This is a genomic window from Piscicoccus intestinalis NBRC 104926, from assembly GCF_001515525.1.
Lineage (GTDB): Bacteria > Actinomycetota > Actinomycetes > Actinomycetales > Dermatophilaceae > Kineosphaera > Kineosphaera intestinalis.
Genome location: NZ_BCNQ01000012.1, coordinates 1 through 56,232, shown reverse-complemented (window position 1 = coordinate 56,232; position 56,232 = coordinate 1). Strand labels below are relative to the sequence as shown.

The window sequence follows — 56,232 nt, the reverse complement described above, 5'->3', positions numbered from 1 at the left end:
ACCCGGCCACGATCCCGCCTGGGGCGAGTCCGTGCTCGTCAGCGAGGGTGTCGACGGCAACGTCTGGGACCCGGCCGTCGCCTCCACCCCCAACGGATCCGCCTACTCCTGGGCCGAATACATCGACGGCCGTTACGCCGTCGCCGTCCGACACCGCATCGGCGCCCGCCGCGGTACAGAACGCCTCGGCCCCGTGCACGTCATCACCGGCGGCACCGACTACGCCCTGCACCCCAGCCTCGCCAGCACCACCGACGGACGCCTGTGGTGCGCCTTCGACGTCATCACCGTCACCGGTCACGGCGCCAGCGGCCCCACCCGCCTCAAGCGCCGGCCCGGCACCGCCGCCGACACCACCGCCTCCCAGGACGGCATGCGCGCCCCCGGCGCCTCCGTGCCGCCCGAACTGCTGCCCGAGGTCACCGCCTCCTTCCGCGTCGTCGCCATCGACGACACCGCCGACCAGGGCCGCCGCGTGCGGCTGCGCGAGGCCCCCGGCGACCTCGCGCCCGCCCTCAACGTCGTCCCCTCCGCCATGCCGCGCCTCGCCGCCACCCCCGACGGCGGACTCGTCGTCGCCTACCGCGTGCACCGCCAGCTGCCCCTCATGACCTACTACTGGGAGGCCGCCGCCCAGGTGCTCGGGCCGAACGGCTGGGAACCGCCGATCACCTTCACCGGCACCGACGCCACCCTCGAGGAGCCGTCGGTCGCCGTCAGCGGCGAGGGGGTCGTCATCGCCACCCAGGGCGACGGCCGTCTCGAACGCGCCCTGCACTGGACCGAGGGCTTCGGCGGCCGCGAATGCCCCTACCTCGCCGACCACCACGGCTCGGTCATCTGGCACGGCGTGCACGGAGCCGGTCAGGTCGTCACCGCGCGCGTCGCCTCCGTCGGCCCCGCCTGCCCGCCTCGCGCCACCGTCGTCGTCGGCTCCGAGGTCGTCTCCGCCGGCCGCGTCGAATCCCGCCGCTGGGCCGGTGCCCCTGGGGGTGCCTCCGGCGGCGTGGCCCGCGAGCGCTACACCGCGCAGACCGCCGACGGCGATTACACACTGTTCTGGGGGGATCTGCACCGGCACTCCCTCGTCAGCCGGTGCACCGCCGGCGACGAGCCCTCCCTCGAGGACTTCTACCGGTACGCCTGGGACGTCTGCGAATACGACTTCTGGGCCGTCACCGACCATGCCGAGAACTCCACCGCCTACCAGTGGTGGAGCATCCAGAAGATCGCCGACCTGCTGCACGTGCCGGGCCGGTTCGTGCCGCTCTACGGCTTCGAGTGGACCTCCGCCGCCCGCGGGCACCAGAACGTCATCTACGGCGACGTCGAGCGCGGCGCCCCGATCTTCTCCGCCTTCGCCGACGGCACCGACGACCCGGCCGGGCTCTGGGAGGGCCTCGCGGCGCACCCGCGCTTTCCGGCGATCACGATCCCGCACCACCCCGGCTCCGCGATGGTCTACAACGACTGGGACTTTCACGACCCGCGCTACAGCCGCCTCGTCGAGGTCTTCCAGGCCTGCCGCGGCAACTATGAGTCGATCAACTGCTTCCGGCAGTACAGCGACGGCACCGCCGCGGGCACCTTCACTCTCGACGGGCTCATGCGCGGGCACCGGTTCGGGCTCATCGCCTCCTCCGATCACGGGCACGGCGCCAGCTACGTCGGGGTGTTCGCGCGGAGCCTGAGTCGGGCCGACGTCTTCGACGGCCTCTGGAACCGGCGCACGTTCGCGGCCACCACCCGCGACGTCGTGCTCGACCTGCGCCTCGACGACCATCTGATGGGCTCCGAACTCACGCTGCCGTCCGGGGCGCGCCGCACCTATCGGGTGCACGCGCAGGCCTATGCGCCCATCGCGCGGCTCGATCTCGTTCGCGACGGGCAGGTCGTGAACAGCGTGCGCGGGGGAGCCGCGGACCTGCCCGAGGGGTGGGTGCGCGCCGACTTCCGCGTCGAGTGGGGTGAGGCCGACATGACCACCACCTGGGACGGCCGGCTGACCGTGAGCGGTGGCGCCCGCCTCGTCGTGCCCGAATTCGTGGGCCCCGAGGTCGATTCCATCTCACACAAGAGTGTGCGGTGGAGCCACCGGACGTTCAGCTTCGGGGAGCCCTACGGCGCCCAGCGCGGCTGCGTGGAGGTCAGCGTCGTCGGGCCCCGCGACGCGAGCGTGCGCGTGCGGACCAACGGCCGCGACGTCAGCGGTCCGCTCGGCCGGCTGGTCGACCGGCTCGCGCGCGGCGACGTCGAACTCGACCTCCCCGACGACGACGTGACCCACGCGCCCGGCCGCCAGGTCAGCGAGGGAACAGGCGGCCGCCTGCGGCTCCAACCCAGCGTCGGCGCCCTCGAATCCCTCGGCGTCACAAGCCTCGACGCCGCCTGGACCGACGACGCGCCGCCGAGCGCCTCGTCGTTCCTCTACGCCCGGCTCATCCTCGTCGACGGTGAGATGGCCTGGACCTCCCCGATCTGGGTCGACACCGAGGGCGTCGACCGCTCCCTGCCGCAGGGTCCGCCCGCCGACGCCGACTCCCTCGTCTACGACATCTGAGCGACAGTTGCCCCGCGGTGCCTTCGCGACGCGGGCGAACCCAGCACCCTGCGAGGGCATCGCGCTAGGTTCGAGCCTCGACGGTGTTCGGATGATTCGGGCGGAGTGGTTCGATGCGTGCGATGGTGGTCGATCGGCTGGAGGGCCTGGCGGCGCTCGCCGCCGGTGAGCTACCGGCTCCGGTGCCCGGGGGCGACGAGGTGCTCATCGACGTGCACCGGGCCGGGGTCGCCTTTCCCGACCTGCTCATGACGCGGGGCCTGTACCAGCGGCGGCCGGAGCTGCCGTTCGCGCCGGGCATGGAGGCGGCGGGCGTCGTGGTGTCGGCGCCGGACGGGTCGGGGGTGGCCGCCGGTGATCGGGTCGCGGCGCTGTGCTGGCACGGCGGGTACGCCGAGCAGGTGGCCTGCCCGGCCGTCAACGTGTTCCCGATGCCGCCGGGGATGTCGTTCGACGTCGCCGCCGCGGTCACCCTCAACTACTTGACCGCGGTCTTCGCGCTCGAGCACCGCGGGGCGCTGCGGGCGGGGGAGACGGTGCTCGCGCACGGGGCCTCCGGCGGCCTCGGCACCGCGTGCGTTCAGGTGGCGGCGGCCGACGGCGCACGGGTCATCGCGGTCGTGGCCGAGGCCGACCGCCGCGGCGGCCCGGCCCGCGAGGCCGGTGCCCACGATGTCGCCGACGCCGAGGGATTCAAGGACGCGGCAAGGGAACTCACCGGCGGGCGGGGCGTCGACGTGGTCGTCGATCCGGTCGGCGGCGATCGCTTCACCGATTCGCTGCGGTCGCTGGCGCCAGAAGGGCGGGTGCTCGTGCTCGGCTTCACCGCGGGGGACATCCCGCAGGTCAAGGTCAACCGGCTGCTGCTGGGCAACCTCGGGGTGCTCGGCGTCGCCACCGGCGAGTACGCGGCGCACCACCCCGAGGCGCCGGCCAACTGGTGGCGTCGGGTCGCCGAGCTGTTCACGGCAGGGCTCGTGAATCCGCCGCTCGCGCAGGTGCTTCCGCTGGAGCGGGCCGCCGATGCGCTGCGCCTCGTCGAACAGCGCCGCGTCGCCGGCAAGGTCGTGCTCGCCGTGCGGGACTGACGCGCGCCTGCCGTTTTGGCGGGCAAGACGAAGTTGGCTTACACACTCGCGTCTGCGCCGGCCGTGCCGTCACAAAGCCGCAGGTCAGCGGGTTGTCGTTGTCCGGCGGGAGCGAGTATGTATGCCAACTTCGTCTCGGTGTCTCGACCGGGGCCCGTCGGGGTGGAGTTGGGGTGGCTCGGCCGGCCCACCCGGCCCACGGCGCGCGCCCCCGGCAGGGCGTGCTCGCAGTGCGGGACTGACGCGCGCCTGCCGTCTTGGCGGGCAAGACGAAGTTGGCTTACACACTCGCGTCTGCGCTGGCCGTGCTGTCACAAAGCCGCAGGTCAGAGGGTTGCCTTGGTCTGGCGGGAGCGAGTATGTATGCCAACTTCGTCTCGGCGTCTCGACCGGGGCCCGTCGGGGTGGAGTTGGTGGCTCGGCCGGCCTACCCGGCGCCCGGCGGATGGCTTCGCGGTCCCGATGGGGTGCTCGCCGTGGTGGGCTGCGCAGCGGCTCAGTCGAGGTGATCGGCGACGAATTGGGCCACGACAGCGTCGATGTCGGCGTCGGGGGCGATGCCCAGGGCCGCGGCGCGGGCGTTGTCGAAGCGGCTGGGCCAGGAGCGCACGATGGCGTCGATCGCCGGGTCCGGCTCGATCGTCACCCGCGCGCGGGCCGCGGCGCCGCCGTGGCGCTCCAGGGCGTCGAGCATCTCGCCGACGGTGACGGTCAGCGCCGGCAGGTTGACCGGCAGCCGCCCGATGAGTTGGCCGAGGCCTTGCCCGCGGCTGGCCTGCGCCAGCGCGAGCAGCCCGGCGACCGTCGTGCGCGGCGAGGCGATCGCCAGCGGCAGGTCGGGGCGCACCGGGCACACCGTGTCGACGCCGGCCAGGGGCTCGCGGATGATCCCGGAGACGAACCCCGAGGCCGCCCTGTTCGGCGCGCCCGGCCGCACGGCCACCGTCATGAGCCGCGCCACGCGCCCGTCGAGCAGGCCGCGACGGGTGTAGTCGGCGATCAGCGCCTCGCACGCGAGTTTCTGTGCGCCGTAGCTGGACTGGGGAAGCGGCAGGGTGGCCTCGGTGACCGGATCCGGCATCGGCAGGGCCGCGTCGGCCCCGTAGACCGCCACGCTGCTCGAGAACACCAGCCGCACGAGCGGTCCGCCACTCTCGCGCTGCGCGCGACAGGCCTCCAGCGCCGCGCGGGTGCCCTCGAGGTTGACCGCCAGTCCGAGATCGAGGTCGGCCTCGCACTCGGCCGACACCGCCGACGCCAGGTGGAACAGCACGTCGACGGGCCGCTCGAACGCCGGGACGAGGGTGTCGGTCAGGTCGCCCTCGAGTGTCGTCACCGGAACGGTGGCTGGCGCAGTCGGCCGCGACGCCCGGTCGAGCAGCACGATCTCGTCGATCGCGCCGGACTCGCCGGGCTCGCCGGGCTCACCAGGCCGGCCGGGCCCCGGCCAGCCGAACGTGCCCAACGCGGCCAACTCCCGCCACAGCGCGGTGCCGACGAACCCGTGTCCCCCGGTGATGACGATGCGCATGCCGATCGACCTCCTTGCCTGGCGAGGCCATGGCCCGGTCCGCCCGATCGATCGGGCCTCGGCGACCGATCGGGTGCCGAACAGCGTGGTAAATCTGCCGCGTCTGCCCGGCGGAAGTTCCCATCATCTCTCGGGGCTCGGGGCTCGGGGCTCGGGGCTCGGGGCTCGGGGGCTCGGGGCTCGGGGCCAGGGGCCAGGGGTCGGGGTTGGAGGTCGGGCTTGGGGGTCGGGCTCGGCTCCGGGGCTCCGGGGCTCCGGGGCTCCGGGGCTCGGGCTCGGCTCGGGGTCGGGGGCTGGGGGTTGGGGGCCGAGGGTCGGGGGTGAAGGCAGTCAGGCCCGCTCAGGCCTCGCCGCGCAGGGTGAAGGAGCGGAGCCGGTCGCCGGCGAGCCAGGCGCCGCCGAGGGTGACGACGGCGGCGGCGGCGAGGGCGTAGGCCAGGGGCAGGTCGGGGCCGGAGACCCAGCTGTCGACGGTCTCGGCGACGCGGGCTCCCCACTGCCGCACCGAGACCCACGCGATTCCGCTGAGCAGCTGGCCGAGGGCACCCTCCCACATGAGCACGAAGAGCAACCCGAAGACGACCGCGTAGCGGGTGATCGCCGCCAGCGCGAGGAACAGCGCGCAGTACGCCGTGCCCGCGACGAGACCACCGAGCGTCCACGCCTGCGTCGCCCGCGTCAGCATGCCGTCGAGCACGAACCCGATGAGCGGCAGCGGCAGCACGCCCGCGAGCATCGTCGCCACCCACGCCACGGCGTACTTGCTCAGCGCCACCACGTAGCGGTTCACCGGCTTGGCGAGCAGGTAGACGATCGACCCGTCGTCGACCTCCGGCCCGAGCACCGAGGAGGTCGCGAGCAGCGCGACCAGCGGCAGCACGATCGGGTACGCGAGGTTGGTGACCAGCTGCTCGCTCGTGCTGCCCTCGGCGAACAGCCGCATGAGCACGGCCAGCACGATGAGCGCGCCGGGGAACGCCAGCAGCGCCCACACCCGACGAGCCCCGAGCAGGGCCGAGGCGGCCAGGCGAGCGATGGTGAGGTTCATGGCGACTCCTCGCGTCGGACGCGGGCGGACGGGGCGGGTCGACCCACGCGCGACGCGAGCCGGGTAGAGCTGGCGACGGGCGGCGGGAGCCGGGTGGGTCGGCCGACGCCCGGAGCCCGAGAGGGCCGGCCGAGGCGCCGGGCGGGCGCGGCATCGAGCGGCGGGGCGCTCACGACGCCACCAGGTAGGCGAACACGCTCTCCAGCGACTCGTCGGTGGGGACGAGTTCGTAGATCGTGATACCCGCGTCCCGGGCCCAGCCCGGCAGGCCGGCCGCGAAGGCGCCCAGGTCATCGACCTGCAGTTCGAGGCCGCCGCGCGGGGCCATCGCGACCCCGCGCACGCACTGCGCGCGCATGAGCACCGCCGCGAGCCCCCGGTCGTCGGAGCTGGAGACCGTGTAGTGCACCGGCCGGTCGGTCATCAGCCGACGGATCGCGCCGAAGTCGCCGGAGGCGGCGTGCCGCCCGGCGACCATGACCTCGATGTGCCGCGCGAGCTGCTCGACCTCCTCGAGGATGTGCGAGCTGAACAGCACCGTGCGCCCCTCCTCGCCCATCGTGCGCAGCAGCCGCATGAGGTGGCCGCGCTGGCGGGGGTCGACGCCGTTGAACGGCTCGTCGAGCAGCAGCACCGCGGGGTCGTGCACGAGCGCCGCGGCGAGCTTGATGCGCTGGCGCATGCCCTTGGAGTACGTGCCGATCTTGCGGTCGGCGGGCTCGGCCATGTCGACGGTCGCCAGGGCCCGCTCGGTCGCCGCGCCCGGGTCGGGCAGCTTCTGCAGCTCGGCGTTGGCCCGCACGAACCGGCGCCCGGACAGGTAGCCGAAGCTGATCTCCCGCTCCGGCACGAGCCCGATGTGCCGGTAGATCCCGGTGCGGCGCCACACCGGCTCCCCGTCGAGCGCGACCGACCCCGAGCTCGGCGGCAGGAAGCCCGACATCATGCCCAGCAGCGTCGTCTTGCCGGCGCCGTTGGGTCCGAGCAGGCCCGTGACGCCCGGCCCGATCGTCATCGACACGTCGTTGACCGCCACGACGTTGCCGAACCAGCGCGAGGTGCGGTCCAGCACCAGGGCGCTCATCGGGAGGCCACCGATCGCAGGCGCAGCACGAGCAGCGCGATCCCCAGCACGGGGATGGCGACCGCGGCCCCGACGTACAAGGCGTTGAACAGCGGGGAGTCCGGCGGCGCGAACGACGCCACGTCGGGATCGATCAGGTGCAGCACCCCGGTGTAGATCGAGTACGGCGAGCCCAGACCCGCGAGCTGCGCGATGGCGTCCGCGCCGCGGTCCAGCGCGAGTTGCTGCACGAGCACCACCGCGCCCGGCCCGAAGACGAGCAGCGCGATCGAGGCGACCACCGCCAGTCCGCGTCGCGTGGACAGGGTGCTGATGACCCCGGTGATCGCCGCCAGCATCGCCGCGAGCAGCACCATGCCCGCCGCGGCCTTGGCGAAGGCCGCCGAGTGGGGCGCTGGATCGAGCCCGGTGAGCAGGCTGCCTACGTACAGCACGAGCACCGGCCCGAGGATGAACGCGGCGATCGCGGCCGTCAGCGACAGCCATCGCACCACCGCGTACCAGGCGATGCTCAGCGGCCGCGCCGAGTACAGCACGATCGAGCGGTGCTGCAGGTCGCGGGAGAACAGCACCGGAGCCTGAGCGGCCGCGAACACGCTGATGATCGTCTGCACCTGGTCGGGGTAGGCGGCGTAGCCGGTGCCGATGTCGAAGCCGGTGAACGCGACGACGCCGATCATCACCGCCGCGGGCAGCGTCGCGAAGGCGAGCAGCAGGAACGGCAGCACCCGCGACCGCCCCGAGCGCCCGAGCCCGTACGCGTGCCGCAGCCCGAGCGTGAACAGGCTCCGGGCGATGGAGCCGGTGCCGAGCCGGGGCCCGTCGTAGCCGCGGTAGCCCAGGTCGTGGATGACGCCCCCGCCGGGCGCACTGGTGCTCATCGGGACTCCTCGGCGTGGTCGAGTGCGGCGGGTTTCGCGGGAGCCGGGTCGCTGAAGACGTCTTCGAGCCGGCGGTGGTCGGCCTGCAGGCGCACGAGCCCGAGGCCGAGTCGCTCGGCGGTGTCGCGCACGACATCGTGCACGGGCACCCCGTCGGCGGGCGGGTCGAGGCTGATCATCGCGCCGCGCGCCCGGCACGCCAGACCGGCTCCGGCGAGGGCCTGGCCCATCGCGTCGCGTTCGGCGTGGCCGCCGAGCACCTCGACGAGCAGGGCGCCGGTGCCCTCGAGGAAGTCGCTCGTGGCGCTCGACCGCAGCAGGTGGCCCCCGTCGAGCACGACGACATGGTCGCTGACGCGTTCGAGCTCGCCGAGCAGATGGCTGGTGACGACGACCGCGATGCCGAAGTCGTGCCCGATGCGCCGCACGAGCTGCAGCATGTCGTCGCGGGCCGCGGGGTCGAGGCCGTTCGTCGGCTCGTCGAGGAAGACGAGCCGGGGGTCGTGCACGAGCGCCTGCGCGAGCTTGGCGCGCTGCTTCATGCCGGTGGAGTAGCCGCCCATCGGCCGGTAGCGCTCCTCGGCGAGGCCGACGTGGCGCAGCACGTCGGCGGCGCGTTCGCGGGCGGCCGACGCGGGCAGACCGGACATCCGGCCCATGTGCACGACGAACTCGCTGGCGCTGACATCCGGTGGGAGACAGTCGTGTTCGGGCATGTAGCCGACGACACGACGGATCGCGGGGGCCTCGGCCGCGATGTCGTGGCCGAGCACCTGCGCGGTGCCGGACGTGGGGCGCAGCAGGCCGAGCAGGATCTTTATGAGCGTCGACTTGCCGGCGCCGTTGGCGCCCACGAGACCGGTGACCCCGTCTCCGATCGTCACGTCGAGATCGCGCAGCGCGACGACGCGCCCGAAATCCATGGTCAACGACGCGGTGCGGACGATCGGGCCGGCCCCGGCTCGTGATGAGCGCGCGCGATCGTCTCCGTGCTGTCCCCGTGGCACGGGGTCAGCGTAACCGGCGACACCCTTCGGGCCGCCCGCACCTCACCGTGCGGCAGGCTGTGCGAATGGACGGCGGCACCGCGGGAACGGCTCTGGCGGCCGGCGTCGGCGCGGGCTTCGTCGTCAGCGCCGTGGGCGCCGGCTCCCTCGTGAGCTTTCCGATGCTCCTCTCGATCGGCATGAGCCCGGTCGCGGCCAACGTGACGAACACCGTCGGCCTGGTGCCCGGTGGCATCACCGGCAGCCTCGGCTTTCGCCGCGAGCTCGCGGGGCACGGCGCCGCGGTGCGGGCGGTGGCTGCGACGAGCGCGGCGGGCGCACTTGTCGGCGCGATGTTCCTGCTCGTGGCCCCGGAGTCGGTCTTCGACGCCGCCGTTCCCTGGCTCATCCTGTTTGCCGCGACGCTGGTCGGCGGGCAGCCGCTGATCTCCCGCGGCCTCGCGGCCCGCGGCCGGCCCACCGACCCCACCGAGCGCATGTCGTGGCCGCTGCGGGCCGTCTCCACCGTCATCGGCGGCTACGGGGGCTACTTCGGCGCCGGCCAGGGCGTCATGCTCGTCGGCTTTCTCGCGATCGGGCTGCGCCAGCCGCTGACCGTCGTCAACGGCCTCAAGAACGTCGCCGTGCTCGCCGCCAACGTGGCCGGCGCGCTCGTGTTCATCGCGTTCGGCCCGGTCGACTGGCCGATCGCCGGGCTCGTCGCGGTCGGCTCGTTCGTCGGCGGCTGGCTCGGCGCCCACGTCGGGAGACGGTTGCCAGGCCCCGTCTTCCGGGCCCTCGTCGTGCTCACCGGCTACGTCGTCGGCCTGCGGCTGCTGCTGACATGACCTGCGCCGGCGCTGTCGGCGGCGAGCCGATGACGCGCTCCCACACGCCGATGGCGCGCCGCCGACAGCGAACTCAGCGCGCGACCTCGACGACGATGTCGCGCACGGAGTAGCCGCTGATGAGCTCGTCCCACTCGATGCGCGGGCTGGAGGCGAGCCGCACCGGCAGCGCGAGCAGCCGGGTGAGGAAGACGTCGCTCTCCTGGATGGCGATGGCGTTGCCGGGGCAGCGGTGGCTTCCGTCTCCGAACGACAGGGCCTCCTCGCGCACGCCGTCGGCGAGTTCGCGGTGCGGGCACAGCGACAGCGGGTCGGTGCCCACCGCCTGCTCGTCGGCGTTGCCCCCACGGATGTAGAGGTCGACGAGCGAGCCGGCGGGGATGCGGGTGCCGTCGTCGAGTTCGACCGTGGTGCGGGTGCGCCGGTAGAGGTGCCCGACCACCGGCTCCAGGCGCAGCACCTCGTGCAGGATGCGGTAGCGCTCGGCCTGGTCGCCGGCGAGGTACTGCGCGCGCACGGAGTCGTTCTGCAGCAGGTGCCAGGTGGCCATCGAGATGAACTCGCGCGTGGTGACCATGCCCGCGGCGCCGTAGGTGACGCACTCGATGAGGATCTCCTCGTCGGAGTACCCCGACTCGATGAGGTGCGAGATGACGTCCTGCTGCGGATGCGTGCGCCGCGCGGCGATCGCGGGTTTGACGTCCCGCCGGTTGAACCGCATGAGCGGCGCCATCGTGCGCACGTTGCGCAGCGCGGACACGATGATCCCGAAGCGTCCGGCGGGTCCGCCGCTCTCGATCGGAGGCAGCCCGGTCGAGTCGAAGAACGCCTCGAGGCGCTTGGCCATCGCGTCGCGATCGGAGTTCGTCAGGCCGACGACCTGGGAGGCGACGTCGACGGAGTACCGCATGGTGACCGGGCGCAGGTCGACGCGGCCGCGCGCGGCGATGTCGGCGACGAGGGCATCGGCGCGCTCCTCCATGAGCTCGCGATACTTCTTGCCGACGGTTGCCGGCGCGAAGTAGCGGGCGATCTTGCGGCGCTGGTCGCGGTGTTCGGGCCCGTCGTTGTACAGCACCGGGCGCCGGGCCCGCGGTTGGCTGCGGCGAACGGTCTCCGCGGCGAACCCGGCCTGGGTCACCTCGGCCGAGCGCAGCACCTGACGGACCGCGTCGTGGCCCCGCACGTGCCACGTGTCGCCGATGAGTTCTACTGCGGGAGAAGAAGCATCGTCTCCACGAGAAGTTTTCCGGGCGCCGTGCGGCACCGGACATCGTGTCTGTTGGGTCATCGTTGCCCTCCCCTAGTCCTCTCTGGAGCGTATACGCGCTGGTCAGCGCCCGCCTGTCCACTCGGCGCAGATCACACCGGCCTGAGCGCGAGCCAGTGTGACGAGCGTCCTGGAATCGGTTCTTGATGCGTCACTAATTCACCTACGATGGGGGAATGACCGATGTGCCGTGGCTCGATGACCACCAGCAGCGGGTCTGGCGGGCCTGGTTGCAGGTCAACGCCCGGCTCACCGCCCAGCTGCACCGCCAGATGCAGGCCGACGCGGGTCTGTCCCTGCCCGACTTCGAGGTGCTCGTGCTCCTCACTGACGACCCCACCGAACGCATCCGCGTGAGCGACATGGCCAAGGGCCTGCAGTGGGAGCGCAGCCGGCTGTCGCATCACCTCACGCGCATGGAGAAGCGGGGGCTCGTCGAGCGCGGTGAATGCGCCGAAGACGGACGCGGCGCCGTCGTGCTGCTCACCCCGGCCGGCCGATCCGCCATCGAGGCGGCCGCCCCGGCGCACGTGCGGGCGGTGCGCGGGCTCTTCGTCGACCGGCTCGACGAGGCCGACGTCGCCGACCTCGACCGCATCCTCGGCAAGCTCCTCGCCGGGCTCGCGCCCGCCCACGAGACGGCCTGAGCTCGCCGGGCTCGCGCCCACCCACGAGACGGCCTGAGCCTCGCCGGGCTCGCGCCCGCCCACGAGACGGCCTGAGCCCGTCGCCGCGCCACGCTCGCACCCTTGACTTTGCCTCGCAAAGTGCCGCATGGTTTGTCGTACAAAGTTGGGCGTGTCGACAGGGGCGGACATGAGCGAGAACGCTGTGGGATCGGCCGCGAAGGACCGGGCGATCTGCGCCGTCATCTTCTGCGTGGCCGCGGTGGCCTGGTTCGGCTGGGGGCAGCAGGGCGAGCGCATCGGCGCGGTGCTGGGCCTCGGGTCGCTGGTCGCGGTGTTCGCCACGCTGGTCGCGATCGGCCGGCTGCGGTGCGCGCCGGGCGCTCCGACGATGTCCGTCGACCCGGGGGTGCGGCGCACGTACTGGACGTGGGTGCTCGTCGAGATCGTGCTCATCGTCGGCGGCGCGATGCTGCTGGGCCGGGCGCAGCGGCCTGAGTTCATCCCGGTGTGGACCCTGGCTGTCGTCGGGGGCCACTTCCTGCCGCTGGCCCGCGCGTTTCGCATGCCGCTGCTCGTCGGCGCCGCCGTCGCGAGCCTGGCGGCGGCCGCGCTCGCGTTCGTCGCGCAGGTGCTCGGGTGGGCTCCGGCGCCGACCCTGGCCGGCCTGCTCGGCGGCGCGGTGCTGCTGGCAGCGGGGGTGCTCGGCATGCGCCCGCTCGGCGAGTCTCGGGCGGCGACGTGTCCGGCTGACGAGCCCGAGGCCGACCTGCTTCCGGCCGACCCACCCCCCGTCGACACGACTCGGGGGCTCTCGTGAGCGACGACCGCTTCGACCCGGCCGAGGCGCGATGGCTCCTGGGGGCGCAGGAGCGCACGGTGCGGCAGGCCCTCGACGTGCGCCTGCCGGAGCAGCTGGCGTCGTGGGGGCTGGCGCGGTTCGTCGGTCTCGGGGCGATCTGGCTCCAGGTGCGTGGCCAGCAGCCCTACGTCGGCCCCGGCCCGGCCGCCGCCATCGTGTTCGCCGCGCTGCTCGCGCTCGTCGGGGTCGTGACCGGCCGCCTCACGTGGAGCGCGACGAGCGGCATCGGGGGCGATGCGGGGCGTCAGGGCAGCCTGTACGGCGCGGGCTGGGGGCTCGGGTTCGCCGCGTTGTGGGGCCTGCTCGGCGCCCTCGGCAACGCCGGTGCCACGCCGGGAGTGCTCGGCATCCTCGGCGTGACCGGTGCCCTGCTCGTCGTCGGGCTCATGTACCTGTTCGGCGCGGCGCTGTGGGGGGTGCGCCCGATGGGTGTGCTCGGGTGCTGGCTCCTCGTGCTCGCCGCGGGCGTCGGGTTCGCCGGCCCGGTCACCGCCACCCTTGCGGGCTCGGTGCTCGGAGGCGGTGCCTTCCTGGCCACCGCCGCGTGGCTGCGGGCCGTGCGGTCGCGATGCCCTCGCTGAGCCCGGGCGAGGAGGCGGCGGTGGCCGCCGACCTCGACCCCGTCATCCACGCGCCCGCGCGCCTGCGCCTCATGGTCGTGCTCACCGAGCTGCCGCCGGGGTCGACGATGTCGTTCGCCCGGCTCCAGGAGCTGCTCGGCCTCACCGCCGGCAACCTCATCACGCACCTGCGCCGGCTCGACGACGCCGGCTATGTGCGCACCCGCAAGGAGGGACGGCTCACGACGGCGCAGGCCACCGACCAGGGCCGGGCGGCCTTCGCGACCTACCGCGCGGCGCTGGCCGCGCTGCTCGGCGACTGATCGCGCACCTCGAAGACGGGGTAGCGGTCGGCGACGGCCGCGAACTCCCCCACCGGGGAGCCGGGGTCGACCGGGATGTGCGGACGCCCGCCCGGCACCGTCTGCACGTACCGGGCGAGGATCGGCGCGCGCCGACCCGGGTCGACCTCGACGAGCCGCACCGCGCGCCGCTGCCCGCCGCGCAGCAGCGCCGCCCGGCCGCCGGCCGCTCGCACGTTGTGCACCCACGCGCACTCGCCGAGCATCGAGACGAGATACCACCGCCCGTCGAGGTCGGCCATTCCGAGCGGGAAACGTCGCGGCGCCCCGGAGCGTCGGCCGGCGACCTCGAGCGTCACCCACCGGCGCCCGAGCGGGGTGTGCGCGAACACCCAGGCCCACAGCCGCGCCAGCTCGCGCGCGACCCGGTTGCCGCGCCCCGTGCGGTACATCGCGCGTAGTTGCGCCGCCCGGCGGCCGGAGTAGGCGTTGAGCATCGGAGTCTCCTCCCGACGAGAGGGATTGAGACATCATGTCTCACATGAGACACTACGTCTCATGTCGCCGTCTCGTCAACGCCCGTCCGCGCGGGACCGGCTCATCGCGGTGGCCGTGGAGCGCATCCGCCGCGACGGCATGACGGTCGGCCTCGATCACCTGAGCCTGGAGGGCGTCATCGCCGACTCCGGGGTCAGCCGCGCGACGGCCTACCGGCATTGGCCGAACAAGGCCGACTTCCTGCGCGAGGTGCTCGTGGAGACGGTCCGCGCGACCCGTCTCGTCGGCGAGACCCCCACCGACCTGGCCGACCTCACCCGGCTGCTGCAGGAGGCGGGAGACGGGCTGCGCACGGCGCAGGGCCGCCGCGACCTCGTCGTCGAGGCGCTGCGGCGCACCGCCCAGGCCGACGTCGACCGGATGCGGGCCTCGCCGCAGTGGCAGACGTACCTGGCCATCACCGCCACGTGCCGGGGCCTGCCGCCCGGGCCGCTGCGCGACGACGTTCGGGCGGCCCTCGCCCAGGCCGAGGCGGGCTTCGTCGAGCACCGCGCGCAGGTCTACGCGCGCCTGCCCGGGCTGCTCGGTTACCGGCTCGTCGCGCCGCTGACCGCGCCGGAGGGGTTCACGATCATGGCCTCGGCCTCCGGGGCGATGATGACCGGGCTGCTCGTCACCGCCGCGGCCGGCCCCGATCCCGCCCCGATCCGGCTCGCGCCGTTCGGGTCGTCGCGGCCGGCCGACTGGACGCTGCCCGCCCTGCACCTGGTCGGGGTGCTGCTCGCGCACCTCGAGCTCGACCCCGACGTCGTCTGGGACGCCGCCCGCTGGCGCGAGACGAAGGAGCGGCTCGACGAGGTGATCGCGGCGCTCGAGGCGGGCCGCGCCGACGAGACCGGTGGGGGGCCGCGGCGGGCGCACCCGCTCAGGCCGTGACGTCCTTCTCGCCGGGGCCGGTGAGGGTGAGGATGCAGCGCTCGATGAGATCGTGCCCGTTGAGCTGATCCTCGAGCTCCTCCAGGCGCACGGCCAGCACCGACTCCCGGTCGTCGGAGGAGAGGTCGACGGCCGCGACCATGAACAGCTTCGAGGGCCCCACCCACTCCAGGTGCAGGAACGTCACGCGGTCGACGTCGGGGTGCGAGCGCAGCGACTGCAGCACCTGCCGGCGCAGCGCGGGCCGGGCGGCCTGGCCGACGAGGAACTGCGCGTTGCGCATGATGAGGATGAGGGCGACGACCCCGAGCAGCACGCCGACGAGGATCGAGCCGATCGCGTCGTACATCGCGTTGCCGGTGAGCTCGTGCGCGAGGATGCCGCCGCCGGCGAGCAGGATGCCGATGAGCGCGGAGAAGTCCTCGAAGAACACGGCTCGCAGCGTGGTCTCGGAGGTGTTCATGACGAACCGCAGCGGACGCATTCCGTAGTGCCGGGCCTGGTGGCGGGTCTGCCGCACGGCCTGCAGAAACGAGGTGCCCTCCAACACGAACGCGATGGCGAGCACGAGGTAGGCGACGAGGTAGTTGGTCTCCGCCTCCGGGGCGTTCAACTGGCCGATGCCGTGGCTGATCGACAGCACCGACCCCGCCGTGAACAGCCCGAACGCGGCGACCATCGCCCAGACGTAGGCGGCCCGGCCGTAGCCGAACGGGTGCGCGTCGTCGGCGGGCATCTCGCTGCGGCGTTCGGCGACGAGCAAGAAGACCTCGTTGCCGGTGTCCGCCCAGGAGTGCGCCGCCTCCGCGACCATCGACGCCGACCCGGTGATCGCCGCGGCCACCGTCTTGGCCACCGCGATGAGCGCGTTGGCGGCCAGGGCGATGAGCACCGTCAGCAGCCCCGCGGAGCCGGTGTCCGGCGGAGTCGGCAGCGACGTGTCGGCCGAGGCATCGGAGGTGGACGAGCGCCGCGAGTCGCTCGTGGGGGAGTCGGTCACGGGCCGTAATGCTAGTCCGCCGACCGCGCGCCCGCAGCGCCGCCGCACCCGCCGTGTGCGCGACTCACCCGCTGCGGTCGCACAGGTCGACGGCGGCGAGGAGACCGAGGGCGCGGCGGGTCAGCTGCTCGGCGGCGGCCTCGTCGTAGTCGGGCAGCCCGGGGTCGGCGAACAGGTGACCGGCGCCGGGGTAGAGGAAGAGCGCGGCGCGGGGGCTGACGGCCAGCAGGTTGCGGGCGGCGTCGATGTCGCCGTCGCCGACGAACCACGGGTCGTCCTCCATCGCGTGCACCTGCGTCGGCACCCCGGCCGGCCAGGCTCCGAACGTCGCCGCCGGCACGCACGAGTGGAACAGCAGAGCGCCGCGGGCGCCGGGACGGGTCTGCGCCAGCTGCTGCGCCGGCAACACCCCGAGGGAGAAACCCGCGTAGACGACGGCCGGCGACACCTCGCGCGCGGCGACCGCGCCGCGCTGCAGCACCGCCCGCAGCCCGATGTTGTCGACATAGGCCATGCCCTCGGACAGGTCGTCGAACACCCGACCCTCGAACAGGTCGGGGGTGTGCACGGTGTGCCCCGCCTCCCGCGCGGTGTGCGCGAATTGCCGCACACCCTCGGTCAATCCGTGTCCGTGATGGAAAAGCAGCAGCTCGGCCATGGTGGCGTCCTTCGAATACCGCTCGCGGACGAGGCTGACATCGCCGTGCCGGCACGCCCTCGTGTGTAAGCCGTATCACTCACTGTCTCGCGTTATCGACGATTTCGGAGGACGATGGAACATTCCGGGGGGCGAGTCAAGGGCCAGTCAAGGACGAGTCAACCGTGCAGGGCACAGGCTCAGCACAGGTTAGACAGATTTCCGACACACCCGCCTCCGGTGAACTGCGGTTCACAGGCCGACCGTGCCCGTCGTGCAGCAGCCTCAGGAGGAGAAGTGTCGCGTCGCATCCAGCACAGGCGCCCGCGGGCGCGGTATTGGGGTGCCGTCGCCGTGGTCGTCGCGCTCGCGGCCCCCGCCGCAGCCCTCGCCCCCTCCTCCCTCGCCGCCCCGGGCGAGGGCGCCACCATCGGTCAGCAGGCCGACTCGCAGGATTCTCCCTTCGACCTCGGGCGCTGGCTGCCGTTCCTCGACCGTTCCGACGAGGGCGGCTCGGGTTCCGAGGGTTCCAACGGCTCCAGTGGTCGCGTGCCCGGTCTGCCCCCGGGGCACCCCGACATCTCCGGTGGATCGGGCGGCTCCGACCCTGCGTCGCCTCCCGCCTGGGGTGACCCGGGTTCCGGCGGGCCCGCCGAGCAGGCCAACGCGCGGCTCGGCGCGCGGGTCGACTCGGCGCCCGGCGTCGTGCTCATCACCTCCACGCTCGCGCAGGGGGAGTCGGCCGGCACCGGCACGATCCTCACCGCCGACGGCCAGGTGTTGACCAACTACCACGTGGTCGAGGAGTCGACGAACGTGCAGGTCACCGTCGCCGACACCGGAGACAGTTACGAGGCCACGGTGCTCGGCGCCGACAAGACCCACGACGTCGCGCTGCTGCAGCTGCAGGGCGCCTCCGGGCTGACGACGATGCGAATGGACACCGACGGCGTCTCGGTGGGCGAAGCCGTCACCGCCTACGGCAACCCCTCCGGCTCCGACCGGCTCTACCAGGTCTCCGGCACCGTCACCGCCACCGACGACTCGATCGAGGTCGGCGACAGCCTCATGTCGATGACCTCCTCCAAGCTGAGCAACCTCATTCGCACCGACGCCGACGTGATCCGCGGCTACTCCGGCGGGCCGCTGCTGGACGACGCCGGCGAGATGGTCGGCATGACGACCGCCGCGTCGACGGGCAGCAACCCCGACGGATACGCGATCCCCATCGAGCGTGCCGAGTCGATCGTCGGCGTGATCCGCGGCGGGCACGACAGCGGCACCGTGCGGGTCGGGCCCACTGGGGCGCTCGGCGTCACCGTCTCCTCACAGCGCGGCAGCGGCGGAGTGGTCGTCGCCGACTTCGCCGACGACAGCCCGGCGCGCGCCGCGGGCATCACCGCGGGCGCCCGCATCACCGCCATCGGCGACACCGAGGTGGCCGACGCCTCCGCCCTCAAGGAGGCCGTGTCCGCCCACGAGCCCGGCGAGCAGGTGACGGTCGCGTGGACCGACGCAGCGGGCCGGTCGCACACCACGACCGTCACCCTGGGCGCGAGCCCGGTCAATTAGGGCACGTCGCCCGGCCCCTCGCCCGAGCTTCCGGGTGTCACCCGAGGCCTGGAGACGAGAATCGCTGACATACTCCGATCGCGGCGCCCGGAGCCTGCGCGTGACCTGCGGTGATGCCGCCGTTCCGCGGCCCAGGTGAGGAGTGTGTCAGCCGACTTCGTCTTCAGCCGCCGCTGGGGCGGCGCTCCAGCGCGGACGAGGCTCGGGCGCGGGGTCGGTCACTGACGGACGTGACGTGCCGGGCGGCGACGGGTACACAGGAACCGCATAGCTTCGCGGTAGGGCCGGCATAGCGGCCGGTCGGAGCCTGTAGGCATGTCAGATACGCAGACCCGGACGCGGCCGACCGACCGCCCGGTCCTCACCCCGGCCCCGCCGTCTCACCTCGACGGCCCGCGCTCGCACGACGTGCCGGCCTGGTGGCCGGTGGCCTGTCAGGCCCTGGTGTGGGCCAGCCTGCTCGTCGTCGTCACCCTGTGGCTGGCCGGTGGCGGCCTGGTCGGGCTGACAACCGTGTGGGACGTGCTGAGCACCTCCGGCCGGCTCACCGCCCTGTTGGCCTCCGACCTGCTGCTCATCCAGACGCTGCTCATGGCGCGGATCCCGTTCGTGGAGCGCGTCTTCGGCCAGGACGACCTGGCCCGAGCGCACGCCGAACTCGGCATCAGCTCGGTCACGCTCATGGGCGCCCACATCGCGCTCTCCGTCGCCGGCGAGGCCGGCTCGACGAGCACCGTCCTCTCCACGCTGTGGACGATGATCTGGACCTGGCCCGGCATGCTCATGGCCGCGCTCGGCACCGCCTGCCTGCTGCTCGTGCTGGTCACCTCGGTGCGCGCCGTGCGCTCGCGGCTGCGCTACGAGACGTGGCACCTGCTGCACCTGTACGCCTACCTCGGCGTGTTCTTCGCCGTGCCGCACCAGCTGTGGAGCGGCACCGACTTCGAGAACTCGCCGGTCGCCTCCGCCTACTGGTGGGCGCTGTGGATCGCCGCGGCCGGCTCGATGCTGCTCTTCCGGGTGCTCGTGCCGCTGTACCGCACCCGCCGCCACCGCCTCGTCGTGACCGGCGTGCGCACCCGAGGCGCCGTCACGACCGTGACGATGACCGGCCGCCGCCTCGACCGGCTGCACGCGCAGGCCGGGCAGTTCTTCCAGTGGCGCTTCCTCGGTCGGCCGGGGTGGACTCGCGCCCACCCCTACTCGCTGTCGGCCGCGCCCGACGGCCGCACGCTGCAGATCAGCGTCGCCGCCGTCGGCGACGGCAGCCGCGAACTGGCCGACCTGGAGCCGGGCACCCGGGTCGCCATCGAGGGCCCCTACGGCCGCATGCACCCCGGCGTGCGCACCCGCCGCCGCGTCGTGCTCTTCGCCGGAGGCATCGGGGTCGCGCCGATGAAGTCGCTGCTCGAGGGCCTGGAACAGGCTCCGGGTGACGTGACCCTCGTCTACCGCGCCGGCGCCGGCGACGACGTGCCGCTGCTGCCCGAGGTGAGCCGGGCCGCCGCCGACCGCGGCGCGCAGCTGCGGCTGGTCGCCGGCCACCGCGCCACCGGGCGGGACTCCTGGCTCCCGCAGGAGTGGGCCGCGCAGCTCGGCGACGCCGAGGCGATCCTCACCCTCGCGCCCGACATCCGCGACGCCGACGTCTACGTGTGCGGCGCCCCCGAGTGGATGGACCGCGTCACCGCAGCCCTCGCCGACCTCGGCGTCGACGCCGACCACGTGCACCTCGAACGCTTCGCCTACTGACGGCGACCCGACCTTTCGACCGACTCTTCAGGAGAACAGCAATGTCCGACAAACGCCTCAAGCGCAACGTGTTCGTGGGAATGAGCACGCCGTCGATCGCGATGCTCGCCTTCGGCTTCGACGCCGGCAACAACGCCGCCGCCGGCACCGCCGCCACCGGCACCGCCTCCGCGAGCTCCCCGAGCGCCGCCTCCGGGTCGGGCTCGGCCTCCGCGGCCGGCGGCACCGGTTCGAGCGGCTCGACGGGGTCGACCGGCTCGACGGGCTCGACGGGCTCGAGTTCGTCGAGCAGCTCGGAGCAGACCTACACCGGCGAGGCCGTCGACACGCGGTACGGGCCGGTGCAGGTGCAGATCACCGTCTCCGGGGGCAAGATCACGGCGGCCACCGCGGTCGAGTACCCGAACACCGACGGGCACGACGCGATGATCAACAGCCGCGCGGTGCCGGTGCTGGAGGACGAGACCGTGCAGGCTCAGGGCGCGACCATCGACAGCGTCTCCGGCGCCACCTTCACCAGCCAGGGCTACATCACCTCGCTGCAGTCCGCGCTCGACCAGGCGAACCTGTGATGAGCGCGACGATGGAGATCCCCGTGCGCCCGGTGGCTGCTGCCGGCCCGACCGACCCGACGACGGTGCCCGCCGCGGCCTGGTCGGCCCCGGTCTCGACACCGGCTCCCGTCCCGGCCGGAGCCCCCGACAAGCGCGCGTTCGTGCGCCAGATCATGGGCATGCCGATCAGCATCCACGTGCGCGGCCCGCAGGCCCGCGACCCCCGCTGGCAGCATCGCGTCGAGGCGATCGTCGAGACCGCGTTCGCCGAGTTGGTCTGGGTCGACGAGACGTTCAGCCTGTGGGAGCCCGACAGCCCGCTGTCGCGGATTCGCCGCGGCGAGCTGACCGTCACCGACCTGCGCATCGACGACCCGGCGGCGGCCGACGCGATGGAGGAGGTCTTCGCGCTGTGCGAGGAGGCGTCCCGGTGCACCGAGGGCGCGTTCCGCTGGCTGTGGCCGGCGCCCGGCTCCGACCCGGAGTCAGCCGGGCAGCTGCTCATCGAGCCGACCGGGCTCGTCAAGGGCTGGGCCATCGAGCGGGCCGCCACCGTGCTCGCCGAACTCGCCGGCGTCGGCGAGGGACTCACGTTCTGCCTCAACGCCGGCGGCGACATCGCGGTCGGCGGCCGCGAGGGCGGCGCGGCCGACCGGCCGTGGCGGCTGGCCGTCGAGGACCCGCACGTGCCCGGGCGCGTCGCCCGAGTCGTCGAGCTGACTTACGGCGGGTTGGCCATTCCGGCACCGCCGCCCGCGGGGCGCACCTGCTCGACCCAGCCACCGGTGAGCCCGTGCCGTGGACGGGCAGCGTCAGCGTGTGGGGCCCGTCGGTGTTGTGGTCCGACGTGTGGGCCGCCGCCCTGTTCGTCGGACCCCTGTCGCTGGAGGCGCAACTGCGCGCCGAGCCCGGGTGGCGCGTTGCGCGCTACTAAGGGCTCCGACGGCCGGGCCGGCCGCTGCTCCGGCTACTCGAGCGCGAGCGCGGCGAGCGTGCCGCCGAGTTCATAGGCGGCCTCCCGGTGGGAGTCGGTGACGTCGCCGAGCACCTCGAGCACGTCGAACCCCTGCCGCCACGGCAACGCCCCCGCGATCGTCTGCACCGAGCGGACCGCGCCCGTCGTGTCGTACCGGCCGTGCACGTACAGGCCGTACGGGGTCGCCCTGGCAGAGCCGCCCGAGCCGGAATCGGCGGCGCCGCCGTCGTCGCCGAGAGCGCCGCCGATGCGCAGGAACGTGGAGTCGAAGAAGTGCTTGAGCGCCCCGGACATGTACCCGAAGTTCGCGGGGGTGCCCAGCAGCACGGCGTCGGCGGCGAGCACGTCGTCGGCGTCGGCCTCCAGCGCCGGCCGCACGACGACCTCGACGCCCTCGATGAGGTCGTCACCGGCTCCGGTGGTCACCGCCTCCGTGAGCTCGCGCATCGACGCCGACGGGGAGTGATGGACGATGAGCAGGCGAGCGGTCTTCGCCTCAGCGTAGGTAGAAGCGCGGCGACTCTGCCCGGGCAGATGCCGGGCCGGCGCGAGGGATGAGGAAGATACATCTTGGGCTATTACCCCACTGAATGAGTGCTCAGGAGCGCTACATTTCGCAGACATGCCTCGATGGAGCGGGTGGCCCGCTCACGCGTGTGAGGGGAGTCTGCTCGTGGTCGCACTACACACCGCTATCGCCATCGTCCTGGTTGTTCTGCTCATCATCCGCTTCAAGGTCGATCCCGTGATCTCGCTGGTCACGGCCTGTTTGTACCTGGGGCTCGCCTCCGGGGTGGGTTTCGTGGAGACGGTCGAAGCGATCACCGCGGGCTTCGGGGAGATCATGGCGAAAGTCGGTCTTCTCATCGGGTTCGGAGTGCTCATCGGCTCACTCCTCTACGCCACCGGCGCGTTCCGCGCGATGGTGCGGGCGCTGCTGAAAGCGGTGGCCGCGGGCAAGCTGCCGTACGCGATGGCCGTGGCGATGTCGACGATCTTCCCCTCGATCTACGTCGACGTGCAGGTGGTGCTCGCCTCCCCGGTGGCCCGCTCGACCGCCCCGCACATCGGCGACCGCGGGCTGCCGCTCATGGCGGGCGCGCTGGGCACCGGCATCTTCTGCGGCTACGTGTTCGTCATCCCCGGCCTGGCCGCGATCTCGATCGCCGGACTGCTCGGCATCCCGCTCGGCACGTGGCTGCTGTTCGGCATCGTCATCGGCCCGGTGGCGGCCCTGCTCACGGTGTTCATCTTCCGGATGATGCTGCGCACGCGGTACTGGAAGCCCGAGGTCGACGAGGAGCCCGACGAGGCGATGCTCGAGCAGGAGGCCAAGGCCGCCGAGGCCGCGGCGGCGGGCGACGAGGGGCACACTCCGTCGCTGCTGATCTCGATGCTGCCGATCGTCGTGCCGCTGCTCATGATCGGGTTCGGCGCCTTCGCCGAACTGTTCGAGTTCACCAACCCGTTCATCGACTTCCTCGGCAACGCCAACGTCGCGCTGTTCGTCGGTCTGCTCGGCGCCTACGTCATGGCGCGCCGCGCGATCGGAGCCGAGGGCACCGGCGAGGCGATGTCCGAGGGCTTCCACACGACCGGTGAGATCCTCCTCATCACCGGAGTCGGTGGCTCGCTGGGCGCGGTCATCGAGGCCACCGGCCTCGACAAGACCCTCGCCGACCTGTTCTCCGCCGACGCCGGCGCGCCGCTGATCATCAGCATCCTGCTCGCGTGGTTCATCGCCGCCGTGCTGCACCTGGCCATCGGGTCGGTGTCGGTGGCGGCGATCACCGCGGGCGGCATCATCGCGCCCGTGCTGCACTCGATCGACGTCGCGCCGGTCGCGATCGGCCTGGCGATCGCCTCGGGTTCGCTGTTCGCGCTGCAGGTCAACAGCAACTTCTTCTGGATGTTCAAGGCGCTGCTCGGCCTGTCGACCCAGGGGGCGCTGAAGACCCTGACGATGGTGACGATCATCGCCTCCATGGTGTCGCTGCCGATGGTGCTCGCCGTCGCGCTCGTCGCGTAGCGGGTCGCTCGCGGCGGGGTCGGCTCCCCGCCCCGGCCACGGCGCCGAATGCGCCGCCGGCCCGCTGGTCAGGGCCGCCGGAGTCGGCGTGCCGACGAGTGGGCGGCGGCCATCCGTCAAGATTGACCCCGTGAACAAGGTCTGGGCGGGCATCCTCGGCATCGCGCTGGCGGTGGCCATCGCCGCGGGCGGCTGGTGGGTGTCGGGCCGGTTCGCCGAGCGGGTGTCCCAGGCCCGGGCCGACGCGCAGGCGGTGGCCGCGGCGCTGACCGCGGGACGGGTCCCCGACGGTGCCGGAGCCGGTGTCGTCGAGCCGCCCGACGACCTGTCGCGCGTGCTGGCGGGCATGGGGTCGATCCCGCACGAGGTGGCCGCCGACGGCGTCGACCTCACGAACGGCGGCGACGTCGCCCAGATCGGGCTGCGGCACACGTGGCGGGTGCAGGCCGACAAGCCGCCGTGGACCTACCGCACCACCGCCCACCTCGACTGGACCGACGACGGCTGGCGGCTCGCGTGGGACCCGGCCGTGCTGGCTCCGGGATTGGGCGCGACCGAGCGGTTGAGCGCCGAGCGCCTGCAGGGCCAGCGCGGTCGCGTGCTCGGCGTCGGGGACGAGGTCTTCGACCCGCAGGAGCCGCTGGCCCGGCCGCTGCTCGGCAGGGTCGGCCCCGCGACCAAGAAGGTGGCCGACGCCTCCGGCGGCCGGGTGCACGAGGGCGACACGACCGGCCTGTCCGGGTTGCAGGCCGCGCAGGACGCGACGCTGTCGGGCGCGGTCGGCTACGCCGTGCGTGCCGTCGACGACGGCGACGGAGCCACCGGCGGGGCCGGTGACGGCGGCGCCGGCAGCCACACCTCGGCGCGCGAGTTGCACCGCGTCGACCCCGTCGACGGCACCGATGTGCGGGTCAGTCTCGACCGGCGCGTGCAGGAGGTTGCCGAGCGGGTGCTCGCCGCGGTGGGGCCGGCGTCGGCGATCGTCGCGATCCGCCCCAGCGACGGGCACGTGCTCGCGGCGGCGAGCGGCCCCGGCAGCCAGGGCTATTCGACGGCGACGCTGGGGCAGTACTCGCCCGGCTCGACGTTCAAGATGGTCACCGCCGAGGCGCTGCTCGCCAGCGGCATGACGCCCGACTCCCCGGTGCACTGCACCCCGACGGCGACCGCCGGCGGGTGGCCGTTTCGCAACTACAGCGACTACCCGCCGTACCGGCTCGGCACGATCCCGCTGCGCACCGCCATCGCCGAGTCGTGCAACACCGCGCTCATCAACGCCGCCGACGTCGCGACCCCGCAGGCGATGACCGCCGCCGCCACCGCGCTCGGCCTGCTCGCCGAGCCGTCGCTGGGGACGCTCGCCTACCTCGGTCAGTTCCCGACCGACGTCAACTCCACCCAGCACGGAGCCGGTCTCATCGGCCAGGGCCACGTGCTCGCCTCCCCGCTGGGCATGGCCACCGTCGCAGCCTCGGTCGGCGCGATGCACACGGTGACGCCGGTGCTCATGCTGCCTGCCGAGGAGGCGGAGGAGGCCGAGGGGCCGGCGCCGACGGTCAGCCCCGGAGCGACCGCGACCGGGTCGCCCTCGCCGTCTCCGTCACCGACCCCGTCGGGACCGCCGGTGCCGAGCGGGCCGGAACTGGCCTCGATCATGCGCGGCGTCGTCGCGGGCGGCACCGCGTCGTTCCTGCGCGACGTGCCCGGGGAGCCGGTGCTCGCCAAGACCGGCACCGCCGAGTACGGCACCGAGGACCCGCCGCGCACCCGCGCGTGGATGATCGGCGTGCAGGGCGACCTCGCCGTCTCCGTCTTCGTCGAGGACGGGAAGAGCGGTTCCGGCACCGCCGGACCGCTGCTCGAGCGGTTCCTGCGCGGCGTCGCGCGGTAGCGGCTCGCTGGGGTCGGCCGCGGTTGGCCGGGTTCGCTGGCTCGGCGGCGGTCTCGGCGCGGGTTACGGCACGACGTTGAGCTGCCGCAGCACCCGATCGGCTGTCTCCCGGGCCGGCCCGGAGTCGGGCTCGACGCGCACGTCCGCGTGCTGCGGGGCGAGCCGTCCGGAGGCGAGCAGCAGCCAGGTCACGTCGTCGGTCGCGAGCGTGACCACGGGGGAGTGGGCTTCGGATTGCTCGGTGTCGGGCTCGGTGGCGCCGTCGGACGCCTGGCGGGAGCCGGGCTCGGGCGGCTCGACGGGGGCGGCCCGGCCGTCGTCGCCGACGCGCGCGGCGAGCACGCGGCCCTGCGGTCCGTCGACGCGTAGGACGACGGTGGTGCCCGGCGGCAGCCGCCGCAACGCGATCGGGAACGCCCGGGCGAACACGCCGGCGACGTGCGCGGCGCCGGCCGACTCGGTCTCGACACCGGCTCCGACGGCCCGGCGCAGGTCTTGCGCGTGCATCCACAGGTCGATGGGCCGGTTCGTCAGCCAGGTGCGCAGGTCCCAGTCGAGGGCGCCGGCCAGGCCGGGGGCGGTGGCCTTCGGGTCGGAAAGGTCGAGGTCGGCGAGCGCGTCGGGGCGGGCGGCGCAGGCGGCCGCGAACTCCTCGAGCAGGGCGGCCGGGCTGGCGTCACGGCGGGCGGTGACCCCGGCGTGCGTGACCTCGGTGGGCATCGGCCCGTTGCGCCGCGAAGGGCTGACCTCGACGGTGCCGCCCGCGGGCTGGGGGAGGACGGCGGCCTCGCTCTCCAGGTGGGCGAGGTGGGCCACGAGGTCGCGCACGGTCCAGCCGGGCAGGGCGGTCGGGCGGCTCCAGTCGTCGTCGCCCAGGCCGCGGGCGACCGCCAGCGTCGCGGTGGCCGTGTCGTCCCAGAGCCGGATGAGGTCGGGCATCGTCGCCATGGGCCCACCCTAGGCGGTCGGCGCCGGGGCTCTCGGGGCTCCCGCGCTCCCGGATCTCGGGGCATCAAGGCTCAGCGGCCCCCGGCGCTCAGCCGCCGAGCGCCAGCAGCGCGGCGATCGTCAGCATCGTCACGCCGACGACGACGTCGATGATCTGCCAGGTGCGCGGGTGCGCCAGGCGCGGCGCGAGGGCCCGGGCGCCGAGACCGAGGGCGGTGAACCACACGAGGCTCGCGACCATCGCGCCGCCGCCGAACCACCAGCGCTCCTGCGGGCCGTGCTGATTTGCGATGCTGCCGAGCATCAGCACGGTGTCGAGGTAGACGTGCGGGTTGAACCAGGTCAGCGCGAGCGTCGTCGCGACGACGGAGCCGGCGGCCACCGTCTCCCCGGCGTGCAGGCCGCTGGAGCGGCGCGCCGAGAGCAGGCTGCGCACCCCGAACCAGGCGAGGTAGAGCGCGCCGGCGTAGCGCAGGCCGGTCAGCGCGGCCGGGTGCAGGGTGCTGATGGCGCCGATGCCGGCGACCCCGACGCTGACGAGGATCGCGTCGCTGATCGCGCAGATCGCGATGACGAGGCCGATGAACTCCCGGCGCAGCCCCTGCCGCAGCACGTAGGCGTTCTGGGCGCCGATGGCGAGGATCAGCGAGCCGCCGGTGGCGAATCCGGCGGCGGCCGTAGGCAGGACCGAGGTGAGCACGGCTTCGACGCTAGGCCCGCCATGCTGTGAAGGCCAGCGAATGATTCTTGGGATTCGTTAGAATCTCTTCATGCATCCGGATCAGCTGGCGGCGCTCGTGGCGGTCGTCGACACCGGCTCCTTCGAGGCGGCGGCGCGGGAGCTGCGCATCACGCCGTCGGCGGTGAGCCAGCGGGTCAAGGCCCTCGAGCGGGCGTGGTCGCGGGTGCTCGTCGTGCGCACCAGCCCGTGCGTGGCGACGCCCGACGGGGAGGTGTTGCTGCGGCTGGCGCGGCAGGTCGCCGAGCTGGCGGCCGACGCGTCGGCCCAGCTCGACCCCGACGGCGCGGGCCGGCGCCGGCTGCCGGTGGTCGTCAACGCCGACTCGCTCGCCACGTGGTTCGCCGCCGTGCTCGCGGAGGCGGCGACGTGGGACGACTGCATGCTCGAGCTGCTCATCGAGGTCGAGGACCACGGCACCGCGCACCTGCGCACCGGGGAGACGGTGGGCGCGGTGACCTCCGATCCCGCGCCGGTGCCCGGCTGCACGGTCGAGCCGCTCGGGGTCATGCGCTACCTGCCGGTGTGCACACCGGAACTGCTCGACCGGCACGGGCAGCGGGCGGGCGACCCCGACTGGGCTGCGCTACCGATGGTGCGCTTCAGCGACCGCGACGACCTGCAGCACCGGCTGCTCGCCCGGCACGGCGTGGCCGCGGCGCACACGGAGCACCGCATCCCGTCGTCGCAGGCGTTCGCGTTCGCGGTGCGCCGCGGGCTGGGCTGGGCGCTGCTGCCGGAGGCGCAGCTCGGCGACGCCCTGGCCACGGGCGCCCTCACCCGCCTCGGCGGCGCGCGCGAGCACCTCGACGTGCACCTGGCCTGGCAGAGCTGGCGCCTCGGCTCGGCCCGCACCACCCGGCTCGGGGAGGCCGTGCACCGCGCCGCCCGGGCGGGGCTGCGGGCCGCTCGCTAGCGGCCTTCTTCAGGGCGGCCGGGCGCCGGCCCGGCACTCGACGTGCTCGGCGCTCAGGCCCGGGTGCGCCCGAGGTAGGCCATGAGCCGGTCGGTCTCGCTCGCGCCGGGCGGCGGCTCGACGGCGGGCCCGAACGGCCCTGACCGCAGCTGCTCCTCGGGGATGCTGCGCACGAGGTTCTCGACGTGGGCGAGCAGCTCGTCGGGCAGATCGAGGGCGCGTCCGCTGGAGGCGGCCAGATCCCAGGCGTGCACGGCGAGGTCGGCGATGGGCAGCGCGAGGGCCTGCGGCAACGGCAGCTCGCCGCGCGGCGAGGACACCACCTGGCTGGGGTCGGCGCTGATGATCGCGTCCGCGGCGCGGGCGGCGGTGTCGTGCCAGCGGGCCACGGTCTCGGCCTCGCCGCCGTCGCCCGCGGCGTCGGCGGGCGTGCCGGCGTAGTCACCGCCTCCCATGGCCGTCAGCGCCTTCTGCACGGTGCCGGTCACGTGGGCCAGCACGTCGAGGGCGGTCCACAGCTCACACGGAGAGGCGGCCCGCCAGTCGGTGGTCGCCTCCACCTGCTCGCTCACCAGGTCGAGGCCCTCGGCGAAAAGGGTCGTTGTGTCGCTCATGCCCCCACCGTAGGCGGGGCCCTCGACCCCTCGCTCGAAACTGCGTGTCGCGGTCAGGACTGCGACACGAACAGCAGTTCTCACCACGACACGCAGTTTTCAGGGACGTTGGCGGGTGTGTTCGGGGACGTTGGCGGGGTCGTTCGCGGGTCGTTCGGGAGGTTGTCAGGCGGCGATGAAGGCGGAGAGGGCGGCGGTGTCGGCGTCGGTGAGGGGGTCGATGCGGCCGCGGCTGACGAGCTGGGTGACGGTGCCGTCGACGGCGGCCTGCGCCCACGCCGCCCGGTGGTCCAGGCCCAGGTGCGGCAGGCCCGGCAGGAACACGCACCCGGAGGCGGTGTCGAACCCCGGGTCCGACGGGATCGTGTGCGACGGCGGGTGCAGCACGACGAGACCGTGCGGCCGCGGCGCCGCGAGCGCGCCCGGCTTCAGCGCGTCTTTGCCGACGACCTGGCCGGCGGCGGTGATGATGCCGACCGCCTTGGGATGCGGCCGGTCGGTCAGCTCGTCGTGCACCGCGTACACCGTGCTCGTCGGCAGCAACCCGGGCACGGCCGCCATCCGCACGGCGAGCACGAGGAACTTCGCCCACTCGACGGTGTTCTCCGGCCACCGGCCCAGCAGCAGAAAGCCACACAGCGTTCCGCGCGATTCCAGCGGCGCGATCTCGACGTCCTGCCCCGCGGATTCCTCGCTGTGACGTGCATCTTCACTCATGACCGCCTCCTTCGCCGTGCACCAGAGGTGAATCGCAAGCTTGCCCCCAGGCCGACCGCCCCGGCAATAGCGGGTGACCGATCTGTGATGCGCACCTATCGGCCGAGCATGACATCCCGACCAGCGAATCGGGCCGAAGCCGCCCGAGATTGCACGACGACATGTGCGGCTCGCAGACCCTCCCGCGGCGCCCTACCGTCGAGACATGATGACACGATCTGTCCGTTTCGCCAGGTCCCTCCCGCTGACCGCCACCCTCGCGATCGGGCTCGCGATCGCCGGCTGCGGCAACGGGGCGGAGCAGCCCGCCGCGCCTGAAGCGCCCGCCCCGCCGAACCCCGCCTCCCCGACGCCGACGCCGGAAGCCACCGGCGCGACCGACCAGGCTCCGCCGCCGGGAGACGCCACCCAGCAACCGGGCACCGCCACCGACCCGACCGCCCAGCCGACCGACCAGCCGACCGACACCGAGTTCGCCGGGGGAGCCTGCGCGAGCACCGTCGGCGCGCTGACCATCACCCGCGACATCACGGTCGCGTCCGGCGCCACGTGCGTGCTCGAGGGCACCCGCGTCGACGGCGACGTCAAGGTGGCCTCCGGTGGCACCGTGCGCCTCGTCGACGCCCGCATCGACGGCGACGTGCAGGGGCAGGGGCACGCCGCCGTCACCGTCTCCGGCGGGCAGGTCGACGGCAACATCCAACTCGAGGCCGGCGACGCCGCGACCGTCGAGCGCGTGCGCATCGACGGCGATCTCCAGGCCGAGCGCAACACCGGCGCTCAGCGTTTCACCGGCAACACCATCGACGGCAACCTGCAGTGCGAGGGCAACACACCGGCTCCGAGCGGCTCGGGCAACCGCGTCAACGGCAACAAGGAAGGCCAGTGCGCCTCGCTGTGAGAAGGAGCCTGAGGCGGGGCGACTGGCTACGCTGAAGATGCCTGGGCGCGCGATGCGCCGGGTGACATGGTCGGGCGTGGGGTCACGTCCGACTCGTCTCCGGACACTGAAACCGGACATCCGTAAATGCCCGGCTGTGCCCGACCCACACGCGAGCGCTTTACCAACATTTGACCTACGTTGTGGCGCAACGCGATCGGAGGTGGGCCGGTGAACAAGACGGATCTTGTTGACGAACTGGCATTGCGACTGGGGAGCAAGCGACAGGCCGAATTGGCGGTCGAGACCCTGACGGATTTGATCATCCGGTGGGTCGCTGACGGAAAGGATGTGCGCGTCCACGGCTTCGGGGTGTTCGAGCGCGCGAACCGCTCGGCCCGCCGGGGTCGCAACCCGCGCACCAATGCCGACGTGCCGATTCCTCCCGTGGCGGTGCCGCGGTTCCGCCCCAGTGACACCTTCCGCCAGTACGTGGCGGAGCCGGAGACGCTTCCGCGCGGACGTCCCGCCGCGCGCCGGCGTCCGCGAGCGACGGATCAGGCCTCCTGACCATCGCCACAGGGAGCTCAGAATGCTCCGAATTACGGTGTCTTTCAATCGAGCCCGTCGACCATCCCCGGAATATTCCGGGATGGTCGACGCCACGCGGCCTTGTCCGATCGGGCATCTACGCGGTTAACGCGCACGCGGTTATCCGGCTTCGCGTGGGGGCCTCCCGGCGCGCCCCACAGGCGGTTCGCGGCCGCGGCCGGGCGCTCGAGGCGGTCTCGCGCAGCTGCCCGCCGAGGGCCTGTGGGCGAGCCTGGGCGGCGCCGGCGGGCGGCCGTTCCCGTCCTCTCGCGGGGCGCCGCTCGACGCCTGTCGCGCCGCGCAGGGAAGTCAGCATGCCGATTCCGGGAGCCGGGACGTGGCCTGGCGCATGGGGTTCCACGCCGGGTGCACAGGGGTGGGCCGGACGTGCGGTGCGTCGAGGGGCTGCGTCCACTGGTCCCTGCGTCGCGGGGAGGGCTCGACGGCGCCTGCGTGGCAACGCCCGCGGAGCGCGTGTGAGGCGTAGTTCGCTCAGCCTTTCGATGGAGAAATCTCCCCGATCGGTTACTTTTCAGTAACTCTAAGCGTCCAGGGCATGGCATAAGTGATTGGGTTCTGAGCTGATTCCGCGCAAACGGACATGAACGGGCGTTGTGATCGGCGCCACTCGGGGGGACTGGTGCGCCGCTCATCCCGATCTGTCCGATCCCGGAAACGCCCCCGGGTCCCGAAGCGCGCAAGTCGCCAACGCCGACAGCTGCCCCAGTGAGCCGTGTCCCGCTAACCTGCTCGCCGTGAACGCCTCCTCCGATGAGTCTGTCACGCACGAGCGCGCTACTGCCACAATCGATCTGCCCAACACCTCGGAGCTGAACGAGGGGGCCGCTCCGCTGGGGCGCGGTTACGACCCCGGCTTCCTCGGGCCGCGCCTCGCCCCGGCCGAGCCCCGCCCCGGCTCGGACTCCGACGACGCCGTGCTGCTGCACGGACAGCCGTGGCTGCCGTACGAGCACTTCGCCGTCATGCTGTCGCGCACGCGCCGCCTCGCGCGCCAGGTGGCCTGGAACATCGACGTGCAGACCCTGCGCGAGGGAGACGACGTGAGTCGGTCCGGGATCCCGTTTCGCGCCGATCCCCGCATTCCCGCCGAGGCGCAGACCCTTGACGACGTCTATGCGCGCAACCGCCTCGATCGCGGGCACATCGCCCGCCGCGCCGACCTGCTGTGGGGCGCCGACGATGTCGAGGTCGAGCGGGCCAACCGCGAGTCGTTCTACTTTCCGAACATCACTCCGCAGATGGACTCCTTCAACCAGTCCGGGCGCGAGGGTCAGTGGGGGCTGCTGGAGAACTCGCTCGCCGAGTACGTGCGCGCCACGGCGCTCCCACGCGTCAGCGCGTTCGGCGGCCCCGTGCTCGCCGCCGACGACCCGGAGTATCGCGGGGTGCGCGTGCCGCTGTCGTTCTGGAAGGTGCTCGCCTACCGGGTCGACGGTGAGCTGCGCTGCCGCGCCTTTATCCTCACGCAATCGCTCGACGGCTTGGAGCCGGTGACGTTCGACGAGGAGTACCTCATCCACGGCGTGCCGCTGGGTGACCTGCAGGAGCGCACCGACCTGCTCTTCGGGCCGGAACTGCTGGCCGCGGACCGCCTCGGCGCCGGGGTTCGCCCCAGCGCCGAGCTCGTCGACGATCCGTACGCCGTGCGCTGGTAGGTGGCCCTGGTGTTCCGGGGGGCCCTGGTGTCCCGGTGTTCCGGGCGGCTCGAGTGTCACGGGCGGCTCGAGTGTCACGGCGGCTCGAGTGTCACGGGACCGGGCTCCGCTGCGATAGTCTGACATCGACAAATGACACGTCACCTTTATCGCAGTAGGGGTTTGGAGCACATGAAGATCGGGATCATCGTCGGGTCGATCCGCGAGGGCCGGGCCGGTACCGCCGTCGCGCAGTGGGTGCTGGAGCGGGCGCAGGGCCGGGAGGCGGAGTACGAGGTCCTCGAACTCGCCGACTTCGACGTTCCGCTGCTGACCAGCGCGACCGTGCCCGGCGCGGCCAACAAGCAGTACGACTCGCCGCAGGTCACGGCCTGGAGCCAGGCCATCGACGCCCTCGACGGCTACATCTTCGTCACCCCCGAGTACAACCACGGCGTGCCGGGCGCCTTCAAGAACGCCTTCGACAGCCTGGGCTCCGAGTGGGCCCACAAGCCGGTCGCCTTCGTCTCCTACGGAGCCGACAACGGCGTGCGCGCGGTCGAGCACTGGCGCCAGATCGTCGCCAACTTCCACATGTTCGGGGTGCGCCAGCAGGTCGCCCTGTCGCGTTTCACCGAGTTCGGCGACGACGGCCTCGCGCTGCTCGATCGCCGGGACGGCGAGCTCGACACCCTCTTCGGCCAGCTCGAGGGCATGGCCGCCAAGCTCGCCGGCTGACCACGACCCGAGGCTTGGCCGGCCGGAATGGCTTGATCGGTCGGTCGGGTCGGCTTCGCCAGCCGGGCCGGTTCCCGCCCTCAGCCGCGGGCGGCGAGCAGCAGGTCGGCGAGTTCGCGCAGGTCGGTGATCCGCAGGTGGCCGTCGTCGCGGCCCAGCGCCGCGACGACCGCGCCGGCGGCCAGCCCGGCCGCGACTCCGGAGCCGCTGTCCTCCACGACGAGGCAGCGTTCGATCGGCACGCCGAGACGATCGGCGGCCAGCCGGTAGGAGGCGGGGTCGGGCTTGCCCGCCGGCACCTCCTCGACCGTCGTCAGCGACGGCGGCTCGACGCCCGCGGCGCCCAACCGGGCCAGCGCCAGCGCCCGGTCGGCGTTGGTGACGACCGCCCACGGCAGGCCGAGCCGGCCCACGGCGGCGAGGAACTCGTCCGCCCCGACGGCCGTCACGACGCCCTCGACGTCGGACGTCTCCGCGCGCATGTGCGCCTGCACGTCGGCCTCGATCGTCGCCTCCGGCAGGTCGGGGCGGAACCGGCGCATGGTCGCCCCGGTGGCCTCGCCGTGACACGTGGCGATCACCGCGGACGGGTCGACGTCGTGTGCGAGCGCCCAGGCGGTCCATCGGCGTTCGACCGCGGCGTCGGAGTTGACGAGGGTGCCGTCCATGTCGACGAGCAGCGCCTCGACACGGCCGAGATCGCTGTGCGGCACGACCCTCACCCCGTCGGGGTGATCGAGGCGGTGTGCATGACCTGCTCGCCGGCGGTGTAGTCGTCGACCCACGCGCGGGTCGCGGCGCGCACCGTGCGGAACGCCAGCTCGCCCCAGGGGATCTCCTCGATCCGCACGAGCCGGTTCTCGATGGTCTCCGGCCCGGGTGCCAGGTCAAGGTCGAGCAGCCGCGCCCGGTAGAACAGGTGCACCTGCCCCGCGTGCACCACGTCGTAGACCGCGTGCAGACCCTCGATCTCGACGCGGGCGCCCGCCTCCTCCATCGTCTCGCGGGCTGCGCCGGCTTCGGCCGTCTCGCCGTACTCCAAGAACCCGGCGGGCAGCGTCCAGTACCCGCGACGGGGCTCGATGTTGCGCAGGCACAACAGGATTCGCGGGCCGTCCGGCTCCCCGTGCCAGATCGGCACGGTGCCGACGACGTTCGCCGGGTTGATGTAGTCGACGTAATCGCACGCGGGGCACACGGCCCGCAGCCGGTCCTCCATCGGGGGGATGCGCTGCTGCGTGGGAGTGCCGCACAGGCGGCAGAAGCGGATGTCGGGGTAGGGCACGATCCCCAGGGTGTCACCTCGGCGGGCGGTGGCCCAGGGGTGGGCCCGCCCTCGTCCACGCAGCCGCTGTGGGGGCCAGTCGTCGTGTCTGCCAGGAAGGTCGACGTCGACGCGTCAGACTGGCGGCCGTGATGACACCACTCGCGTGGCTTGTCGGCACACTGCTGGGGGGCATCGGCATCGACGCGGTCGCGCACATGGGCGGCCCCGACGCGCCGTTGTGGTTGTGGGCGCCGACCGCGCTCGCGCTGCTCGAACTGTTCCTTGTGCCGTCGGGTGCCTGGACCGACTCCGGGCGGCGTGGCGCCCTGCTCGTGCGCCTCCTCGCCGTCGCGGCGATCGCGGCGTACTGGGTCAGCGCGGTGGCGGCCGGCAGCATCGGCTGGGGCGGCTCGGCGCCGCTGGCGATCCTGGCGCAGTGGTGCGTCGGCCTGACGATGGCGAGCCGTGACCTCGCCGGCCGGTTCATCATCCGGCTCGGCGTCGCGCTCATCGGCGGGCTGCTCCTGTGCGTGTGCCTCTACGCGCTCCTCACGCTGCCGGGCGGAGTCGGTCCGCTGCTCACCGCGGTGCCCGACCTGCTCACCGGCGTGCGCACCCCGCCGGCGCTCGGGCTCATCGTGCTGCTGACCGGCCTGGCACTGTGCGCCGGGGTGCTCGTCGACCTCCTGCGCGGGCTGGGCGGACTCGGCGGCCAGGGCGGGCCGAACCGGCTCGCCGACGGCCTGCTCGGCATCGGGCTGGCGTGCGCCGGACTCAGTCTGCTGTTGCTCGTCGCCACCGCCGTCCCCGTCGGCGGGCCGCTGCGGCTCGAGCCGCTCGACCTCGTCGGGCTCGCTCTCGGCGCGCTCGGTCTGGTCGGCGGCGGGCTGCTGATGCGCGCCACCGCGCGGCTGAGCCCGGCCGCGCTCGTGCTGTGGGGGCTGGGTCTCGCGGCGGTGCTGCCGCACACCCGCGTTGCCGTGCTACCGCGCGCCGACGTGCGCACCGCCTTCGACTACCCCGTGCTCGTCGGTGCCGCCGTGCTGAGCGGCACCCTCGCCGCCTTCCTGCTCACCGGCAACGTGGTGCGGTGGTGGAACTCGTCCGCCGCGGAGACGGTCGCCGGCGCGCGCGAACGCGAGGAGGCCGAGGCCGAGTCCGACCCGATTGCCGCGGTTCCCGAGGGCGTCGAGGACGTCGAGCCTTCGCCGCCTGCCGAGCCGCTCGAACCCGCCGCGCATGCCGCCTCGGTGCCTGCCGCACCAGTGCCTGCCGCGTCGGTCCAGGCCGCGGCGCATGCCGGTGCCCATGACGCGCCTCCGGAACCGGTGGGGGCCACCAGCGGCGGGCTGCTCGGGCGACGACCCCGACTCCCGCGAGGCCCCCGGCTGACCCGGCGCAGCTCGCTGTCGGGCTGAGACACGAACAGCTGCCGGGCTGAGACCCGTTGCATCGGTCCAGCCCACCGAGAAGCGAGGCTCGCGCCGGCGCCTCCCCTACGCGCTGGCGCCCCGCCGCAGCCACGCGCGGCCGCCGACGCCGAGAGCGACGACCAGCAGCCCCAGCAGCACCGACTCCCACGGGAGGGTGGCCACGAGCGCGAGGCAGCCGACGAGTCCGGCGCCCTGCACTGCCCGCGACCAGCGGCGATGCTCCGCCGACTGCGTCCACGCGGAGGCGTTGGCGATCGCGTAGTACAGCAGCACCCCGGTGGAGGAGAAGCCGATCGCGTGCCGCAGGTCCGCGACGAGCACCAGGGCAGCGGCCGCGACCGCGACGCACACCTGCGCGAGCGCCGGCACGTCGTGGCGCGCGTCGAGCCGCGACAACGCCGGCGGCAGGTCGCGGCGGCGCGCCATCGCGAGCATGGTGCGCGAGACGCCCGCGAGCAGTCCGAGCAGCGCACCCAGACACGCGACGACCGCGCCGACGCGCACCAGCACCGCCACCGGCTCCAGCCCCAGGCCGCGGGCCGCGTCGGCCAGCGGCAGCGCGGAGGCGGCGAGGTCGACCGGCCCGAGCACGACCAGCAGCACCGCCGCCACCGCCGTGTACACGACGACGACCAGCGCCAACGCCCGGGTGATCGCCGCCGGAATCGTCTCCTGCGGGTCGCGGACCTCCTCCCCGAGCGTCGCGATCCGGGCGTACCCCGCGAACGCGAAGAACAGCAGCCCGGCGGCCTGCAGCACGCCGTAGGCGCCCGCCGGCGGCCCCGGCGGGGGGTCGGGTCGGCCGGAGTGCGCGATCAACAGCCCCAGCAGCGTCACCGCGAGGATCCCCAGCGTCACCGCGAGCAGCACCCGCGCGGTGCGGGCCGTCTTCGTGATCCCGCGCAGCAGCACGCCGGTGAGCGCCGCGAGAGCGCCGATGGCCGCGAGCCGCGCGAACGGGCCGGGCTGACCGACGGCGTACACCGCGGCGGTCGTCGCCATCGCCGCGCAGGACGCCGTCTTGCCGACGACGAAGCACCAGCCGGCCGCGAATCCCCAACTCGCCCCGAGGCGCTCGCGCCCGTACACGTATGTGCCCCCGGAGTCGGGGTACTGCGCGGCCAGCTGCGCCGAACTCGTCGCGTTGCACCAGGCGACCCCCACCGCGAGAGCCAGCGCCACCAACAGCCCGGCGCCCGAGCCCGCCGCCGCGGCCGCCGGGCCGAACGCCGCGAACACCCCGGCTCCGATCATGGAGCCGAGTCCGATGACGACGGCGTCGTTGCGGCCGAGTCGCCGCTGCATGCGGGGATGCTCGCTCATGGGCCCATCCTGCCGGTCGCAGGTGAACGCCCGGCGGCGCGATCCGGATCGGGCCGTTCGCGCCGCAGCGCCGACCCGAACGACGTCGATCGGCGATGATCGAAGGCATGCTGCCACGTTCCACGCCGAGCGCCGCCGGGGTCGATGCGCAGGGCGTGCGCGACTTCGTCCGCGCCGCAACCGACTCCGGCCTCGAACTGCACAGCCTCATGATCGTGCGCGGCGGCGCCGTCGTCGCGCAGGGCTGGTGGGAGCCCTACACCCCCGACGGCACCGCGCTCGTCTACTCGCTGTCGAAGATGCTCACGTCGACCGCGGTGGGCATCGCCGTCGGGGAGGGGCTGGTCGACCTCGACGCCACCGTCTCCGAGGCGTTGGGTGATCAGGCGCCGGCTCGGGCCGCGCCGTGGGTGCACCGGGCCCGGGTGCGCGACCTGCTCGCGATGTCGAGCGGTCACGAGAGCGACGGGCTCGAGGCGATGATGGCCGCGGTCGTCGCCGGGCACGACCCGCTGGCCACATTTCTCACGCTGCCCGCCGAGCATGCCCCCGGCGAGGTGTTCACCTACAACCAGGGGTGCACGTTGACGCTGGCGGCGATCCTGGCCCGCGTCACCGGCGAGCGTCTGCTCGACTGGCTGCGACCCCGGCTCCTGGAGCCGCTCGGCATCGACCGGATCGCGTGGACCCCGATGCCCGGCCTCACCGGACCGACCGGCGCCGGGCTCGAGCAGGGCTTCAGCGGCGCGCAGGTGACCACCGCGGCGATCGCCGCCCTCGGGGAACTGTGGCGCCGCGAGGGCCGGTGGGGCGAGGAGCAACTCGTGCCACGCGATTACCTCGAGGCGGCCCGCTCCACCCAGGTCGACAACGTCGGTCGACACACCGAGCCCGACTGGCAGCGCGGGTACGGCTTCCAGGTGTGGCGCAGCCGGCACGGGTACCGCGGCGACGGTGCGTTCGGGCAGCTGTGCCTCGTGCTGCCCGAGCAGGAGGCGGTCGTCGCGGTGACCGCGCAGACCGAACTCATGCAGCGCGAACTCGACCTCGTGTGGGAACACCTGCTGCCGGCGCTGGAATCCGGAGGAGGCACGGCGCAGGCCGACGAGGCCTTGGAACGGGAACTGGCGGCGCTGCGGCTCGAACCGCCGCCGCGGCTCGTGCGGCGCCCGGAATCGGTGGTCGGGCTGCTCGACGTGGACCACCGTGTCGTCGAGTCCGCGCCCCTGCTCGGGCGGGTGGAGTCGGTGCGGATCTCGCGGCGCGACGGCGGGTTCGTCATGACCTGGCGCGCGGACGGCGCCGACCACGAGACCCCGGTCGGCGTGGGTGCCTGGCTGCGCGGAGAGCTGCCCTCGCCGTGGTCGTTCCCGCCGGCGGTCGCGGTGGCCGGGGAGGCGGGCGCCGACGGGATCCGCGTGCGCGTCGTCTACGTCGAGTCGCCGCACGCGCTGACGGTCACGATCACCGGTGACGGCGCCCGGATGTCGTGGGTCACCCAGCCGCTGCGCTGAATTCCGGCGCGGCGGTGTCGGCGGGCCGTGTGAGGATGCCGTCATGACCGATGAATCAGCCTCGAGCGGCTCCGCGCCGCGAGTGGTCAGCGCCGAACGCGTCGTCGACGCGCCCGCGGCCGCGATCTTCGACCTCATCGCCGACCCCGCCCGGCAACCGGAGTGGGACGGCAACGACAACCTCGCGACGGCCGACTCCGGGCAGCGGGTGCGGGCCGTCGGCGACGTCTTCACGATGACGCTGACCACCGGCGCCGTGCGCGAGAACCACGTGGAGGAGTTCGCGGAGGGCCGCCGAATCGCCTGGCGCCCCAGCGAAGTCGGACGCCCTCAGCCCGGGCACCTGTGGCGTTGGGAGCTGGAGCCGCTCGAGGGTGAGCGCACGCTGGTGCGGCACACCTACGACTGGTCGCAGCTGACCGACGAGACCCGCCTCGAGCGCGCCCGGCGCAACACGCCCGAGACGCTCGCCGCCTCGATCGATCGCCTCGCCGCGCTCGTCGAAGCCCGCTGAGCCGCGCACCGCCGGGGTCTCGCAGGGGTCTGCGGCGGGGTCTCGCCGGGGTCAGCGGCTTCGGGGTCGGGACCCCGAAAGATAGTGGGAGATTCGCCCGGGCAGACGCGGCAGATTTACCACGCTCTTCGGGGGTCTCGCCGACGCCCAGCCGGGAGCGGCCGCCGCCGCTACGTTGGGGCGTATGACGGCGCAGCGCAACGTGCTCGGCGGGCCGCTGGAGCAATGCGGCACCGAACCGGTCACCGGTTTCTACCGCGACGGCTCCTGCACGTGGGGCCCGGACGACATCGGCAGCCACACGATCTGCGTGGTGGCGACGGCCGAGTTTCTCGAGCACCAATACCGGGTCGGCAACGATCTGCTGACCCCGCGGCCGCAGTGGGGCTTCCCGGGACTGCAGCCGGGGGACCGCTGGTGCGTCGTCGCGGTCCGCTGGCTGCAGGCGCATCAGGAGGGGCGCGCGGCGCCCGTCGTGCTCGCGGCGACCAACGCCCAGGCCCTCGAGGTCGTCTCCCTCGACGTGCTGCGGCCCTACGCCGTCGACGTGCCCGACGACCCCGCCACCCTGCTGAGCTGACCCCACAGCGTCCGCCGAACCCCGCCGACCCCTCGCTGAGAACTGCGTGTCGTGGTCGCGACTGCGGTTCATGTCGCAGTCTTCACCACGACACGCAGTTTTGAGGGTCGTGACGTCCGGAGGCGCGTGCAGTTTCGAGCGGGGTGGCGGTGAGGGACGGCGTGCGACGTTGAGCAGCTGTCGAGACGTCGAGCGAAGGCGACGCGTCGGTTGGGGTGGGTGTCGGGACGCGGACGGGTAGGGGACCATGGGGGGATGACCTGGACCGAGCATGCGATCTGCTGGCACGTCTACCCGCTGGGGTTCCTCGGGGCGCCCGTGCGCGACGTGCCGGCCGACCCGACTCCGCATCGGCGGTTGCGTGACCTCGTGCCGTGGCTCGACTACGTCATCGAGCTCGGCGCGAACGTGCTGCTGCTCGGGCCGATCTTCGCCTCGACCAGCCATGGCTACGACACCACCGACCACCGCCGCATCGACCCGCGGCTCGGCGACGACGAGGACTTCGACATCCTCGTGCGCGAGTGCCACGACCGCGGCATCAGGCTGGTCCTCGACGGCGTCTTCAATCACGTCGGCTCCGCGCACCCCGCCTACCGGGCGGCCCTCGAGCAGGGGCCCGACAGCGACGCCGCCCGCCTGTTCCGCATCGACTTCGACGCGCCGGACGGCCCGGCTCCACACGTCTTCGAGGGTCACGGCGACCTCGTCTCGCTCAACCACGACAGCCCGCAGACCGCCGAGTTCGTCGCCGACGCGATGACGTACTGGCTCGACCGGGGCGCCGACGGGTGGCGTCTCGACGCCGCCTACGCCGTGCCGCCGCAGTTCTGGGCGCCGGTCATGGCGCGGGTGCGCGAACGCCACCCGGAGGCGTTCGTCTTCGGCGAGGTCATCCACGGCGACTACGTCGACCTCGTGCGCCAGTGCGGCTGGGACTCCCTCACCCAGTACGAGCTGTGGAAGGCGATCTGGTCGAGCCTGAACGACGCGAACTTCTTCGAGCTGGCCCACGCCCTGAAGCGGCACGGCGAGTTCTGCGCGCACTTCGAGCCGACGACGTTCATCGGCAACCACGATGTGACCCGCATCGTCTCCCGGGTCGGTCCGCAGGCGGCGGTGCTGGCCACGACCGTGCTGCTGACCCTGCCGGGCATCCCGTGCGTCTACTACGGCGACGAGCGCGGGCTCACCGGCATCAAGGAGGAACGCATCGGCGGCGACGACGAGATCCGCCCCGAATACCCCGCCACCCCGGCCGACCTGCCCGACGGAGGCGGTACCGCCCCCTGGATGCTGCACGTGCACCGCCACCTCATCGGCCTGCGCCGGCGCCAGCCGTGGCTGCACCGCGGCCGCATCGAGGTGGGCGAGCTGAGCAACGAGCAGATCGCCTACACGGTCAGCGACCCCGACGGCCCCGGCCGGGTGCTCGTCGAGCTCGACGCCGCGACCGGCTCCGCTCGGGTGAGCAGCGGCGACGAGGTGCACTTCTCGCACGGCGGCTAGTCTGCCCGCGGTACGACCGACGACGCGGAGGCGGAACGCATGGGTGGGCACGACACGCACGACACGCACGACACCGGCGACACTGGCGATGCGGCGCTGGGGCGGGTGCGAGAGGTCTTGGAGTCGGCGGGGCTGACCGACCGGATCGTCGTCTTCGACGACGAGGTGCCGACCGCGGTCGCCGCCGCGGACAAGCTCGGCTGCGAGGTCGGGGCGATTGCCAACAGCCTCGTGTTCACCGCCGACGGGGAGCCGGTGCTCGTGCTGGCCAGCGGCGCGCACCGGGTCGACGTGGCCCGCGCCGGCGCGCTGTTCGGCGTCGACCGGCTGCGGCGCGCCGACGCCGCGACCGTGCAGGCCGCCACCGGGCAGGTCGTCGGTGGCTGCGCGCCCGTCGGCCACCCCGCCCCGCTGCGCACCGTCGTCGACGCCGACCTCGCTGGCTACGGCGAGCTGTGGGCCGGAGCCGGGATCAAGCCCGCGATGTGCCGCCTCACCTTCGACGAACTCGTCGCGCTCACCGGCGGCACCGTCGCGCAGGTGGCCGCCGACCAGGGGTAGCGGCCGCGCCGCCCGCCACGGGCCTTCGGGTTGAGGCATCCACCCCCAGGTGGGTGTCGGTTCGCCCGGTTTGGGTGTGCGGACGGAATGCCCGCCGCACGCGACCGCTGGGAGTGTGAGGGGAACTCGTTCGAAGGGAGATCCCCATGAGTCCGGACGCGGTCGGTTTCGCCCTGCTGATCCTGGGCCTGTTCCTGCTGCTCGGTAAGTACATCCGCGTCAAGACGCGCTGGGTGCAACGGCTGTTCCTGCCCAGTTCGATCGTCGCCGGGTTCATCCTGCTGATGCTCGGCCCGCAGGTCTTCGGGGCGCTGGCCGCCCGGGCCGGCTTCGACGGGTTCGCAGAGGCGGGGCTGTTCACCGAGGCGATGCTCGACACGTGGTCGGCCCTGCCGGGGCTGCTCATCACGGTCGTCTTCGCGACCCTGTTCCTCGGTCACGAGATCCCGACTCCCAAACGCGCGGCCACGCTCGTCGGGCCGCAGCTCTCGCTCGGTGTCGCGTTCGGTTCCGGTCAGTACGTCGTCGGGCTGCTGCTGGCGATCCTCGTGCTCGTGCCGGTGTTCTCGATGACCCCGATGGCGGGCGCGCTCATCGAGATCGGCTTCGAGGGCGGCCACGGCACCGCGGCCGGCATGCGCGGCTCGATGGAGAGCCTCGGCTTCGAGACCGGCGCCGACCTCGCGCTCGGACTGGCCACCGTCGGCATCGTCTCCGGCGTGATCCTCGGCATCATCTTCATCAACATCGGGGCCCGGCGCGGCCACACGGAATTCATCTCCGGCGACGCCACGATGTCTCTGGAGGAGCAGCGCGGCCTGTTCCGCCACGACGAGAACTACCCGGCCGGCCAGATGACCAGCCGCCCCTCCTCGATCGAGCCGCTGAGCCTGCACGCCGCGATCGTCTGCGTGGCGATCCTCATCGGCTGGTGCATCCTGGAGTCGCTGAAGTGGATCGAGCAGCAGACGTACGCGCAGACGTTCGAGCTGTTCGAGCACGTGCCGCTGTTCCCGCTCGCGTTGCTCGGCGGCGTCATCCTGCAGATCATCGCGGTCAAGCTGGGTGTCGACTACCTTATCGACCACCAGATCATGCTGCGGATCCAGGGGCTGGCGCTCGACGCGCTCATCGTCAGCGCGCTGGCCACCCTGTCGCTGCAGGCGATCGGCGAGAACATCGGTCCGTTCATCATCCTGGCCATCGCCGGAATCTTGTTCAACTGCGCGATGTTCTGGTGGCTCGCGCCGCGGATCATCCCGCGCTACTGGTTCGAGCGCGGCATCGGCGACTTCGGCCAGTCGATGGGCGTCACCGCCACCGGCCTCATCCTCATGCGCATCACCGACCCGGAGGCCAAGTCGCCGGCGTTCGAGGCGTTCGGCTACAAGCAGCTCGTCTTCGAGCCCTTCTTCGGAGGCGGTCTGGTCACCGCCGCGGCGATCCCGATCATCTACGCGACCGGCCCGTGGCCGCTGTTCATCGCGATGGCCGTCGTGTTCGTCGTCGCGGTCGCCTCCGGCCTGCTGATCTTCGGCCGCCGCATGAAACAGGCCGCCGCCGCCGAACGCGAGGCCGAGCGCGAGTCCGTCTAACCGCGAAACCACACGGCCGAAGGCTGCTTTTTCGGTCGAGGGCTCGTGCCGCAACCCTAGCCCCCGACTGAGAGGGCAGCCTTCGGCCAGTGGTGGGGTGGGGTCAGCGCATCGAGGGGTTGGCTTCGCGCCGGACCAGCGACTCCTCGGTGAAGACCGACAGACCGAGGTTCGGCTGATAGCCGTGGATCTCGTGCACGTCGACGCCGAGGAGAAAGTCGACGATCTCGGGCGAGATCGCCTGGCCGGGCACGAGCACCGGGAACCCGGGCGGGTAGGGCACGACGAAGGTCGTGGAGACCAACCGCCTCCCGTCGCGCGGACCCGCCGCGGCCTCGCTGAGCGGCACGTACTCGCGGTCGGCCTCGACGTTGCCCGCGTAGAAGGCCTTGCGGATGTCGCCGTCGTGGCTGTTGTGCCCCACCTGGAAGGCGGGGTCGAAGCTGCTGAAATCGGGCAGCGCCGGCAGGTCACCGGTGAGCCGCTGCACCCGGGCGTCGATGAGCGCGTGCTCGGCCCGGCTCGCCGCCTGCCGCTCGTGCTCGAACTGCTCGCAGGCCCGGCGCAGCGCGTCGAGCAGGAAGTGCACGCTGCTCCACGTCACGCCGATCGTGAAGATGAGCAGCACGGAGTTGATCGACGTCTTGTTGATCTGGATGCCGAACTCGCGCATGAGGATCTTCTCGCGGAAGTCGTACCCGCTCATGCCCGTCCGGCCCACGAACAGCGTCACCCGAGTCGGGTCGAGCACGAACTCGTCGTGCTGCAGCGCGAGGTTCCAGCGGCCCATCTGCGTCGGCGGCCGTCCCGGCCCCGGCCGCATCGACTCCCGATAGTCCGGCGGCACGAGTTCGCTCTCGGTGACGATGCTGAACCACTTGCTGATGAGCGGGTCGGTGGCCACCCGCTGCCGGAACGCCATGGCCATCATGTACGCCCGGCGCACCATGTCGAAGCCCTCGATGTCGACCTGCCGACGAGCCAGGTCGAGGGAAGCGAGCAGCTGCTGGTTCGGCGACGTCGAGGTGTGCGTGAGAAAGGCCTCCTCGAAGGGCTCGGCGACGAGCCGGTTGAAGTCCTGGTCGCGCACGTGGATCATCGACGACTGCCGCAGCGCCGACAGCGACTTGTGCGTCGAGTGCGTCGCGTACACGCGCACCCGTGCGTTCCGCGGGTCGGGCAGCAGCCGCCGGTTCAGCCACTCGCTGCGCGGCACGCCCTCCATCGACTCCTTCCAGAGCCGGTACTGCTCGGCGTACTCCGCGCTGCTCAGCTTCTCCTCGAGGCGCTGGGCGGTGACCATCGCGGTGCGCTGCCGCATCCACGGCACGGCGGCCGCGTACGCGAACCACGCCTCGTCCCACAGGAAGCAGATGTCCGGCTTGATCGCCAGCACCTCCTCCATGACACGCATCGGGTTGTAGACGACGCCGTCGAACGTGCAGTTCGTCAGCAGCAGCATCTTCACCTGGTCGAGCCGGCCCTCGGCCTCCAGAGTGAGCAGCGCCTCCTTGATGCGCACCAGCGGCACCGCGCCGTAGAAGGCGTACTTCTCCAGCGGATAAGCGTCGAGGTAGACCGGCTGGGCGCCGGCGAGCACGAGCCCGTAGTGGTGGGACTTGTGGCAGTTGCGGTCGATGAGCACGATCGCGCCGGGATTCGTCAGCGACTGCACGACGATCTTGTTGGCCGTCGACGTGCCGTTCGTCACGAAGTACGAGGAGTCGGAGTTGAACGTCTTGGCGGCCTTGTCCATCGCCTGGCGCAGGGTGCCGTGGGGCGCGAGCAGCGAATCGAGCCCGCCGGAGGTCGACGAGGTCTCGGCCATGAAGATGTTGCGGCCGTAGAAGGTGCCCATGTCGCGCAGGGTGCGGGAGTTGAAGATGCTCGCGCCGCGCGCCACCGGCAACGCGTGGAACTGCCCCATCGGGGAGGCGGCGTACTCGCGCAGCGCATCGAAGAACGGCGCCGTGTAGCGTTCGCGGATCCCGTGCAACACGGTGCTGTGCAGGTCGGTGACGTCGTTGAGCCGGTAGAACGTGCGGTCGTAGCGGTTGCCGACCTCGTCGTGGCTGACGACGAACGACTCGTCGGTGAGCAGATAGAGGTCGATGGTGGGGCGCAGCTCCGAGAGCCACTGCCCGCACTCCACCCAGTCGTAGGTGCGATCGGTGGCCACGGCGGTCGGCGACGGACCGAGCAGGTACGACATGATCGGGAGCCGGTCGCGCGAGCGCAGCGGCAGGTCGTGCCGGATGATCGCCGCCTGGATCTCCCCGTTGAGGGCGGCCGCGGTGATCGCGTCCTCGACGCTGGGGACGACGAGGATCTCGTAGATCACGGGATCGTCGGGGCGGCGCAGCGCCCGCAGGGCCCCGGCGAGCCCCTCCGGCGCGGTGACCGGGGAGTCGTCGGCGAGCAACACCGTGAAGAACTGCTGGTTGGCCGCCCGGGCGGCGAGCTCCTGGTCCTCCAGGTTGCGGTCGGGGTCGAACAGGGCGGCACGGTCTCCGTATTCGGCCAGCAGCCGCACGTACAGGGAGGTCTTGCGCGACAGCCACGCGGTGTCCATGGTGTTGAGCAGCCCGGTGAGCTCCTCCAGGGCCTTGGGTCCGGGGTAGAGCCAGAACCGCTCGTAGGAGCCGAGCCGCTCCAGCAGCCGGCGCACCCGCTCCCGTTCCTTCGTGTAGTCCAATCCGCCCCGGTGCACCGCGGCCAGCTGTTGGGTCGCGTCGTCGAGCAGATGCCAGTTGTCGAGCCGCTGCGACGACGGGTTGGCCATCGCGGCCAGCGCCGAGACCTGCAATCGGCGGGGGAGGTCATGGTGGATCTGCATTCGCTCGTCTCGCCTCGCTGTGTGGGGGACCGGGGTGGTCAGTATTTTGACCGCGCCGACGCCGCAGCGACCCCCTAGATGGCCCCCGGATTCAGCTCTTCCTCCCGGGTCGGGGTACCAAGCGGTGCATTCGGGTCAAATCTCCGGCGCGGACGCGGCTGGTGCCGAGGCGCGTGGTTTGAGGACTCTCGCCCGCGCGATCGGGCCAGTATGGGGCGCATGGCTCTTCCGACATCCCTGCCCGCTGCCCGCACGCCCGACCCGACGCAGGCGCCGCCGCTGCGCTGGGGGATTCTCGGCACCGGCTGGATCGCCTCCCAGTTCACCCAGGCGCTGCGGGAGCACACGACCCAGCGGGTCGCCGCCGTGGGCTCGCGCTCGACCGAGTCGGCCGCCGCGTTCGCCGACCGCTTCGAGGTGCCGACCGCGCACGGCTCCTACGACGCGCTGGTCGCCGACGAAGGCGTCGACGTCGTCTACGTCGCGACGCCGCACAACTTCCACCACCCCGACGCGCTGCGCGCGATCCGCGCCGGCAAGCACGTGCTCATCGAGAAGCCGATCGCGCTCAACGCCGACCAGGCGCGCGAGATCGAGGCGGAGGCGGCTCGCGCCGGCGTCATGGCGATGGAGGCGCTGTGGACCCTGTTCCTGCCGAAGTTCGACGTCGTGCGGCAGCTGCTCGCCGACGGCGTGCTCGGGTCGCTGCGCACCGTGCTCGCCGACCACGGCCAGTACTTCGAGGGTGATCACCGCATCCTGCGCCCCGACCTCGCGGGCGGGCCGATGCTCGATCTCATGACCTATCCGGCGTCGTTCGCGCACTGGGTGCTCGGCGAACCGACCGAGGCCATCGCCCGCACGACGTGGGCGCCTACCGGCGTCACCGGCCAGACCGCCATCATGCTCACCCACCCCGGCGACGCCCAGGCGCTGCTGCACTCCAGCGTCGTCTCCCCGACCCCCACGACCGCGGCGATCTGCGGGGAGGAGGCGATGATCACGTTCGACCCCGACTTCTACATCCCCGGCGACTTCACGGTCAGCGACCACACCGGGGCCACGCTGCGGTACACCGAGCCGAAGGTCGCGCACACCGGCGGCCTGCACTACCAGGCCGCCGAGCTGGCGCGCCGGGTCGCCGCCGGCGAGACCGCCTCCCCGCTGCGCACCCTGACCGACTCCGTGCAGACGATGGCGATCATGGACGAAGCTCGCCGCCAGATCGGGGAGGTGTACGCCGAGGAGCGCTGAGCGCGCTCGGCACCCCTCAGCAGGGCCGCTCGACGGTCTCCTTGGGCTTGGGCGGCTCGACCGGAGGCGGTGGCACCTGCTCGGCGGGGGTCAGCGCCTGGTAGTGGTTGCCGAGCACGAGGTCGAGCTTGGCGCCGGTGCGGTCGACCTTGGCCAGGCGCGCGCCCGGCACGTGCTGGGCGAGCACCTTGGCGGCGTCGAAGCCGTCCTCGCCGTAGCGGATCACCGCGACGTCGTCGGGCAGGAAGCTCAGCTGCGGGTCGTTGCCGGTGCGACCGATGTTGAACTTGCGCTGCGACAGCTGCTCCCCGGCGTCACCGGCCAGGCCGGAGCGGAACGTCGTGTTGTACACGTCGACCTGGATCTTCTCCGGGCGCGGCGGGATCGGCGGCGGCACGGCCACGAGGCCGGAAAAGTGGTCGCCGATGATGAGCGCGACCCCGGTGCCCTGGCGGCCGTCGTTGCGCAGTTTGGAGCCGGGCACCTGCTGGGCGAGCAGGAGGGCCTGGTCCAGGCCCGCGGAGCCGTGCTGGATCGTCGCGGGGCCGGAGGAGGCCAGCGCGGAGATCGTCGAGGTCTCCTTGATCGTGAAGCCGCGCTTGGTGAGCTGCTTGGTCATGTCGCCGGCGACCCCGTTGATGCCCGAGGCGTTGAAGACGCGCACGTCGAACGAGCCGCGACCCGGCGCGGCGACGACCTGCGGCGCGCACTGCACGGTGGTCGGCCGGCTCATCACCGCGACCCCGTAGGCGCCGGCCATCGTCGCCGTGCCCAGGAGAGCGGCCGGCAGGGTGACGAACATCGCGATGCCGCGCACCCGCTGGCGACGCCGGGACACGACCCGCCGTCTCTTGTGACGACTCGAGGGCGTGCTCGCCCTCCGCAGCCACCACCTGCTCAACCTGGACACCCCGGTTCACCCCGCCCTGCACGCTGGTCCCATGGCGCCCGGCGACTCCGGGCGCCGGTGAGCGCCGCCCTCAGCGGCTCACTACTCCAGGGTAGATCGCGGTCGATCACGTCCCGGCCAACGATGAATAACGTTGTGGAGAAGAACTTTTCATCGATTCGTAAAACTGCAGGTCGAACGTTCGTGAACGCCGGTCGACCGGCTAGTGGCGGGCGTGGAACCGGGTCCCGGACAGACGTTTTCGTGCCGAGCCGAGACTCGGTAAACGTGAGTGTCGCGCAGGCAAGATGGAGGTGCCCGCCGGCGGCGTGTCGGGAGCCCGAACAGGGTGGTAAATCTGCCGCGTCTGCGCGGCGGGATTTACCACCGTCTTCGGGGGTGAACGGCCGGCCGGGGGCACGAGGGGGCACGAAGGGGCACGAGGGGGTTCGGGCGGGGTTTCGCGGGGGCACGCGGGGGACCGAGGCGATCCGAGGGGGTCGAAGGGGCCCGAGCTGGCCCGAGGGCGGCGGCCGATATCGCGTGGAGGCCGCGCGGGGCGACGCGAGAGGATGGGCTCATGACCCTGAAGGACACGATCCAGCACGACCTGCACACCGCGATGCGCGAGCGCGACCAGGTGCGCTCGGCGACGCTGCGGATGGCGCTGACCGCCATCCAGACCGCCTCGGTGGCAGGCACGGCGGCGCACGAGCTGAGCGACGACGAGGTGCTCAAGGTGCTCGCCAAGGAGGCCAAGAAGCGCAAGGAGTCGGCGAGCGCGTACGCCGACGCCGGCCGGCCGGAGCTCGCCGACCGGGAGAACGCCGAGCTGGCGATCCTGGAGGCGTACCTGCCGGCGCAGCTCGACGACGCCGAGCTCGACGCGATCGCGGCGGCCGCCGCCGACGAGGTGGGCGCGACCGGCATGAAGCAGATGGGTCAGGTCATGAAGGCCGCGCAGGCCCAGGTCGCCGGCCGCGCCGACGGCGGCCGGGTCGCCGCGGCGGTGAAGAAGGTCCTCGCGGCCCGCTGACGCATCCGTGGACGAGGTTCTCGGCGTCGTCGCGCCGATCTATCTCACCGTGGCGATCGGCTACCTCGCCGTGCGCACCGGGGTGTTCCCGGCCTCCGGGCTGGCCGTCGTGGGCGGTTACGTCATCAACATCGCACTGCCCGCGCTGCTGTTCGGGGTGCTCGCGCGCAACCCGCTCGGCGACGTCGTGCGGCCCACGTACGTGCTCTCCTACGCGCTCGGGTCGCTCGTCGCGATGGCCGTGGGGTACGGGCTCACGCTGCTCACCCAGCGCACGGCGCCGCCCGTGCGGGCACGGCTGCGGGCGGCGTACATCGGGCAGGGGTCGGCGGTGTCGAACACGGGCTATGTCGGCTACCCCGTCGTGCAGGCCGTGATGCCCGCGCAGGCCGGACACGTGCTCGGCATGAACGTGCTCGTCGAGAACCTGCTGAGCATCCCGCTGGGCCTGGTGCTCGCGGAGCGCGCCGCCGGAGACGGTCAGGGCCGGCTCGCGCTGTCGCGCCAGATCGCCGCCCGGCTGGTGCGCCAGCCGCTCGTCATCGCGATCGTGCTCGGCGTGGCCTACTCCGCGTCGGGGCTGCCGCTGCCCGAGCCGCTGGATCGCACGCTGAGCATGGTCGCCGGCTCGGCGACCGCCCCCGCGCTGTTCGTCATCGGCGGCCTGCTCGTCGGCCAGAGCCTGGGCGGGCGGGCGCTGCAGGTGGCCCCGCTGCTCGTCGGCAAGCTCGTCGCGCACCCGCTGGCGGTGGCCGTCCTCGTGTACGGCGCCGCCGGCCTCGTGCCGCGCCTGGGGCTGCCGCCGCTGGAGCCGGTGTTGGCCGCCGCGGCCGTCATCTCCGCGTCGGCGCCGACGATGAGCATCCTGCCGCTGCTCGCGGCCCGCCACCACGAGGAGGAGTTCGTCTCGGCCGCGGCCTTCGCGACCACGCTGCTCTCCCTCGTCTCCCTGTCCGTCGCGCTCCTCGTCGTCGGCCCGGCGCACGCCTGAGCGGCCCCGAAGACGAGAGTGGCTTACACACTCGGATCCGAGCTTTTCCGGCACCCTCTTGACCTGCGGTGATGCCGGAGCTCGACCGCCCGGGAAGCGAGTATGTATGCCACTTTCGTCTCGACCGTCGCCGGGCCCGGCCCGAGGGGGCCCGAGGAGCCCGAGGGCCCCCGGTGAAACCGGCAGACCTCAGTACGACACGCGGCGCTCGGCCTGCTCGAGGCGCTGGGTGCGCTCGTGGCGGCGGCGCAGGGCGATGCCGCGGCGCAGGTCCCACCAGGCGAAGACGAAGTAGACCACGGTGCACCAGATCGTCACGTCGTAGAACAGCTCGCGGTTGACGAAGTAGGTGTACAGCTCCGGTGAGTCGAACAGCACCCGCCAGCCGAGGATCGCGGGGATGACCAGCGCGAGCACCCAGATCGTGCGGATCGCGATCGTCAGCGCCGAGCGGTCCCTGGGCTGCCCGACGTACCCGCGGGCGCGGGCCTGCTCGGCCTGGTAGTCGCGCACCGCGTCGGTGAAGTCGCGCTCGGCGGCCTCCTGTTCGCGGTAGTCGCGGCCCGCCCCGCGGGCCCGCGCCCACAGCGTGTAGACGACGATCGCGAGCGCCCACGTCGGCAGGAACAAGAAGACGTACGGGATGACGCCGAGCAGGTTGAGCCCCACCGCGAACACGATCGCCAGCGCCCACGTGCCCAGCGCCGGCACGTTGTGCCGCGGCCCCTGGTAGCTGGCCCAGAACCGGGTCATGCCCAGCCGCGGCAGCACGTGGTGCTCGGCGAAGACGATGCCGCCCACCGGCACGAGCAGCAGCCCCGACCACGTGACCAGCGGCAGGTAGTTGCGGAAGACGACCGGGAAGCAGCTGACGATGACGACGACGATGCCGACCACGAGCGTCACGCGGGAGCGCGACAGGCGCGGCATCACCGCCTGCGCCGCCAGCCCCGCCCGGTAGAGGTTGGCGTTGGCCGTCGTCCACCCGGCGACGATGACGATGACGAAGCCGGTGGCCCCCAGCGCGTAATAGGCCACCTCACCGGGGTCGAGCACCGCGATGCTCTGCACGGTGATCGCCGCCGTCGCCGCGCCCATGAGCCCGGCCGAGATCCACGCGACGTAGTGGCCGAACAGCATGCCGGTCGACGTCGCCAGGCCGTACGACGTCTTCTTCGCGTAGCGCAGATACGCCATGTCGATGAGGCCGAAATGCGAGAACGTGTTCGCGGCCCAGGCGTATCCGGCGACCTCGAGCACACCGACTCCGGGCTGGCCGGCGGCGGTGACGCCCGTCCAGACGCTCGCGCCGGCGATGTCGACGAAGTCGGAGAAGCCCGACAGCGTCGTGTACCCGGTGAGCGACTCGGCGAGCGCGGGGATGAGCACCATGCCGCCGACCGTGAACATCACCATGAGCCACGGCGCGCACGTCGTGGCGAAGTCGGCGAGCACGCCGAAGCCGTAGGCGGCGACGAGCACGACGATCGCGCCGACCGCGATGCACACCCCGACGAACGCCAGGCTCGTCGGGTAGGCCTGGGTCTGTGCGGGGATCGCGAACAGCACCCGGACGGCCGTCGCGGAGACGGTGATCATCGCCGCGGCGATCGTGCCGAAGACAAGCATCGTCGCGACGTTGTAGATCCGCGCCATCGAGTCGCCGGCGATCTTGTGCAGGTAGGTGAACAGGCTCAGCCGCGCCTGCACGGCGATGGGGGTCGTGATGAGCCAGTACGAGGCGACGGCCAGCGCGTTGCCGATGAGCAGCCCGACGAGCACGTCGCGCACGCCCGCGCCCATCGCCACGAACGTGGCGCCGATGACGAACTCGGTGGCGGCGACGTGTTCGGCCGCGTACAGACCCGCGAAGTGCCGCCAGCCGTGCAGCTCGTGGTCGGCGACCGGCAGCTGCTCGGGATCCATCGCGGCGATGCGCCTCGTGAGGTCCGGTTCGCCCGGCTCGATGGTCGTCACGACTGTCCCTTCGACCTAGTCCTGCTGGATGAACTGCGCGCGCCCGACGACCTGCGTGGTGACCCACTGGGCGTTCGCCAGGGCCTCCTGCGGGGTGATCTCGCCGGCGACGGCCTTGGCGAAGCGCGACCCGACGGCCCCCGCGATGCCGGGGAACTGCGGGATCGCCACGTACTGGATGCCGCGGTAGGGCACCTGCTCGGCGGTCGGGTCGTCGGGGTTGGCCGCCTGGATCTCAGCGAGCACCAGCGGCGCGAACGGGGCCGCCGCCAGATAGCGCGGGTCGCGGTACAGCGAGGCGCGGGTGCCGGGCGGCACGTACGCCCAGCCGTAGGCGGTCGCGACGAGCTGCGCGTACTGCGGGGAGGTCGCCCACGCGACGAAGCGTTGGGCCGCCTGCGGATGCCGCGAGTTGCGCGAGATCCCGAGCGACCACGCCCACAGCCAGTTGCTGCGCTTCGGGCCGCCCGTGCCCGGAGCCGGTGCGAACCCCACCTGCGCGGAGACCGCGGAGGCGTTCGGGTTGACCAGAGTGGAGGCCGCCGCGGTGGAGTCGACCCAGATCGCGCAGCGCCCCTTGCGGAACAGATCGAGGTTGTCCTGGTAGCCGAGGTCGGCGGCGTTCGGCGGGCCGTAGCCGCGCAGCAGGGCGACGTAGGTGTTCAGCGCCTGCGCCCACTGCGGGCCGTCGAAATGCGGGCGCCACTGCAGGTCGAACCACCGCGCCCCGAACGAGTTGGCCATGGCCGTGACGAGCGCGACGTTCTCGCCCCACCCGGGCTGGCCGCGCAGGCAGATCGGGTTGACGTCGGTGCCGGTCTCGCGGATGCGCTGCGCGGCCTGCCCCAGCCACTCCCACGTCGGTTGCGCGGGCATCTGCAGCCCGGCCTGCGCGAACAGGTCCGTGCGGAACATCGTGAACGTCGACTCGCCGTAGAAGGGGCCGCCGTACAGCTGCCCGTCGTGGGAGAGCTCGGCCCGCACCGAGGGCAGGATGTCGTCGATCGCGTAGTCCGCGGGCATGTGCAGCGGCTGCAGCCAGCCGCGCTGCGCCCAGATCGGCACCTCGTAGGCGCCGACGGAGACGACGTCGTAGCGGCCCGCCCCCGTCGCGACGTCGGTCGAGACCCGTTGCCGCAGCGAATTCTCGGTGGCGGTCGTCCACTCGATGTGCACGTCGGGGTTCGCCTGGGTGAAGACGTCGCTGAGTGCCCGCAGCCGCTCGGTGTCGGGGTTGTCGACGGTCGCCACCCGCAGCGTGACCGGCTCCTGCTCGGCGCTGGTGTGGCTGCCGAGCCCGCCCGGGGCGCCCAGATCGGTCGACGCGCCCGCCAGCCCGGAGCCGGTGACGACAACGGTCGCGGTCGCGGCGGCCACGATCCAACGCAGTGCTCGACGCACGATCCTCACCTCGATACCTCACGTCGCCCCGACCGGCGGACCCGTCGCGCCGCCACCCCACAGACGGCCGGAAAGTTCGGCGCCACTACCGGACTCGTGCGCGCAGCCTAACCGGGCGGGAGGGTTGGCGAGCGCTTTCGATCACGTTGCGCTCGGCCCGCGGGTGAGCTCGTCGACCGGCTCGTCGGTCAGCCGCTCGGTCGCCCCTCGGTCAGCCCCTTCTTCATCGCGGCGATGAGCTCGGGGGAGACGCGGCAGCAGCCGCCGACGAGCCGAGCACCGCCCGCCACCCAGGCCGCGGCGGCGGCCGCGCCGATCGTCGGGGAGCCGGTCCAGCGCCGCGCCCGGGCGTCCCAGGTCTCGCCGCTGTTCGGATACAGCAGCCGCGGCAGCCCCGGGGCGGCGCGGCCCGCCTCCGTCAGCACCGTGGCGGCGCCGCCCGGGTCGAAGCAGTTGGCGCCGACGGCGACGACGTGCCTGCTCGACGCGGCGATCGCGAACGCCGCGCCCAGGGGCTCGCCGAGACGGGTGCGCGCCCCGTCGGGGGTCATCGACAGCCACGCCGGCACACCCAAGCGGTCGACCTCGGCGACGAGCGCCTCGGCCTCCGCGAGGCAGGGCACCGTCTCCAGGGCGAGCACGTCGGCGCCGGCGTCGGCGAGGATCTCCAGGCGCGGCCGATGCCACGCGCGCAGCTGCGCGACCGTGAGGCCGTAGTCGCCGCGGTACTCCGAGCCGTCGGCCAGCGCCGCGCCGTAGGGCCCGACGCTCGCGGCGACGAACCGCGGTCGGGGATCGTCGGATTCGGTCTCTCGGGCCGCCTCGCGCGCCAGCGTCACGCTGCGTCGCAGGGCCGGTTCGAGCGCGCCGGCGTCGCGGCCGGCGGCCCGCAGACCCGTCTCGCTGAGCTGATAGGAGGCGGTGATCGCCACCCGCGCGCCGGCGGCGAAGAAGTCGGCGTGCGCGGCCCGCACCTCCTGCGGCTGCTCCAGCAGCAGCCGCGCCGACCACAGGGAGTCGGACAGGTCGTGGCCGCGGGCCTCCAGCCGGGTGGCCAGGCCCCCGTCGAGCAGGACGACGCCAGCGGCGATCTCGGAGACCAAGGACATCGGCGAAACCCCTCCCCAGCGGGACATTTCCCGGAAAACTCCCCGGGGTGTGGCTATCGTGCCGTCAACCGAGTGTAGGGACGCGGCCGCCACGTGTTCTGTGCGGAACCCCCGCGCGAGTCTCGGCCCGGAACCAGCGACCGGACGGAGTGTCACGTGAAGAAGCACCTGCGGACGAGCATGCGAGGGTTCGGCCGGGTCTTCGGGCGGCCTGCGGCCGAGCCGACGCAGCCGACCGAGCCGACGCCCGCCGAGACGGTCGAGTCAGCCGATTCGGTCGAGTCGGCCGAGGCGCCGGCTCCCGCCGCGGATCCGGCCGACGAGGTCGCCCAGACCCTCGTGCGCGCCCCGCTGGACGGGCGGATCGTCGCCCTGGCGGAGGTGGAGGACCCGGTGTTCGCGCAGGCGATGATCGGCCCGGGCATCGCGATCCGCCCGACGTCGACGACCGTGCACTCGCCGGTGAGCGGCACCGTCATGCTCGTCTTCCCCACGGGGCACGCGGTGGCCGTGCGCGCCGACTCCGGGGCGGAGGTGCTCATCCACGTCGGCATCGACACCGTGATGCTCAAGGGGCAGGGCTTCGAGACGCTGGTCGCCAAGGGCGACGCCGTCGAGGCCGGCGCCCCGCTGCTGCGGTTCGACCCCGCCGCCATCGAAGCGGCCGGCTACTCGCTCACCACCCCCGTCATCGTCACGAACTTCAAGCGGTTCGGCGCGCCCTCCGCCGTCGCCGACGACCAGGTCAGCACCGGCGACCACCTCTACGTCATCGACCCGCTGTGACGCGGCGCCCCGGCGGGCCACGCGGCCTTCGGGGTGAGGGTGATGAGCACCGTGAGGTCGTCGGCGGTGACCTCGCAGACGGTTGCCGTGCCGCGGGGGCCGCCGGCGGCACGGGAGGTGCAGGCGGCACAGGCGTCGTAGGCGGCCTGCGCGACCGCGCTCGCGACGCTCCGAGCGAGCGGGCCGACGATGCTGATGCTCGCGCGGGGGTGCCCGTCGGTGCGGGTCTCGACCGTGACCCGCACCCGCACCGACTCCGGCAGCAGCGTCAGCACCGCCGGCAGGAGCCGCTTGATCACCTCGAGGCGCGGGCCCTCGTCGGCGTTCATCGTCACGAAGACGCCGCGGGCGCGGGCGGCGGCCGCGGC

General features: G+C 72.8%; 53 protein-coding genes and 1 pseudogene (1 of these 54 only partly in view). 30 read left to right on the top strand and 24 right to left on the bottom strand.

The window, feature by feature from the left end; translation table 11 throughout:
- Positions 1–2,560, top strand: the 3' portion of a protein-coding gene (locus tag PINTE_RS24720) for a DUF3604 domain-containing protein (protein ID WP_068426489.1). The gene continues 887 nt to the left of window position 1, outside the view; 2,560 of the gene's 3,447 nt are visible here — the last part of the coding sequence; its start codon lies off the left edge, out of view; it ends in the stop codon at positions 2,558–2,560.
- A gap of 113 nt (positions 2,561–2,673) precedes the next feature.
- Positions 2,674–3,648: an NADPH:quinone oxidoreductase family protein gene (locus PINTE_RS03775; protein ID WP_068426485.1), complete on the top strand. Its 975-nt coding sequence runs from the start codon at positions 2,674–2,676 to the stop codon at positions 3,646–3,648.
- A gap of 496 nt (positions 3,649–4,144) precedes the next feature.
- On the opposite strand, the gene PINTE_RS03770 is transcribed toward PINTE_RS03775, so the two are convergent.
- From PINTE_RS03770 to PINTE_RS03750, 6 genes and pseudogenes are all read right to left on the bottom strand, one after another.
- The gene (locus PINTE_RS03770) at positions 4,145–5,179 is read right to left on the bottom strand and encodes an NAD-dependent epimerase/dehydratase family protein (protein WP_068426483.1); all 1,035 of its coding nucleotides are present in this window, start codon (positions 5,177–5,179) and stop codon (positions 4,145–4,147) included.
- A gap of 340 nt (positions 5,180–5,519) precedes the next feature.
- Positions 5,520–6,227: an ABC transporter permease gene (locus tag PINTE_RS03765; RefSeq protein ID WP_068426474.1), complete on the bottom strand. Its 708-nt coding sequence runs from the start codon at positions 6,225–6,227 to the stop codon at positions 5,520–5,522.
- 169 nt (positions 6,228–6,396) lie between these two features.
- Positions 6,397–6,909: an AAA family ATPase gene (locus tag PINTE_RS25205; RefSeq protein ID WP_444543857.1), complete on the bottom strand. Its 513-nt coding sequence runs from the start codon at positions 6,907–6,909 to the stop codon at positions 6,397–6,399.
- Positions 6,895–7,245, bottom strand: a pseudogene (locus tag PINTE_RS25200) (ATP-binding cassette domain-containing protein); the annotation flags it as partial. The pseudogene PINTE_RS25200 and the gene PINTE_RS25205, both read right to left, overlap by 15 nt.
- A 62-nt stretch (positions 7,246–7,307) precedes the next feature.
- A complete protein-coding gene (locus PINTE_RS03755; RefSeq protein WP_068426466.1) occupies positions 7,308–8,192 on the bottom strand; it encodes an ABC transporter permease in 885 nt (294 codons plus the stop codon).
- Positions 8,189–9,199 carry an ABC transporter ATP-binding protein gene (locus PINTE_RS03750; RefSeq protein ID WP_245642780.1) on the bottom strand — a complete coding sequence of 337 codons (1,011 nt, stop codon included), beginning with the start codon at positions 9,197–9,199 and terminating at the stop codon, positions 8,189–8,191. The genes PINTE_RS03755 and PINTE_RS03750 overlap by 4 nt, the downstream gene beginning before the upstream one ends.
- A gap of 65 nt (positions 9,200–9,264) precedes the next feature.
- Between PINTE_RS03750 and PINTE_RS03745 the strand changes: the two genes are divergently transcribed.
- A complete protein-coding gene (locus PINTE_RS03745) occupies positions 9,265–10,026 on the top strand; it encodes a sulfite exporter TauE/SafE family protein (protein WP_068426460.1) in 762 nt (253 codons plus the stop codon).
- 73 nt (positions 10,027–10,099) lie between these two features.
- Here PINTE_RS03745 and PINTE_RS03740 read toward each other — a convergent pair whose 3' ends face one another.
- Entirely contained in the window at positions 10,100–11,317 is a 1,218-nt protein-coding gene (locus PINTE_RS03740; protein WP_068426457.1) for a cytochrome P450, read from the bottom strand.
- A 155-nt stretch (positions 11,318–11,472) separates the two neighbouring features.
- On the opposite strand from PINTE_RS03740, the gene PINTE_RS03735 reads away from it, so the two are divergent.
- From PINTE_RS03735 to PINTE_RS03720, 4 genes are all read left to right on the top strand, one after another.
- Positions 11,473–11,943 (top strand): MarR family winged helix-turn-helix transcriptional regulator, encoded by a 471-nt coding sequence (locus PINTE_RS03735; RefSeq protein ID WP_068426451.1) that lies wholly within the window; start codon positions 11,473–11,475, stop codon positions 11,941–11,943.
- Positions 11,944–12,112: 169 nt separating this feature from the next.
- On the top strand, positions 12,113–12,742 hold the full coding sequence (locus PINTE_RS03730; protein ID WP_068426449.1) for a hypothetical protein: 630 nt from the start codon (positions 12,113–12,115) through the stop codon (positions 12,740–12,742).
- On the top strand, positions 12,739–13,365 hold the full coding sequence (locus tag PINTE_RS03725; RefSeq protein WP_068426446.1) for a hypothetical protein: 627 nt from the start codon (positions 12,739–12,741) through the stop codon (positions 13,363–13,365). Before PINTE_RS03730 ends, PINTE_RS03725 begins: the two co-directional genes overlap by 4 nt.
- On the top strand, positions 13,353–13,667 hold the full coding sequence (locus tag PINTE_RS03720) for a transcriptional regulator (RefSeq protein WP_068426439.1): 315 nt from the start codon (positions 13,353–13,355) through the stop codon (positions 13,665–13,667). Before PINTE_RS03725 ends, PINTE_RS03720 begins: the two co-directional genes overlap by 13 nt.
- On the opposite strand, the gene PINTE_RS03715 is transcribed toward PINTE_RS03720, so the two are convergent.
- Positions 13,631–14,143, bottom strand: a complete 513-nt coding sequence (locus PINTE_RS03715; protein WP_217996485.1) for a nitroreductase family deazaflavin-dependent oxidoreductase — start codon at positions 14,141–14,143, stop codon at positions 13,631–13,633. The genes PINTE_RS03720 and PINTE_RS03715 overlap by 37 nt on opposite strands.
- 61 nt (positions 14,144–14,204) lie before the next feature.
- On the opposite strand from PINTE_RS03715, the gene PINTE_RS03710 reads away from it, so the two are divergent.
- Positions 14,205–15,080, top strand: a complete 876-nt coding sequence (locus PINTE_RS03710; protein ID WP_068426432.1) for a TetR/AcrR family transcriptional regulator — start codon at positions 14,205–14,207, stop codon at positions 15,078–15,080.
- Here the strand turns inward: PINTE_RS03710 and PINTE_RS03705 are convergent.
- Complete coding sequence (locus PINTE_RS03705; protein ID WP_068426523.1) at positions 15,070–16,014, bottom strand: cation diffusion facilitator family transporter; 945 nt, start codon at positions 16,012–16,014, stop codon at positions 15,070–15,072. The two genes, PINTE_RS03710 and PINTE_RS03705, sit on opposite strands and share 11 nt — an antisense overlap.
- Positions 16,015–16,144: 130 nt before the next feature.
- Positions 16,145–16,738, bottom strand: coding sequence for a dienelactone hydrolase family protein (locus PINTE_RS03700; RefSeq protein ID WP_068426429.1), 594 nt, complete (start codon positions 16,736–16,738; stop codon positions 16,145–16,147).
- A 276-nt stretch (positions 16,739–17,014) separates the two neighbouring features.
- Between PINTE_RS03700 and PINTE_RS03695 the strand changes: the two genes are divergently transcribed.
- The 4 genes from PINTE_RS03695 to PINTE_RS23805 all read left to right on the top strand — a co-directional run bounded on the left by PINTE_RS03695 (position 17,015) and on the right by PINTE_RS23805 (position 21,605).
- Entirely contained in the window at positions 17,015–18,289 is a 1,275-nt protein-coding gene (locus PINTE_RS03695) for a S1C family serine protease (RefSeq protein ID WP_068426419.1), read from the top strand.
- 315 nt (positions 18,290–18,604) lie between these two features.
- Positions 18,605–20,041 (top strand): ferredoxin reductase family protein, encoded by a 1,437-nt coding sequence (locus tag PINTE_RS03690; protein WP_084343186.1) that lies wholly within the window; start codon positions 18,605–18,607, stop codon positions 20,039–20,041.
- Positions 20,042–20,082: 41 nt separating this feature from the next.
- On the top strand, positions 20,083–20,613 hold the full coding sequence (locus tag PINTE_RS03685; RefSeq protein WP_068426416.1) for an FMN-binding protein: 531 nt from the start codon (positions 20,083–20,085) through the stop codon (positions 20,611–20,613).
- Positions 20,613–21,605 (top strand): FAD:protein FMN transferase, encoded by a 993-nt coding sequence (locus PINTE_RS23805; RefSeq protein WP_068426413.1) that lies wholly within the window; start codon positions 20,613–20,615, stop codon positions 21,603–21,605. Before PINTE_RS03685 ends, PINTE_RS23805 begins: the two co-directional genes overlap by 1 nt.
- Here PINTE_RS23805 and PINTE_RS03675 read toward each other — a convergent pair.
- Positions 21,563–22,018 carry an NAD(P)H-dependent oxidoreductase gene (locus tag PINTE_RS03675; protein WP_068426410.1) on the bottom strand — a complete coding sequence of 152 codons (456 nt, stop codon included), beginning with the start codon at positions 22,016–22,018 and terminating at the stop codon, positions 21,563–21,565. The two genes, PINTE_RS23805 and PINTE_RS03675, sit on opposite strands and share 43 nt — an antisense overlap.
- Positions 22,019–22,244: 226 nt before the next feature.
- On the opposite strand from PINTE_RS03675, the gene PINTE_RS03670 reads away from it, so the two are divergent.
- On the top strand, positions 22,245–23,600 hold the full coding sequence (locus tag PINTE_RS03670) for a GntP family permease (protein WP_068426404.1): 1,356 nt from the start codon (positions 22,245–22,247) through the stop codon (positions 23,598–23,600).
- A 130-nt stretch (positions 23,601–23,730) separates the two neighbouring features.
- On the top strand, positions 23,731–25,491 hold the full coding sequence (locus PINTE_RS03665) for a penicillin-binding transpeptidase domain-containing protein (protein ID WP_068426402.1): 1,761 nt from the start codon (positions 23,731–23,733) through the stop codon (positions 25,489–25,491).
- 63 nt (positions 25,492–25,554) lie between these two features.
- Here the strand turns inward: PINTE_RS03665 and PINTE_RS03660 are convergent, their stop codons facing one another.
- On the bottom strand, positions 25,555–26,439 hold the full coding sequence (locus PINTE_RS03660) for a maleylpyruvate isomerase family mycothiol-dependent enzyme (RefSeq protein ID WP_068426400.1): 885 nt from the start codon (positions 26,437–26,439) through the stop codon (positions 25,555–25,557).
- A gap of 88 nt (positions 26,440–26,527) precedes the next feature.
- On the bottom strand, positions 26,528–27,139 hold the full coding sequence (locus PINTE_RS03655) for a LysE/ArgO family amino acid transporter (RefSeq protein WP_245642779.1): 612 nt from the start codon (positions 27,137–27,139) through the stop codon (positions 26,528–26,530).
- A 70-nt stretch (positions 27,140–27,209) separates the two neighbouring features.
- Here PINTE_RS03655 and PINTE_RS03650 point away from each other — a divergent pair, with 70 nt between their 5' ends.
- Entirely contained in the window at positions 27,210–28,094 is an 885-nt protein-coding gene (locus tag PINTE_RS03650) for an ArgP/LysG family DNA-binding transcriptional regulator (protein WP_068426398.1), read from the top strand.
- 53 nt (positions 28,095–28,147) lie between these two features.
- On the opposite strand, the gene PINTE_RS03645 is transcribed toward PINTE_RS03650, so the two are convergent.
- The gene (locus tag PINTE_RS03645) at positions 28,148–28,708 is read right to left on the bottom strand and encodes a TIGR03086 family metal-binding protein (protein ID WP_068426395.1); all 561 of its coding nucleotides are present in this window, start codon (positions 28,706–28,708) and stop codon (positions 28,148–28,150) included.
- A gap of 165 nt (positions 28,709–28,873) precedes the next feature.
- Complete coding sequence (locus tag PINTE_RS03640) at positions 28,874–29,425, bottom strand: peptidase (RefSeq protein WP_068426393.1); 552 nt, start codon at positions 29,423–29,425, stop codon at positions 28,874–28,876.
- A 205-nt stretch (positions 29,426–29,630) separates the two neighbouring features.
- Here PINTE_RS03640 and PINTE_RS03635 point away from each other — a divergent pair, with 205 nt between their 5' ends.
- The 4 genes from PINTE_RS03635 to PINTE_RS03620 all read left to right on the top strand — a co-directional run bounded on the left by PINTE_RS03635 (position 29,631) and on the right by PINTE_RS03620 (position 33,289).
- Positions 29,631–30,326, top strand: coding sequence for a hypothetical protein (locus tag PINTE_RS03635; RefSeq protein ID WP_157087060.1), 696 nt, complete (start codon positions 29,631–29,633; stop codon positions 30,324–30,326).
- Positions 30,327–30,536: 210 nt separating this feature from the next.
- Positions 30,537–30,875 (top strand): HU family DNA-binding protein, encoded by a 339-nt coding sequence (locus tag PINTE_RS03630; protein ID WP_068426386.1) that lies wholly within the window; start codon positions 30,537–30,539, stop codon positions 30,873–30,875.
- Between the two features lie 776 nt (positions 30,876–31,651).
- The gene (locus PINTE_RS03625) at positions 31,652–32,572 is read left to right on the top strand and encodes a DNA/RNA non-specific endonuclease (RefSeq protein ID WP_068426385.1); all 921 of its coding nucleotides are present in this window, start codon (positions 31,652–31,654) and stop codon (positions 32,570–32,572) included.
- 171 nt (positions 32,573–32,743) lie between these two features.
- Positions 32,744–33,289 carry an NADPH-dependent FMN reductase gene (locus PINTE_RS03620; RefSeq protein WP_068426382.1) on the top strand — a complete coding sequence of 182 codons (546 nt, stop codon included), beginning with the start codon at positions 32,744–32,746 and terminating at the stop codon, positions 33,287–33,289.
- A gap of 80 nt (positions 33,290–33,369) precedes the next feature.
- Here PINTE_RS03620 and PINTE_RS03615 read toward each other — a convergent pair whose 3' ends face one another.
- Positions 33,370–34,002 carry an HAD-IA family hydrolase gene (locus PINTE_RS03615; RefSeq protein ID WP_245642778.1) on the bottom strand — a complete coding sequence of 211 codons (633 nt, stop codon included), beginning with the start codon at positions 34,000–34,002 and terminating at the stop codon, positions 33,370–33,372.
- A gap of 5 nt (positions 34,003–34,007) precedes the next feature.
- Positions 34,008–34,574: an NUDIX hydrolase gene (locus PINTE_RS03610; protein WP_068426376.1), complete on the bottom strand. Its 567-nt coding sequence runs from the start codon at positions 34,572–34,574 to the stop codon at positions 34,008–34,010.
- 128 nt (positions 34,575–34,702) lie between these two features.
- Between PINTE_RS03610 and PINTE_RS03605 the strand changes: the two genes are divergently transcribed.
- Positions 34,703–35,974: a hypothetical protein gene (locus PINTE_RS03605; RefSeq protein ID WP_157087059.1), complete on the top strand. Its 1,272-nt coding sequence runs from the start codon at positions 34,703–34,705 to the stop codon at positions 35,972–35,974.
- 78 nt (positions 35,975–36,052) lie between these two features.
- Here PINTE_RS03605 and PINTE_RS03600 read toward each other — a convergent pair whose 3' ends face one another.
- Entirely contained in the window at positions 36,053–37,312 is a 1,260-nt protein-coding gene (locus PINTE_RS03600) for an APC family permease (protein ID WP_068426370.1), read from the bottom strand.
- A gap of 107 nt (positions 37,313–37,419) precedes the next feature.
- On the opposite strand from PINTE_RS03600, the gene PINTE_RS03595 reads away from it, so the two are divergent.
- The 6 genes from PINTE_RS03595 to PINTE_RS03570 all read left to right on the top strand — a co-directional run bounded on the left by PINTE_RS03595 (position 37,420) and on the right by PINTE_RS03570 (position 43,585).
- Positions 37,420–38,826, top strand: coding sequence for a serine hydrolase domain-containing protein (locus PINTE_RS03595; protein WP_169798446.1), 1,407 nt, complete (start codon positions 37,420–37,422; stop codon positions 38,824–38,826).
- A gap of 43 nt (positions 38,827–38,869) precedes the next feature.
- Complete coding sequence (locus PINTE_RS03590; RefSeq protein ID WP_068426359.1) at positions 38,870–39,340, top strand: SRPBCC family protein; 471 nt, start codon at positions 38,870–38,872, stop codon at positions 39,338–39,340.
- A 184-nt stretch (positions 39,341–39,524) separates the two neighbouring features.
- Positions 39,525–39,920: a DUF2237 family protein gene (locus PINTE_RS03585; protein WP_068426349.1), complete on the top strand. Its 396-nt coding sequence runs from the start codon at positions 39,525–39,527 to the stop codon at positions 39,918–39,920.
- Positions 39,921–40,175: 255 nt separating this feature from the next.
- Positions 40,176–41,429, top strand: coding sequence for an alpha-amylase family protein (locus PINTE_RS03580; protein ID WP_068426346.1), 1,254 nt, complete (start codon positions 40,176–40,178; stop codon positions 41,427–41,429).
- 39 nt (positions 41,430–41,468) lie between these two features.
- On the top strand, positions 41,469–41,990 hold the full coding sequence (locus PINTE_RS03575; RefSeq protein WP_084343185.1) for a YbaK/EbsC family protein: 522 nt from the start codon (positions 41,469–41,471) through the stop codon (positions 41,988–41,990).
- A gap of 146 nt (positions 41,991–42,136) precedes the next feature.
- Positions 42,137–43,585: a sodium/glutamate symporter gene (locus PINTE_RS03570; protein WP_068426339.1), complete on the top strand. Its 1,449-nt coding sequence runs from the start codon at positions 42,137–42,139 to the stop codon at positions 43,583–43,585.
- A gap of 103 nt (positions 43,586–43,688) precedes the next feature.
- Here the strand turns inward: PINTE_RS03570 and PINTE_RS03565 are convergent, their stop codons facing one another.
- Entirely contained in the window at positions 43,689–46,421 is a 2,733-nt protein-coding gene (locus PINTE_RS03565) for an aminotransferase class I/II-fold pyridoxal phosphate-dependent enzyme (RefSeq protein ID WP_068426337.1), read from the bottom strand.
- A 219-nt stretch (positions 46,422–46,640) separates the two neighbouring features.
- Here PINTE_RS03565 and PINTE_RS03560 point away from each other — a divergent pair, with 219 nt between their 5' ends.
- On the top strand, positions 46,641–47,675 hold the full coding sequence (locus PINTE_RS03560; RefSeq protein WP_068426507.1) for a Gfo/Idh/MocA family protein: 1,035 nt from the start codon (positions 46,641–46,643) through the stop codon (positions 47,673–47,675).
- A 16-nt stretch (positions 47,676–47,691) separates the two neighbouring features.
- On the opposite strand, the gene PINTE_RS03555 is transcribed toward PINTE_RS03560, so the two are convergent.
- Positions 47,692–48,513, bottom strand: coding sequence for a LytR C-terminal domain-containing protein (locus PINTE_RS03555; RefSeq protein ID WP_157087058.1), 822 nt, complete (start codon positions 48,511–48,513; stop codon positions 47,692–47,694).
- Between the two features lie 631 nt (positions 48,514–49,144).
- Here PINTE_RS03555 and PINTE_RS03550 point away from each other — a divergent pair.
- Together PINTE_RS03550 and PINTE_RS03545 are read left to right on the top strand one after the other, a co-directional pair.
- Positions 49,145–49,600 (top strand): GatB/YqeY domain-containing protein, encoded by a 456-nt coding sequence (locus PINTE_RS03550; RefSeq protein WP_068426330.1) that lies wholly within the window; start codon positions 49,145–49,147, stop codon positions 49,598–49,600.
- Between the two features lie 7 nt (positions 49,601–49,607).
- Positions 49,608–50,591: an AEC family transporter gene (locus PINTE_RS03545; RefSeq protein WP_068426326.1), complete on the top strand. Its 984-nt coding sequence runs from the start codon at positions 49,608–49,610 to the stop codon at positions 50,589–50,591.
- A gap of 189 nt (positions 50,592–50,780) precedes the next feature.
- On the opposite strand, the gene PINTE_RS03540 is transcribed toward PINTE_RS03545, so the two are convergent.
- The 3 genes from PINTE_RS03540 to mmuM all read right to left on the bottom strand — a co-directional run bounded on the left by PINTE_RS03540 (position 50,781) and on the right by mmuM (position 55,078).
- Positions 50,781–52,568, bottom strand: coding sequence for a purine-cytosine permease family protein (locus tag PINTE_RS03540; RefSeq protein ID WP_217996484.1), 1,788 nt, complete (start codon positions 52,566–52,568; stop codon positions 50,781–50,783).
- A gap of 15 nt (positions 52,569–52,583) precedes the next feature.
- Positions 52,584–53,969, bottom strand: coding sequence for an ABC transporter substrate-binding protein (locus PINTE_RS03535; protein ID WP_245642777.1), 1,386 nt, complete (start codon positions 53,967–53,969; stop codon positions 52,584–52,586).
- A 188-nt stretch (positions 53,970–54,157) separates the two neighbouring features.
- On the bottom strand, positions 54,158–55,078 hold the full coding sequence (mmuM, locus tag PINTE_RS03530) for a homocysteine S-methyltransferase (protein WP_157087057.1): 921 nt from the start codon (positions 55,076–55,078) through the stop codon (positions 54,158–54,160).
- Positions 55,079–55,234: 156 nt separating this feature from the next.
- Here mmuM and PINTE_RS03525 point away from each other — a divergent pair, with 156 nt between their 5' ends.
- Positions 55,235–55,864: a PTS sugar transporter subunit IIA gene (locus PINTE_RS03525; RefSeq protein WP_068426319.1), complete on the top strand. Its 630-nt coding sequence runs from the start codon at positions 55,235–55,237 to the stop codon at positions 55,862–55,864.
- Here PINTE_RS03525 and PINTE_RS23080 read toward each other — a convergent pair.
- A partial coding sequence (locus tag PINTE_RS23080; protein WP_169798445.1) for a hypothetical protein occupies positions 55,843–56,232 on the bottom strand: 390 nt, incomplete at its 5' end. The genes PINTE_RS03525 and PINTE_RS23080 overlap by 22 nt on opposite strands.

What these genes read in the sequence shown, in the direction of transcription:
- PINTE_RS03775 (WP_068426485.1), top strand. Translation starts at nt 2,674, where the DNA reads ATGCGTGCGATGGTGGTCGATCGGCTGGAGGGCCTGGCGGCGCTCGCC.
- PINTE_RS03770 (WP_068426483.1), bottom strand. Translation starts at nt 5,179, where the DNA reads ATGCGCATCGTCATCACCGGGGGACACGGGTTCGTCGGCACCGCGCTG.
- PINTE_RS03765 (WP_068426474.1), bottom strand. Translation starts at nt 6,227, where the DNA reads ATGAACCTCACCATCGCTCGCCTGGCCGCCTCGGCCCTGCTCGGGGCT.
- PINTE_RS25205 (WP_444543857.1), bottom strand. Translation starts at nt 6,909, where the DNA reads ATGCGCCAGCGCATCAAGCTCGCCGCGGCGCTCGTGCACGACCCCGCG.
- PINTE_RS03755 (WP_068426466.1), bottom strand. Translation starts at nt 8,192, where the DNA reads ATGAGCACCAGTGCGCCCGGCGGGGGCGTCATCCACGACCTGGGCTAC.
- PINTE_RS03745 (WP_068426460.1), top strand. Translation starts at nt 9,265, where the DNA reads ATGGACGGCGGCACCGCGGGAACGGCTCTGGCGGCCGGCGTCGGCGCG.
- PINTE_RS03740 (WP_068426457.1), bottom strand. Translation starts at nt 11,317, where the DNA reads ATGACCCAACAGACACGATGTCCGGTGCCGCACGGCGCCCGGAAAACT.
- PINTE_RS03735 (WP_068426451.1), top strand. Translation starts at nt 11,473, where the DNA reads ATGACCGATGTGCCGTGGCTCGATGACCACCAGCAGCGGGTCTGGCGG.
- PINTE_RS03730 (WP_068426449.1), top strand. Translation starts at nt 12,113, where the DNA reads ATGAGCGAGAACGCTGTGGGATCGGCCGCGAAGGACCGGGCGATCTGC.
- PINTE_RS03720 (WP_068426439.1), top strand. Translation starts at nt 13,353, where the DNA reads ATGCCCTCGCTGAGCCCGGGCGAGGAGGCGGCGGTGGCCGCCGACCTC.
- PINTE_RS03715 (WP_217996485.1), bottom strand. Translation starts at nt 14,143, where the DNA reads ATGCTCAACGCCTACTCCGGCCGCCGGGCGGCGCAACTACGCGCGATG.
- PINTE_RS03710 (WP_068426432.1), top strand. Translation starts at nt 14,205, where the DNA reads ATGTCGCCGTCTCGTCAACGCCCGTCCGCGCGGGACCGGCTCATCGCG.
- PINTE_RS03700 (WP_068426429.1), bottom strand. Translation starts at nt 16,738, where the DNA reads ATGGCCGAGCTGCTGCTTTTCCATCACGGACACGGATTGACCGAGGGT.
- PINTE_RS03690 (WP_084343186.1), top strand. Translation starts at nt 18,605, where the DNA reads ATGTCAGATACGCAGACCCGGACGCGGCCGACCGACCGCCCGGTCCTC.
- PINTE_RS03685 (WP_068426416.1), top strand. Translation starts at nt 20,083, where the DNA reads ATGTCCGACAAACGCCTCAAGCGCAACGTGTTCGTGGGAATGAGCACG.
- PINTE_RS23805 (WP_068426413.1), top strand. Translation starts at nt 20,613, where the DNA reads ATGAGCGCGACGATGGAGATCCCCGTGCGCCCGGTGGCTGCTGCCGGC.
- PINTE_RS03675 (WP_068426410.1), bottom strand. Translation starts at nt 22,018, where the DNA reads ATGCGCGAGCTCACGGAGGCGGTGACCACCGGAGCCGGTGACGACCTC.
- PINTE_RS03660 (WP_068426400.1), bottom strand. Translation starts at nt 26,439, where the DNA reads ATGGCGACGATGCCCGACCTCATCCGGCTCTGGGACGACACGGCCACC.
- PINTE_RS03650 (WP_068426398.1), top strand. Translation starts at nt 27,210, where the DNA reads ATGCATCCGGATCAGCTGGCGGCGCTCGTGGCGGTCGTCGACACCGGC.
- PINTE_RS03645 (WP_068426395.1), bottom strand. Translation starts at nt 28,708, where the DNA reads ATGAGCGACACAACGACCCTTTTCGCCGAGGGCCTCGACCTGGTGAGC.
- PINTE_RS03640 (WP_068426393.1), bottom strand. Translation starts at nt 29,425, where the DNA reads ATGAGTGAAGATGCACGTCACAGCGAGGAATCCGCGGGGCAGGACGTC.
- PINTE_RS03635 (WP_157087060.1), top strand. Translation starts at nt 29,631, where the DNA reads ATGATGACACGATCTGTCCGTTTCGCCAGGTCCCTCCCGCTGACCGCC.
- PINTE_RS03620 (WP_068426382.1), top strand. Translation starts at nt 32,744, where the DNA reads ATGAAGATCGGGATCATCGTCGGGTCGATCCGCGAGGGCCGGGCCGGT.
- PINTE_RS03600 (WP_068426370.1), bottom strand. Translation starts at nt 37,312, where the DNA reads ATGAGCGAGCATCCCCGCATGCAGCGGCGACTCGGCCGCAACGACGCC.
- PINTE_RS03595 (WP_169798446.1), top strand. Translation starts at nt 37,420, where the DNA reads ATGCTGCCACGTTCCACGCCGAGCGCCGCCGGGGTCGATGCGCAGGGC.
- PINTE_RS03590 (WP_068426359.1), top strand. Translation starts at nt 38,870, where the DNA reads ATGACCGATGAATCAGCCTCGAGCGGCTCCGCGCCGCGAGTGGTCAGC.
- PINTE_RS03585 (WP_068426349.1), top strand. Translation starts at nt 39,525, where the DNA reads ATGACGGCGCAGCGCAACGTGCTCGGCGGGCCGCTGGAGCAATGCGGC.
- PINTE_RS03580 (WP_068426346.1), top strand. Translation starts at nt 40,176, where the DNA reads ATGACCTGGACCGAGCATGCGATCTGCTGGCACGTCTACCCGCTGGGG.
- PINTE_RS03575 (WP_084343185.1), top strand. Translation starts at nt 41,469, where the DNA reads ATGGGTGGGCACGACACGCACGACACGCACGACACCGGCGACACTGGC.
- PINTE_RS03570 (WP_068426339.1), top strand. Translation starts at nt 42,137, where the DNA reads ATGAGTCCGGACGCGGTCGGTTTCGCCCTGCTGATCCTGGGCCTGTTC.
- PINTE_RS03565 (WP_068426337.1), bottom strand. Translation starts at nt 46,421, where the DNA reads ATGCAGATCCACCATGACCTCCCCCGCCGATTGCAGGTCTCGGCGCTG.
- PINTE_RS03560 (WP_068426507.1), top strand. Translation starts at nt 46,641, where the DNA reads ATGGCTCTTCCGACATCCCTGCCCGCTGCCCGCACGCCCGACCCGACG.
- PINTE_RS03550 (WP_068426330.1), top strand. Translation starts at nt 49,145, where the DNA reads ATGACCCTGAAGGACACGATCCAGCACGACCTGCACACCGCGATGCGC.
- mmuM (WP_157087057.1), bottom strand. Translation starts at nt 55,078, where the DNA reads ATGTCCTTGGTCTCCGAGATCGCCGCTGGCGTCGTCCTGCTCGACGGG.